Source organism: Dactylosporangium maewongense (genome assembly GCF_039531485.1).
Taxonomy (GTDB): domain Bacteria; phylum Actinomycetota; class Actinomycetes; order Mycobacteriales; family Micromonosporaceae; genus Dactylosporangium; species Dactylosporangium maewongense.
In genome coordinates, this window is record NZ_BAAAQD010000035.1 from 56,066 (window position 1) to 98,232 (window position 42,167).

At 74.0% G+C, this 42,167-nt stretch carries 32 protein-coding genes and 1 pseudogene (1 of these 33 cut by a window edge); 18 read left to right on the forward strand and 15 right to left on the reverse strand.

The window, feature by feature from the left end; genetic code table 11:
* The 3 genes from ABD332_RS51305 to ABD332_RS51315 all read right to left on the reverse strand — a co-directional run.
* Positions 1–108, reverse strand: the beginning of a protein-coding gene (locus ABD332_RS51305) for a glycosyltransferase (protein ID WP_344512907.1). Its footprint begins 1,203 nt before the window's first position; the window shows 108 of its 1,311 coding nt (coding positions 1–108); the start codon lies at positions 106–108; its stop codon lies off the left edge, out of view.
* A gap of 3 nt (positions 109–111) precedes the next feature.
* A complete protein-coding gene (locus ABD332_RS51310) occupies positions 112–279 on the reverse strand; it encodes an LPXTG cell wall anchor domain-containing protein (RefSeq protein WP_344512909.1) in 168 nt (55 codons plus the stop codon).
* A gap of 192 nt (positions 280–471) precedes the next feature.
* Positions 472–1,290, reverse strand: coding sequence for a serine/threonine-protein kinase (locus tag ABD332_RS51315; protein WP_344512911.1), 819 nt, complete (start codon positions 1,288–1,290; stop codon positions 472–474).
* A 192-nt stretch (positions 1,291–1,482) separates the two neighbouring features.
* On the opposite strand from ABD332_RS51315, the gene ABD332_RS51320 reads away from it, so the two are divergent.
* Positions 1,483–2,484, forward strand: a complete 1,002-nt coding sequence (locus tag ABD332_RS51320; RefSeq protein WP_344512913.1) for a LacI family DNA-binding transcriptional regulator — start codon at positions 1,483–1,485, stop codon at positions 2,482–2,484.
* Positions 2,485–2,491: 7 nt separating this feature from the next.
* Entirely contained in the window at positions 2,492–3,844 is a 1,353-nt protein-coding gene (locus ABD332_RS51325; protein WP_344512963.1) for a serine/threonine-protein kinase, read from the forward strand.
* A 105-nt stretch (positions 3,845–3,949) separates the two neighbouring features.
* Here the strand turns inward: ABD332_RS51325 and ABD332_RS51330 are convergent, their stop codons facing one another.
* Positions 3,950–7,324 (reverse strand): helix-turn-helix transcriptional regulator, encoded by a 3,375-nt coding sequence (locus ABD332_RS51330; protein WP_344512915.1) that lies wholly within the window; start codon positions 7,322–7,324, stop codon positions 3,950–3,952.
* Positions 7,325–7,387: 63 nt separating this feature from the next.
* Between ABD332_RS51330 and ABD332_RS51335 the strand changes: the two are divergent.
* Positions 7,388–8,134 (forward strand): annotated as a pseudogene (locus ABD332_RS51335) (PP2C family protein-serine/threonine phosphatase); the annotation flags it as partial.
* A gap of 49 nt (positions 8,135–8,183) precedes the next feature.
* Here ABD332_RS51335 and ABD332_RS51340 read toward each other — a convergent pair.
* Entirely contained in the window at positions 8,184–9,305 is a 1,122-nt protein-coding gene (locus ABD332_RS51340) for an FAD-dependent oxidoreductase (RefSeq protein ID WP_344512917.1), read from the reverse strand.
* An 82-nt stretch (positions 9,306–9,387) separates the two neighbouring features.
* On the opposite strand from ABD332_RS51340, the gene ABD332_RS51345 reads away from it, so the two are divergent.
* From ABD332_RS51345 to ABD332_RS51355, 3 genes are all read left to right on the forward strand, one after another.
* Positions 9,388–9,903, forward strand: a complete 516-nt coding sequence (locus tag ABD332_RS51345; RefSeq protein WP_344512919.1) for a TetR/AcrR family transcriptional regulator — start codon at positions 9,388–9,390, stop codon at positions 9,901–9,903.
* Positions 9,904–9,980: 77 nt separating this feature from the next.
* Entirely contained in the window at positions 9,981–12,662 is a 2,682-nt protein-coding gene (locus ABD332_RS51350) for a putative bifunctional diguanylate cyclase/phosphodiesterase (RefSeq protein ID WP_344512921.1), read from the forward strand.
* Between the two features lie 49 nt (positions 12,663–12,711).
* Positions 12,712–13,176, forward strand: a complete 465-nt coding sequence (locus ABD332_RS51355) for an Rv0361 family membrane protein (RefSeq protein WP_344512923.1) — start codon at positions 12,712–12,714, stop codon at positions 13,174–13,176.
* 7 nt (positions 13,177–13,183) lie between these two features.
* Here the strand turns inward: ABD332_RS51355 and ABD332_RS51360 are convergent, their stop codons facing one another.
* The gene (locus ABD332_RS51360) at positions 13,184–15,841 is read right to left on the reverse strand and encodes an MGH1-like glycoside hydrolase domain-containing protein (RefSeq protein WP_344512925.1); all 2,658 of its coding nucleotides are present in this window, start codon (positions 15,839–15,841) and stop codon (positions 13,184–13,186) included.
* A 153-nt stretch (positions 15,842–15,994) separates the two neighbouring features.
* On the opposite strand from ABD332_RS51360, the gene ABD332_RS51365 reads away from it, so the two are divergent.
* The 6 genes from ABD332_RS51365 to ABD332_RS51390 all read left to right on the forward strand — a co-directional run bounded on the left by ABD332_RS51365 (position 15,995) and on the right by ABD332_RS51390 (position 23,998).
* Positions 15,995–17,911 carry an amylo-alpha-1,6-glucosidase gene (locus ABD332_RS51365; RefSeq protein WP_425552421.1) on the forward strand — a complete coding sequence of 639 codons (1,917 nt, stop codon included), beginning with the start codon at positions 15,995–15,997 and terminating at the stop codon, positions 17,909–17,911.
* Between the two features lie 206 nt (positions 17,912–18,117).
* Complete coding sequence (locus ABD332_RS51370; RefSeq protein WP_344512929.1) at positions 18,118–19,389, forward strand: glycosyltransferase family 4 protein; 1,272 nt, start codon at positions 18,118–18,120, stop codon at positions 19,387–19,389.
* 128 nt (positions 19,390–19,517) lie between these two features.
* Positions 19,518–21,197 (forward strand): serine/threonine-protein kinase, encoded by a 1,680-nt coding sequence (locus ABD332_RS51375; protein ID WP_344512930.1) that lies wholly within the window; start codon positions 19,518–19,520, stop codon positions 21,195–21,197.
* A 39-nt stretch (positions 21,198–21,236) separates the two neighbouring features.
* Positions 21,237–22,061: a patatin-like phospholipase family protein gene (locus ABD332_RS51380; protein WP_344512932.1), complete on the forward strand. Its 825-nt coding sequence runs from the start codon at positions 21,237–21,239 to the stop codon at positions 22,059–22,061.
* Entirely contained in the window at positions 22,061–23,047 is a 987-nt protein-coding gene (locus tag ABD332_RS51385) for a 1-acyl-sn-glycerol-3-phosphate acyltransferase (protein ID WP_344512965.1), read from the forward strand. The genes ABD332_RS51380 and ABD332_RS51385 overlap by 1 nt, the downstream gene beginning before the upstream one ends.
* A 57-nt stretch (positions 23,048–23,104) precedes the next feature.
* A complete protein-coding gene (locus ABD332_RS51390; protein WP_344512934.1) occupies positions 23,105–23,998 on the forward strand; it encodes a Gfo/Idh/MocA family protein in 894 nt (297 codons plus the stop codon).
* A 74-nt stretch (positions 23,999–24,072) separates the two neighbouring features.
* Here ABD332_RS51390 and ABD332_RS51395 read toward each other — a convergent pair whose 3' ends face one another.
* A complete protein-coding gene (locus tag ABD332_RS51395) occupies positions 24,073–28,317 on the reverse strand; it encodes an SCO7613 C-terminal domain-containing membrane protein (protein ID WP_344512936.1) in 4,245 nt (1,414 codons plus the stop codon).
* A 109-nt stretch (positions 28,318–28,426) separates the two neighbouring features.
* Here ABD332_RS51395 and ABD332_RS51400 point away from each other — a divergent pair, with 109 nt between their 5' ends.
* Positions 28,427–28,726, forward strand: coding sequence for a hypothetical protein (locus ABD332_RS51400; protein WP_344512938.1), 300 nt, complete (start codon positions 28,427–28,429; stop codon positions 28,724–28,726).
* A 2-nt stretch (positions 28,727–28,728) separates the two neighbouring features.
* Here ABD332_RS51400 and ABD332_RS51405 read toward each other — a convergent pair whose 3' ends face one another.
* The 3 genes from ABD332_RS51405 to ung all read right to left on the reverse strand — a co-directional run bounded on the left by ABD332_RS51405 (position 28,729) and on the right by ung (position 32,327).
* Positions 28,729–29,361: a response regulator gene (locus ABD332_RS51405; protein WP_344512967.1), complete on the reverse strand. Its 633-nt coding sequence runs from the start codon at positions 29,359–29,361 to the stop codon at positions 28,729–28,731.
* A gap of 571 nt (positions 29,362–29,932) precedes the next feature.
* Positions 29,933–31,645: a DUF5931 domain-containing protein gene (locus ABD332_RS51410; RefSeq protein ID WP_344512940.1), complete on the reverse strand. Its 1,713-nt coding sequence runs from the start codon at positions 31,643–31,645 to the stop codon at positions 29,933–29,935.
* A gap of 7 nt (positions 31,646–31,652) precedes the next feature.
* Complete coding sequence (ung, locus tag ABD332_RS51415) at positions 31,653–32,327, reverse strand: uracil-DNA glycosylase (RefSeq protein ID WP_344512942.1); 675 nt, start codon at positions 32,325–32,327, stop codon at positions 31,653–31,655.
* Between the two features lie 332 nt (positions 32,328–32,659).
* Here ung and ABD332_RS51420 point away from each other — a divergent pair, with 332 nt between their 5' ends.
* Positions 32,660–33,712, forward strand: coding sequence for a ferredoxin reductase domain-containing protein (locus tag ABD332_RS51420; protein WP_344512944.1), 1,053 nt, complete (start codon positions 32,660–32,662; stop codon positions 33,710–33,712).
* Here ABD332_RS51420 and ABD332_RS51425 read toward each other — a convergent pair.
* Both ABD332_RS51425 and ABD332_RS51430 read right to left on the reverse strand, forming a co-directional pair.
* Positions 33,672–34,343, reverse strand: a complete 672-nt coding sequence (locus tag ABD332_RS51425) for a class F sortase (RefSeq protein WP_344512946.1) — start codon at positions 34,341–34,343, stop codon at positions 33,672–33,674. The two genes, ABD332_RS51420 and ABD332_RS51425, sit on opposite strands and share 41 nt — an antisense overlap.
* Positions 34,340–34,813: a hypothetical protein gene (locus tag ABD332_RS51430; protein WP_344512948.1), complete on the reverse strand. Its 474-nt coding sequence runs from the start codon at positions 34,811–34,813 to the stop codon at positions 34,340–34,342. The genes ABD332_RS51425 and ABD332_RS51430 overlap by 4 nt, the downstream gene beginning before the upstream one ends.
* A gap of 254 nt (positions 34,814–35,067) precedes the next feature.
* Between ABD332_RS51430 and ABD332_RS51435 the strand changes: the two genes are divergently transcribed.
* The 3 genes from ABD332_RS51435 (at position 35,068) to ABD332_RS51445 (ending at position 38,155) form a co-directional block, all read left to right on the forward strand.
* Positions 35,068–36,354 (forward strand): citrate synthase, encoded by a 1,287-nt coding sequence (locus ABD332_RS51435; RefSeq protein WP_344512950.1) that lies wholly within the window; start codon positions 35,068–35,070, stop codon positions 36,352–36,354.
* Positions 36,355–36,474: 120 nt separating this feature from the next.
* Positions 36,475–37,134 carry a hypothetical protein gene (locus ABD332_RS51440; protein ID WP_344512952.1) on the forward strand — a complete coding sequence of 220 codons (660 nt, stop codon included), beginning with the start codon at positions 36,475–36,477 and terminating at the stop codon, positions 37,132–37,134.
* 241 nt (positions 37,135–37,375) lie between these two features.
* Complete coding sequence (locus ABD332_RS51445) at positions 37,376–38,155, forward strand: hypothetical protein (protein WP_344512954.1); 780 nt, start codon at positions 37,376–37,378, stop codon at positions 38,153–38,155.
* 77 nt (positions 38,156–38,232) lie between these two features.
* On the opposite strand, the gene ABD332_RS51450 is transcribed toward ABD332_RS51445, so the two are convergent.
* From ABD332_RS51450 to nhaA, 3 genes are all read right to left on the reverse strand, one after another.
* Positions 38,233–38,601: an STAS domain-containing protein gene (locus ABD332_RS51450; RefSeq protein ID WP_344512956.1), complete on the reverse strand. Its 369-nt coding sequence runs from the start codon at positions 38,599–38,601 to the stop codon at positions 38,233–38,235.
* A gap of 34 nt (positions 38,602–38,635) precedes the next feature.
* Positions 38,636–39,631: a sodium:calcium antiporter gene (locus ABD332_RS51455; RefSeq protein WP_344512958.1), complete on the reverse strand. Its 996-nt coding sequence runs from the start codon at positions 39,629–39,631 to the stop codon at positions 38,636–38,638.
* Between the two features lie 184 nt (positions 39,632–39,815).
* Positions 39,816–41,000 carry a Na+/H+ antiporter NhaA gene (gene nhaA, locus ABD332_RS51460; protein WP_344512960.1) on the reverse strand — a complete coding sequence of 395 codons (1,185 nt, stop codon included), beginning with the start codon at positions 40,998–41,000 and terminating at the stop codon, positions 39,816–39,818.
* Between the two features lie 227 nt (positions 41,001–41,227).
* Here nhaA and ABD332_RS51465 point away from each other — a divergent pair.
* Positions 41,228–42,167: Hpt domain-containing protein (locus ABD332_RS51465; protein WP_344512961.1), on the forward strand; the 940-nt coding region annotated here is incomplete at its 3' end.

Sequence of the window (42,167 nt, forward strand, 5' to 3'; positions counted from 1 at the left end):
ACGACGACCGGCGGTGGCCGAGTCGCGGGTGGTGAGGGCCACCAGCGCCAGGTTGTACGCCGGCCAGAGCGTCAGGAGCGCGAAGCCGACCAGAAGGATCGCCGTCATGCGTCAGGCGGCGCTGCGGTTGAAGCGGGACGCCCGCACCATCAGGACACCGGTGACGACGAGCGCGACACCTGCGGCGACGATGGCGAAGACGGGGCTTCCGGTGACGGGCAGCGAAGCGGCGGTGGATCCGCCGGCCCCGATGACGCCGATGACCTTCGTACCTGACATGACAGCTTCCCCTCGGCTATCTCTCCGGCGGTGCCCGGCGGCTCCTTGCTGGCAACCGTCGTGCACCTTGTCCTCCAGAAGCTTGGAGGCGCCGAGGGGCAATCACAATGGGTGAGCATGGTCGGATGCGCTCGCGCGGACCAAGTCCGCCCAACGACCTGACAGAGCGTTTACGCAGGAAAAACTCGACCGCTACGCAGAGTGGTCGGACCGTGTGCGGTAGCTCTCAGTGAAGGAGGCGGGGTGTTGCCAGTCGGTTGCGAACTCCGCCCAGAGGGACAGAGCGACGCTGGCGCTCTCGGGCCGGTCGGCCGGCCGCTTGGCCATGCACTGGCGGCACAGCTCCGCTACGGAGCGTGGCAGGCCGGGTGCGAGCAGGACCGGGGTGGCGACCGGCTGCAGCAACCTGGCGCCCGGTGCGTGCGGCGAGCGGCCGGTCAGCATCTGGTACAGCAGGACGCCCAGCGCGTAGACGTCCCATGCCGGCGCGTGCTCGACGCGTGAGGCCGCGGGGTGCGCGAACGGCACCGCCAGCCCGAAGTCGATGATTTTGACTCCGGCGGTGGTCAGCATGACGTTGTCGGCGGTCAGGTCGCGGTGCGCGATGCCACGGCGGTGCGCGACGGCGAGGAGCTCGGCGACCGACGCGGCGATCTCGACCGCGTGCTGCCACGGCAGTGGCCCCTCGGCGAGGCGTTTCGTCAGCGGGACGCCGTTGAGCAGCTCCATCGCGACACAGGGCACCGTCGCCCGGCCGGTGTCGAGCTCGCCGTACCCGAAGATCTTCGGCACCGTGGGGTGCCGCATCCGCTGCATGAGCAGCGGCTCCCGGCGGGCCGAGTGCACGGCCCGGCCGTTGTTGGCGAACGCCGGCGCGAGGACCTTCACGGCGGCGGGGCGCAGCTGCTCCAGGTCGACGGCCTCGTAGACGAGCGACATGCCGCCGCGGGCGATCGGGCGGACCAGCAGGAAGCGCTCCAGCACCCTGCGGCCAAGCTCGATCTCCGACACAATCGCCGACTATTCCCTAAAAGCTGCCGATCACGGAAGCCCCAGCGATGATTACCACAGCCCGTGTCGATGTGATAAGTCCGGATATGTCGGGCGTACCAAAGGAACCGCACAGCCGATCGAAACCCATAGTTGACATCCGGGTAACCGTGGCTGACGCTGGCCGCAGGAATCGCTCCCACAGGAGACGGGATGACTGACGAGCCATCGCCACCAACCGTCACCGAGGTCGCCGCCGCCGCGGGGGTCTCCGCGGCAACCGTGTCCCGAGTCCTCACCGGCCGGGTCAGGGTCAGCACCTCGGCCCGGGTGTCGGTGCACGACGCCATCGCCCAGCTCGGCTACGTCCGCCACCGCGGGCCGCGCCGGCCCGACCGGCTGCCGCAGCGGCTCCCCGTCGCCGCGCTCTTCTTCGAGCCCACGGCCCGGCTGTTCCACGACACCTTCTCCGCCAAGCTGCTCGCCGGCGCCGAGGAGGAGCTGACCCGCCACGGCATCCCGCTGCTGACGATGTCCGCGACCCGGGGCACGATCGCGTCGGCGACCCAGTTCCTGACGACCGGCGGCGTCGGCGGCGTCCTGCTGCTCGGCGGGCACAGCAGCCACCCCCTCGCGGTCTCCCTCGCCGCGTCCCGGGTGCCGCTGCGGGCCACCGGCCGCCCCGCCGACGGCCTCGACATCCCGTTCGTCGACGTCGACAACCGCGACGGCGCCCGGCAGGCCGTCGAGCACCTCATCCTGCGCCACCGCCGGGCCATCGCCGCGATCGCCGGGCCGCCCGACTCGCCCGCCGCCGTGGACCGCCTCGACGGCTATCGCCGCGCGATGGAGGCGGCCGGTAGGGTGCCCCACGTGGCGTACGGCGACTTCACCACCGCATCCGGCGGCCACGCCGCCGCCTGGCTGCTGGACCGCATGCCGCGCCTCGACGCGCTCTTCGTCGCCTCCGACGCGATGGCCGCCGGCGCGCTGCAGGCCCTGCGCAAGGCCGGCCGCCGGGTCCCCGAGGACGTCGCCGTCGTCGGCTTCGACGACGCGCCCCTCGCCTCCTACACCACGCCGCCGCTCACGACCGTGCGCCAGCCGGTCTCCGAGCTCGGCGCGGTCGCCGTCGCGCTGCTCCTGAGCGGTTCCGAGGGCGAGCAGGACTGCCCGGTGCTGCCGACCGAGCTCGTCGTCCGGGCATCAAGCTAGGGACGTGATGCACGACGGTCAGCTCCGGGAGGGCGATGTCCTGGCCCGCCGGTACATCCTGAAACAACCGGTCGGCGCAGGCGGCATGTCCGTCGTCTGGCGCGCGTGGGACAGCACCCTGGAGCGCACCGTCGCGGTCAAGGTCCTCGACGGTCCCATCGGCACCGACGTCGGCCAGCGCGACCGGATCCGACGCGAGGCCCGCGCCGCCGCGCGGATCGAGCACCCCAACGCGATCGGCGTCTACGACTACGGCGAGACCGTCACCACGCACGGCCGGATCGCCGCGTACGTCGTCATGCAGCTCCTCGACGGCACCTCCCTCGCCGGCCGGCTCGCCGAGGGCCCGCTGCCGTGGACGGACGCGATCGCGGTCGCCGCCACCGTCGCCGACGTGCTGCACGCCGCCCACCGCCGCGGCGTCGTGCACCGCGACGTCACCCCCGAGAACGTCATGCTCACCACCGACGGCGTCAAGCTGCTCGACTTCGGCATCGCCGCCGACGTCGGCCAGCGCGACACGCTGACCTTCGGCACCCCGCCGTACGTCGCGCCGGAGCGGCTGGTCGGCGCGCCCGCCAGCGGCTCCACCGACGTCTACGCCCTCGGCGTCCTGCTGTTCGAGATGCTCACCGGGCACCCGCCCCTGCGGGCCGCCACGTGGGAGGAGCTCGAGCGCGCCGTCGCCGCCGACCACCGCCCCGCCCTCAACGTGCACGGGCTGCCACCCGCGGTCGCCGCCGTCTGCCTGCGCTGCCTCAACACCGACCCCACCGAGCGCCCCACCGCCGCCGAGGTCGCCGCGACCCTGGAGTCGTCGTCGCAGCGGCACGGACGCCGTTGGGTGCCGGTCCTCGCCGTGTCGTTGGCGGCGTTGGTACTGGTGGGCCTCACCTATGTGTGGCGCAACCGCGACGACGGGCAGACCGCGTCGCCGACCCCGACGGTCAGCATCTTCGTCTCCATCCTGCCGCCCGTCACGGTCCAGCCCCCACCGGCGGCGACCCGCACCGCCACGCAGGCGGCCCCGCAAGGCCGCCCGTCGTCCGGGGCGCCCGCGGCGTCGCCGTCGCCGAACCCGACCCCGGCGCCGTCCCGGCTCACCCCGCAGCAGGCCGGTCAGGCGGTCCTCGACGTCGTCGACCGCCGTTCCGCCGCCGGGGAGCTCCGCTCCGACGTGGTGGACGACATCCGGAATCAGGTCAACAACATCATGATCAACCCGGTCGGCGCCGCGCCCCGCATCGACCGGCTGCGCAACCAGCTGGTGGACCGCCGGCGCGAGGGCTCCATCACCACCGCCGCCGCATACCAGGAGCTCGACGCCGCCGTGGGCGTGCTCGCCGCGTCGCTCACCTGACCGGCCAGGTGGCGTGTCACCCGGCCCCGCCGGGCGGGGCGGCGCGCCGCGTCGGCGGCCTGACCGCACCGGGCGGCCGTGCCCGCCGCGGCGCCGAGCCGGTCCTCAGCTGGGTGTGACGACGCGGTGGCGGACCGCCCACATCGCGGCCTCGGTGCGGGACGCGGCACCGGTCTTGCGCAGCAGGTTGGACACGTGCACCGTGACGGTCCGGACCGAGATGCCCAGGGAGCTGGCCACCTGCTGGTTGGACATGCCGGCGGCGAGACAGCCGAGCACCTCGATCTCCCGCGCGGTCAGGTCGCCGCCGGCCCGCAGGCTGTGCAGCAGCGTCTCCGCCTCGGTGAGCCGCCAGCCGGGCCAGTGCACGAGCAGCGCCACCGCCCGCTCCGCGTGCTGCCGCGCGTCGCCGGCCCGGCCGAGCCGCAGCAGCGCGTGCGCGACGGCCGTGTGGACCGCGGCGTCGTACGGCGCCGCCTCCACCACCTCGACATCCGCGCCACCTCGTCGAGCGTCGCCGCGGTCCGCGACCGTCGCACCGCTGCCGTGGTGCGGCGCGCCCGGATCGCCGTGCCGCGCGGCGATTCGGGTGTTCCGGGTGGCCGCGCCGCCGGCCTGCGGAGCGGTCACGGTGCCGGGCTGCTGGGTGGTCATGGTGCCGGGCCGCGCAGCGGCCGGGTCGCCGTGCCGCGCGGCGGTCCGGGGCTGCAGGGCGGTCGCGCCGCTGTGGTGGGGTGCGGCCGGGTCGCCGTGGCTCATGGCGGTGCCTGGCCGTGGGGTGGCCGCGGTGCTGGGGCGCGGGGTGGATGCGGGGCCGGGGTGCGGGGTGGGTGGGCCGCCGTGGTGAAGGGCGGCCGGCAGGAGGTCGACCGCGGCGGCGTCCCGGCCCGCCGCGACGGCCAGGAGCAGCCGGAGCTGGGGCGCCGCGCCGACCGCGTCGCCGACGAGATCCTCGACCGTCGCCGCCGGCACGCCGCCGTGCAGGGCCCACCGGGCCGCCTCGACCAGCCGCGCGGGCCGGCAGTGGCCGACGCAGTCGGCGAGCGCCAGAGCCGGGTCGGCCGGATGCGCCCCGCGGGCCGCGACGGCCACCCGCAGCACCCTGACGAGGCCCACGTCGCGCCCCTCCCCGTCGGCGCGGGCCAGGAGGCGCACCGCGAGCGGGTCGTCGCCGCGCTCGACCGCGAGGAGACCCGCCGTCGCCACGAACCTGACCCGCTCCAGCGGATCCGTCTCGATCGGCAGCCGCGACCAGGTGAGCGCCTCGGCGCGGGCGAGGTCCCCGGTCCGCAGCGCGTGCGCGATGCCGAGCGCGGTCGTGCGCCCCGCGCAGAACTCCAGCCCGGCCCGGCCGATCGCGGCCATCGCCTCGTCGAACAACCGCCGCCCCGTCACGTCGCCGAGCCCCGGCAGCCCGACCGCCACGAGGTTGTTGATGGCCCGGCCGACGGTCACCGAGTCCCGGTCGTGCTCGGCGATCTGCCGGCACGCGTGCAGCAGCGCCACCCCCCGGTCCCGCCACCCCCCGAACGACAGCGCCGTCCCCAGCGTCACCCCGGCCGAGGCGATGCTCTCCCCGCTGCGCTCCGCGGCCACCATCGCCGCCTCGGCGAGGGGCACGACCACGCCCGGCGCAGTGGTCCGCAGCGCGCTCGCCGCCTCCGCCGCCAGCTGCCGCGCCCACGCCTGCCCGATCCAGCCCGCGCCAGCCGCTCCTGCCGCGTCAGCCGCTCCTGTACCTTCAGCCGCCCGGCGGCCGTCGCCGCTTCTACCGTCCCCGGCCCGTTCGTCGGCCCGGCCCGGAGCGGCGGCCAGGCCCGATGTGGTGGCGGCCAGGCCCGATGTGGTGGCGGCCAGGCCCGATGTGGTGGCGGCGCGGCCAGTTGTGGCGGTGGCGCGGCCGGTGACGGCGGTGGCGCGGTCGGTCACGGCGGCGGGGCGGTCGGTCGTGGCGGCGGTGAGGGCGGCGCGGGCGTCGGCGAGCGAGGCGATGTGGCCGGCCCGGTCGGCCAGGCACCAGCGGACCTCCGCGAGGAGCCGGTGCGCGTCGGAGATCTCAGCGGGGTCCGACGCGCGGCGCAGCCAGTCCGCGGCGTGCCGCTCCGCGACCGTGAACCGGCCCGCCACGAACGCGGCGAGCGCGCCCGCCCGGAGCAGCTCCCGGCGGTCGGCCGCCGACGGGGTGCCCGCGTCGGGAGCGCGCAGGCCGAGGTGGACCAGGTCCAGGGCGGCGTCCGGCAGGCCGGCGGCCAGGTTGGCGTGCGCTCCCCGTACAGCAGCGGCAGACGCCTCATCGAGACGGCCAAGCGCCGCGGCGTGCCTGGCCAGGGCGGCGTCGTCGCCCAGCTCGACGGCGAGGGTCCGGGCCAGGCCGTGCACCCGCGCCCGCTCGCTCGGCAACGCGCTGCCGGCCAGGGCGTCCCGCAGCAGCGGGTGCCGGAAGCGCAGCGGGCCCGCGGGGGCCAGGTCAGGGGCGATGACCAGCATTCCGAGGTCCAGCAGGCGGCGCAGGGCCGGCTCGATCTCGCCCTCGCAGACGTGCACGAGGACGTCGGTCTCGACCGGGTCGCCGAGCAGCGCCGCGGCGCGGGCCACCCGCCCGACCAGCGCCGGCTCGCCCGCCAGGGGCTCGACCAGCAGGCCGGCGACGTGCGCGGGCAGCGTCGCCCCGGCCTGGTCGCCGCGGGTGGTGACGGCGCCGGCCAGGTCGCCGCGGGCGGTGAGGAGCTCGGTCAGCCAGAAGGGGTTGCCGCCGGTGCGGGTCAGCATCGCCCGGACGGTCTCCGGCGGCGGCGCGGCACCGCGGTGCGCCTCGATCAGCTCGGCGGTCTCGCGCGCGTCGAACGGGGCCAGGTGCACCCTGACCACCGACGGCGCGCCGCCGAGCCGGCGCAGCGTGCGTGCGGCGGCCGGCGCGAACGCGGCCTCCTGCGGCGGCCGGCTCGTCACCAGCAGCAGCGCGGGCAGCGCGGCGGCCGCGGCGAGCTCGCCGATGAGCGTGAGGCTGGCCGGGTCGAGGTCGTGCAGGTCCTCGACGACGAGGACGCCGCAGCGCCCGTCGAGCAGCCGGCGGACCACGTCGACGGCGGCGCGCAGCATCGCGGCGGGCGCCAGCCGGGTGCCGCCGCCCGGGGCGGGGGAGCGCTGCGCGAGCTCGGCCGGCACGCCGCCGTCGAGGGGGTGACCGCTGAGGACGGACGCCAGCCAGTCGTGCGGTGCCGCGCCGAGGGTACGGGCGGCGCCGGCCAGCACGACCGGTGGCGGCGGGTCGAGGCGGTCGAGCGACTCGGCGACGAGCCTGCTCTTGCCGCTGCCGGCCTCGCCGGTGACCAGCACGACCCGGGGCGCGGACGGCGCCGGGGACGCCGGCCGTCCCGTGGCGGGCAGGCCGGGCAGGGCCTTCAGGGCTTTCAGGGCCTTCCAAGCACCCGTGATCTCGGCGAGCTCCTCGGCTCGTCCGATGAACGGGGTGGCGGGCATGCGGCCACGATACGCACAAGTGCGTACAGACGCTGTGTGTGTCGATCGGGGACGCTGGCGGGCATGGAAGAGTCGCAGCCGCGCCCCCTGACGCTGGAATGGGCCGCCCGGACCGAGGTCGGGATGGTCCGCAGCACCAACCAGGACTCGATGTTCGCCGGTGGCAGGCTCCTCGCCGTCGCCGACGGCATGGGCGGGATGGCCGCCGGCGACGTCGCCAGCCGGCTGGCGATCGAGGCGATGACCCCGCTGGATGAGGAGTTCGCCGGCAGTGACCTGCTGACCGCCCTGCGCACCGCCGTCTCCGACGCCAACCGGCGCATCCGCGACGAGGTCGAGGCGGACCCGGAGAAGCAGGGGATGGGCACGACCCTGACCGCGATCCTGTTCTCCGGCGACCGGGTCGGGCTCGTCCACATCGGCGACTCCCGCGCCTACCTGCTGCGCGGCGAGGAGTTCTCGCAGGTGACCCGCGACGACACCTACGTGCAGATGCTCGTCGACGAGGGCCGCATCACGCTCGACGAGGCCGCGACCCACCCGCAGCGGTCCCTGGTCAGCCGGGTCCTGCAGGGTCAGCCGACCGACCCGGTCTACTCGGTGGTCCCGGCGCGGGCCGGCGACCGGTACCTGCTGTGCAGCGACGGCCTGTCGGGCGTGCTGCGGGCGGAGACGATCGAGGAGGTCCTGCGCGAGTACGACGACGTCGGCGAGTGCGCCGACCGGCTCGTCGACCTCGCGATGCGCGGCGGCGGACCGGACAACATCACCGCGGTCGTCGGCGACATCGTGGGCGACGACGTGCCCGAGCCGAGGGGCCTGCGGCACCGGCTGCGGACGTGGCTCGGCCGCGACGAGGTCAACGGCGCGCGGCTGCCGGCCTGACCGCCGCCGGGATCCGGACGTCGTCCGGGGTCCACGCGGCGACCCGCTCGGCGGCGGCCACGGTCACGCGGTCCGGGGTCAGCCGGAACAGGGTCCGCACCATCGCGCCGGTGAGCCTGCCGCGCGCCCCGGCGAGCCGGCCGACCTGCCACGACCGCCGTGCGACGGCGGCCACCCGGGGGCGGCGCTGCTGGTCGTACACCTCGAGCGCGACGGAGACGGGAGCACCCTTCGGCAGCAGGAGCGCCAGGGTCACGGCATCCTCCAGGGCCTGGCAGGCGCCCTGGCCGAGGTTGGGCGTCATGGCGTGCGCCGCGTCGCCGACCAGCGCCACCCGCGTGCCGAAGCGCATCGGGGCGACCGGGTGCAGGTCGAGCAGCGGGTGGTGGGACAGCTGGCCGGGGGCGGTCGCGGCGAGCAGGCGGGGGATCGGGTCGTGCCAGCCGGCCAGGGCGCCGGTGAGCTCGGCGAGCTGCTCGGCCGGTGCGCCGGCGCGCGGCGGGCCGGGCGCGGCGGCGTACCAGTAGACGGTGCCCGGACCGGTCGGCGCGTACCCGAAGCGCCAGCCCTTCGGCCCGATGGTCTCGCCGCCGCCGTCGACGTCGCCCCGGACGACGGCCCGCCACGAGACCTGGCCGCTGTCGCGGATGCGGACCTGCGGGGCGTACGCGGCGCGGACCGCGCTGCCGATGCCGTCGGCGCCGACGATCAGGTCCGCGTCCAGGGCCTCGACCCCGGCGACCCCGGTGACGTGATGTCCCGTGTGGACGGTCGCCGGCAGGCGGTCGAGGAGGATCTCGTGCAGGTCGGCGCGGTGCAGCACGACCGGCGGCTCGGGCAGCCGGACCCGGCTGAGCGGGCGGCCGTCCCAGGCGCGCAGCCCGCCGCCGTGGATCCGCCCGCCGGCCCGCTCGACGGCGTCGCCGACGCCCAGGTGGTGCAGCGCCCGCATCGCGTTGGGCCACAGGGAGATGCCGGCACCGACCTGGGACAGGTCCGGCCGCCGCTCGAGCACCGTGACGTCCCAGCCCTGCCGTCCGAGCCCGCGGGCGGTCGCCAGCCCGCCGATACCGCCGCCCACCACGATCGCGCGCATGGCCGTCTCCTTCCGACTTCCGTCTTCCCATTGGATTTGCTACAGGTGTAGTAACTCGACGCTACACCTGTAGCATCGCCGTGTGAACGTTCGTGACGCGGATCGCAAGACGCTCCTGGCCGACGCCGCGATCGAGGTGCTCGGCACCGGCGGGGTCCGGGCGCTGACCCACCGGGCCGTCGACACCGCCGCCGGCCTGCCCCAGGGCACCTGCGGCTACCACTTCCCGAGCCGCGCCGCTCTGCTGACCGCCGCCCTGACCCGCATCGCGGCCCTGGACCTCGCCGACGCGTCCGGCGCGGATCTTCCGGCGGTGCTGCGCGGCTGGGTGCTCGGCGACGCGGCCCGCACCCGGGCCCGCTTCATGCTCATGCTCGACCCGCAGGCCCGGGCCGAGCTGGGCCCCTCCGCGGCCGACCTGGCCGGCGGGTTCGTGCAGCGGGCGGTGGAGCTCTTCGGCTCGCAGGACCGCGCCCGGCTCGCGATCGCCCTCATCGACGGGCTCCTGCTCGACGAGCTGACCCGTGGCACGGTCACCGACGAGCAGCGCCGGGCCCGGCTCGCCGCCGTCCAGGAAATAGTCACAACCCACCGATAACCTCGGGCGGCCCGGATCGTTGACCGGTTTGAGCATGAATCCCCCAGTGCCCGCCCTCTCGCGAAAGCGACACGACCGTGGTCAGCAACCCGCGCATGTTCTGGCTCGTCCTGGTCACCGCGGTCGCCGCGTTCAGTGCCGCGGCCTCCGCCGGTCCGGTGCTGTCCTTCGGCGCCGTCGCCGCCGGTGTCATCGTGGGCTCGCTCGTCCACGCCGTGTCGCTGATCCGCCTCGCGCTGCGCATCCACCACGGCCGCAGCGACTTCGGCCCGTGCCGTGGCGCCGGGTTCCTCGGCATGGGCGCCCTGTTCACCGGCGCCGGCGTGGCCGTCACCGGGTTCGTCGCGCTGACCACGTCCACCGCCGCGCCCGGCGTCGCCGCCGCCGTCACCACGCTCGTCGCCGCGCCCACGTTCCTGCTCGGCCTGCTCCTGCTGCCCGGCACGGCCCCCACGGTCCGCGCCCGGCTGCGCCGCCTCCTCGACGGCGCCGGCATCGGCGTCACCCTGTGCTACAGCGTCTGGGTCCTCGCCGCCGCCACCTCCGTCCTCACCGGGCCGCTGCCCCTCGCCGTCGCGGTCACCTGCTGCGTCTCGGTCTCCGTCGCCGTCGTCGCCGGGCTGCGCGCCGTCCGGCACCGCCCCGCCGCGCTCGCCTGCGCCGGCGGATCCGCGCTGTCGATCGTCGGGCTCGGCCTCTTCACCGTCCTGCTCGCCGAGCTGCGCCGCCCCGGCGAGCCGTTCGGCCCCGGCGCCGGCTGGGTCTCCGCGGGCCTCGCCGTCGCCGGGCTCGCGCTCGTCGCCGGCCCGTTCCTGATCCTCGCCGGCGCCCGCCGCGCCGACGACGCGCCGACCCGCCCGCACGCCGCCGACGCCGGCGGCACCCTCGCCGGCTATCCGCTGCTCATCGGGCCGGCCCTGCTCGCCGTCGCGGTGTCCGTGACACACCTGCTCACCGGCGGCCGGTTCGACCCCGTGGCCGTCGGTCTCGGCGTCGCCGCGGCGGTCGCCGTCGCGTGCCGGGAGGGCCTCGCGGCCCGCGACATCCGGCGGTACGCGCGGACCCTCGCCACCCGGGAGGCGCACTTCCGGGCGCTAGTCGCCGGCTCCACCGACGTCGCCATCGTCCTGGACGCCGAGCTCGTCGTGCGGTGGCAGTCACCGGCCGCGGCCCGCCAGTTCGGCCTCTCCGACCAGGACGTCCTCGGCCGCCCGCTCACCGACCTGCTGCACCCCGCCGACGCGGGCCCGGCCGGCGAAGCGCTGCGGGCCGTCCTCGCCGGCCGCCAGCACGTGCTGCTGCAGGCCCGGCTGCGCGACGGGTTCGGCCACTGGCGCGACACCGAGTCGACCATCAGCGACCAGCGCGCCGCACCCGAGGTCGCCGGCGTCGTCGTCCACGTCCGCGACGTCGGCGACCGGGCCCAGCTGCAGCGCAGCCTCGACGAGGCGACCTGGACCGACGACCAGACCAGGCTCGCCAACCGGCGCCGGTTCCTCGCCGCCGTCGCCGAGGCCCACCGCGCCCCGGCGGCCGAGGCGGGCTGCGTGCTCGTCGCCGAGCTCGACCGCTTCGAGAGCGTCGCCGACCTGCACGGCCCGACCGTCGCCGACGCGGTGCTCATCGAGGCCGCCCGCCGGCTGCGCGCCGCCGTCGGCCCGGAGGACCTGCCCGCCCGCCTCGCCGGCGCCGGCTTCGCCGTGCTCACCGGCGCGCCGCTCGTGCACGCGTTCGCGCTCGCCACGCGCGTCGCCACCGCCTTCGCCGAGCCGTTCCACCTGCCCGGCCACACCGTCCACCTCGCCGCCGACGTCGGCGTCACCGACCTGCGCGGCGCGGGCCACCCGCACGGCGCGGCCGGTGCCGAGGACGTCCTGCGCCGCGCCGACATCGCCCGCCGCCGCGCCCGGCAGCTGTCCCGCGGCCGCGACGGCGGCCGGGTCGAGTGCTACGACGAGTCCTTCGAGGCCGCCCTCGTCCGCCGCACCGACCTGGAGCAGCAGCTGCCCGGCGTCGTCGGCCGCGGCGAGCTCGACCTCGTCTTCCAGCCCGTCGTCGACCTCGGCTCCCGCCTCCCCGCCGGCGTCGAGGCGCTGCTGCGCTGGCGGCACCCCCGGCTCGGCGTCGTCCCGCCGCACGAGTTCCTGCCCGTCGCGGAGGAGCTCGGCCTCGCCGACGAGCTGGGCGAGTGGGCCCTGCACCAGGCGTGCCGGCAGCTGTCCCGCTGGCGCGCCGACGGCCGCGACCTGTGGATGTCCGTCAACGCCTCGGCCCGCCAGCTCGCCGCCCCCGGCTGGCTGGCCACCGTCGCCACCGCCGTCGACACCCACTGCGTCCCCGCCGAGTCCCTGATCATCGAGGTCGCCGAGGCCGCCCTGCCCGACGACACCGGCGCCGTCGAGCAGCTCGCCGGCCTGCGCGCCCTCGGCGTCCGCACCGCGATCGACCACTTCGGCACCGGCCCGACCGCCCTCGCCCACCTGCGCCGCCTCCCCGTCGACGTCCTGAAGATCGACCAGGTGCTGTTCAGCGAGCCCGCCGGCCAGCGCGCCCCGGCCACCCCGATCGTCGACGTCGTCGTCGGCCTCGCCCGCCGCCTGGGGATCGACGTCGTCGCGTGCGGCCTGGAGACCGAGTCCCACGTGGACGTCGTCCGGGCCGCGGGCTGCCGCCTGGGCCAGGGTTACCTGCTCAGCCGGCCCGACCACGCCGAGCATGTCGAGGCCTACCTGGAGCGCCACCGAGCCAGGCTCTTCTGACCGCGGCGGGGATACGCGGCGGGGCGCCGCTGCTCTACCGTGATCATCCATGGCCATGCAGTTCGAGTACACGGTGCCCCAGCCGCCGCGCAGGAACACCACCCTGCGGACAGTGCTGATCGTCGTCGGCGTGCTCGCCGTGCTGTGCTGCGGTGGTGGCGGCGTCGGTGCCTACTTCCTCTTCAACAAGGTGGCCGACTCGACGTCGGCGGCGCAGGCGGCCGCCGAGGCCTACGTCGGCGCCCTCGAGTCCGGGGACTTCGCCGCCGCGTACGGGCTGGCGTGCGCCGCGACGCGCGGCGAGCACACGCAGGACGACTACGTCGCGGCCCTGGGCCGGCAGCCGAAGATCCAGAGCCACAAGGTCGTGGGCACGTTCATCCGGAACGTCAACGGCAAGACCTCGGCGGACATCACGATGGACGTGGTGTACGCCGAGGGCTCCCCGAAGCGGTACGTCTTCACCCTCGTCGAGGAGGGCGACGCCTGGAAGGTCTGCGGCGTGCCCTCCTGAGCGCCGCTCAGTAGTCGGTGGCGCGGGGGCGCGGCGGGGCGTGCAGGGTCAGGATCAGGTCGAGAACCAGCGCGGTCCACCCCGTCTGGTGCGCCGCCCCGAGCCCCGCCCCCGTGTCGCCGTGGAAGTATTCGTAGTACAGCAGCAGGTCGTGCCAGGCGGGGTCGTTCTGGAACAGCGGGACGTCGCCGAAGACGGGGCGGCGGCCGGTGTCGTCGTCGCGGAAGATGTTGACCAGGCGCCGCGACAGGTCGTCGGCGACCGCGGCGAGGGTGGCCATCTTGCCGCTGCCCGCCGGGTACTCCACCTGCAGGTCGTCGCCGAAGAACTCGGAGAAGCGGCGGACCGCCTCGATCAGGATGTAGTTGACCGGGAACCAGATCGGCCCGCGCCAGTTGGAGTTGCCGCCGAAGAGGCCGCTGGTCGACTCGGCGGGCTCGTAGCCGACGGTGTAGTCCGCCTCGCCGATGTGCACGGTGAACGGCTCGTCCTTGTGGGCGCGGGACAGCGTCCGCAGCCCGTACGGGGAGAGGAACTCCTCCTCGTCGAGCATCCGCTGCAGGATGCGGATCAGCTGGTCGGGCCCGACCATCGACAGCAGGCGCAGCTGCTGCCCGCCGCGGCTCTTCTTCGCGCCGACGACGTCGCCGTACTCGGGCTTGTTGGTGAGGAACCAGCGCAGGCGGGCCGCGACGTCGGGCAGGCGGCGCAGCGTGGAGGAGCCGATGATGGTGGTCGCCGTGAGCGGGAGCAGGCCGACGACGGAGCGGACCTTCAGCGGGATGCGCTGCCCGTCGGCGGTGCGCAGCACGTCGTAGAAGAAGGCCTCCTCCTCGTCCCAGAGGCCGAACTCGTAGGCGGCGTCGGCGATGTACGCGAAGTGCTCGAGGAACTTGGCGGCGATGTCCTCGTAGACCCGGTCGTGCACCGCGAGCGCCAGCGACATGTCGAGCATGTTCAACGCGTACATCGCCATCCACGCCGTGCCGTCGGACTGCTCCAGGCGGCCGCCGACGGGCAGCGCCGCGGACCGGTCGAACGGGCCGACGTTGTCCAGGCCGAGGAAGCCGCCCTCGAAGACGTTGTTGCCCTCGGCGTCCTTGCGGTTGACCCACCAGGTGAAGTTGAGCAGCAGCTTGTGCAGGACACGGGCGAGGAAGTCGAAGTCCTTGGAGCCGTCGATCGCGAAGACGCGCAGCGCCGCCCACGCGTGCACGGGCGGGTTCACGTCGCCGAACGCCCACTCGTACGCCGGGATCTGTCCGTTGGGATGCATGTACCACTCCCGCAGGAGCAGCAGCAGCTGGTCCTTGGCGAAGCCGGGGTCGACGCGGGCGATCGCCACGCAGTGGAACGCCAGGTCCCACGCGGCGTACCACGGGTACTCCCACGGGTCCGGCATCGACAGCACGTCGCAGCTGTTCATGTGCCACCAGTGGCTGTTGCGGCCGTGGCGGCGGCTGTCCGGCGGCGGCTCGGAGACGGGGTCGCCCTCCAGCCAGCGCGCGACGTCGAAGTGGAAGAACTGCTTGCCCCACATGAGGCCGGCGACGCCCTGCCGGACGATCATCGCCTCCTCCGGGGTGGCGGTCGGCGGGACGAGGTCGGCGAAGTAGGCGTCGGCCTCGGCCAGCCGCCGGGACATGGTCATGTCGAAGTCGGCGCGCAGGTCGGCGGGGGCGAGGTCCTTCGCGCCGGGCGCGTTGAGGTTGAGCCGCAGGCGGATCTCGTGCGTGCCGCCGGCGGGCACGGAGATCAGGTAGTGCAGCGCCGCCTTGGTGCCGACGAGGTCGGGGTTGACCGTGTCCTTGCCGTGCAGGATGTGGTCGTTGATGCCGTCCTTCGGGTACTCGCGGCCCGGTTTGCCCCAGATGCGGTCGCCGTTGGTCTCGTTGTTGCAGAACAGCGGCTGGGGCGCGCCGTCGCCGGTCAGCGCGAGGCGGCCCAGCAGCCGGTGCTCGGCCAGCAGGCCGTTGTCCTTGACGCGGATCTCCGGCTCGTAGTCGCGGCCGGGCAGCCCCCACGCCCACGTGTTGCGGAACCACAGGGTCGGCAGCAGGTGCAGGGTCGCCGGCTCGGGCCCCATGTTCTTGACCGTGATCCGGACGCACATGTCGGTCGGGCCGGCCTTGGCGTAGTCGACCTCGACGGCCCAGTAGCGGTCGTCGTCGAAGATGCCGGTGTCGACCAGCTCGTACTCGGGCTCGTCACGCCCGCGGCGGCAGTTCTCGGCGACCAGGTCGTCGTAGGGGAACGTGCGCTGCGGGTAGTGGTAGCGCCACTTCATCCACGAGTGGGTGGGCGTGGAGTCCAGATACCACCAGTAGTCCTTGACGTCCTCGCCGTGGTTGCCGAGGTCACCGCCGAGACCGAACATCCGCTCCTTGAGGATCGGGTCCTTGCCGTTCCACAGGCCGAGGGCGAAGCAGAACGTCTGGCGGTCGTCGCAGATGCCCGCCATCCCGTCCTCGTTCCACCGGTACGCGCGGGAGCGGGCCTGGTCGTGCGGGAAGTAGTCCCAGGCCGTGCCGTGCGGGCTGTAGTCCTCCCGGACCGTGCCCCAGGCGCGCTCGGAGAGGTAGGGCCCCCAGCCCCGCCATGGGCGCTCCCCGCTGTCGGCCTCGGCGAGGCGTCGGCGCTCGGCGTTCCCATCGTCCTCGATCACGAAGTCATTCTCCGTCGCAGATGTTTCGCTCAAGTTGAGCGCGGTCCCGGTGTTGCGTTTGTGGCTTTTGTCAGTCCACCAATCTTGCCTTGATCAATAATCCTGTCGCGAGTCACTCGCGTCCTGCCACTCCTTGCCACCAAGATTGTGCCCATGGTGGTGTTCGGTGCGCAGGTATGCGGTGATTTGTCGGTAGGAGCGGAGCGTGAGTGGCTGGTTCCTGACGGTACCGGCGGTTACGCGATGGGCACCGTCTCCGGGTTACGAACCCGCAGGTACCACGGCCTTCTGGTAGTCGCCGAGCCCGGGCGGCCGGCCCGGCGGCACCTCGGCCTCGCCGCGCTCGACCCCGTCCTGACGCTGCCGTCCGGCGCCACTGTGTCGCTCGCCACGCATGAGTGGGACGGCGGTGTCGTCAGCCCCGAGGGCCACACCCTCCTGGAGCGTTTCGAGCTCGTCGACGGCCTGCCGCGGTGGCGCTGGCGGATCGGGCCGGTCGTCCTGGAGCGCGGTCTCGCCATGGTCCACGGCAGTCCGCACGTCGGCGTCGTGCACCGGCTGCTGAGCGCGCCCGGCCCGGTCACACTGACACTCAAGGCGCTCGTCACGTGGCGCGACGCCCACGGCGAGCGGGGTGCTTCCGGTCCGCCGCCGGTCGTCGCGTCATCCGGCGACGGTGCCGTCGTCGAGCGCGCGTTCCGGCTGCACGGCCCTTCCTGGGAGCCGGGCGGTCAGTGGTACCGGGGTGCCTATGCCCGCGAGGAGGCCGCCCGCGGGCTCAACGCGACCGAGGACCTCTGGTTCGCCGGCCAGTTCCGCGCCGAGCTGCGCCCCGGCGAGGCCCTCGAGGTCGAGGCGTGGGCCGGCGACGGCCAGCCCCGCGGCGCACAGCGGATCATCGACCGTGCGGAGGAGCGCGGCCGTGCCCTGGTGCACGACGCTTCCGACGCGGTGGATGCCGCTCTGGTACTGGCGGCCGACGCGTTCGTCGTCGCCGGTGCGCAGGGCGCGCCGGACGTTGTCGCCGGGTACCCGTGGTTCGGCACCTGGGGCCGCGACACGATGACCAGCTACGAGGGGCTGTTCCTGGCGACCGGCTGGTGCGACGAGGGCCGCGAGCTGCTGCGCGCCTACGCCGCCACCCTGTCCGAGGGCATGCTCGCCAACACCGCCGACACCGGGCAGACGGAGTACAACACCGTCGACGGCACCCTGTGGTTCCTGCACGCCGTCGAGCGGCACGTCACCGCCACCGGCGACGAGGACCTGGCCCGGGAGATCCTGCCGGGCCTGGAGCAGGTGGTCGCCGCGCACGTCGCGGGCACCCGCTACGGCATCCGGGTCGACCCCGCCGACGGCCTCGTCACGCAGGGCGCCCCCGGCGTCGCGCTCACCTGGATGGACGCCCGCGTCGACGGCGTCCCCGTCACGCCGCGGGCCGGCAAGCCCGTCGAGGTGAACGCGCTGTGGATCAACGGGCTCGCCGCCGTCGCCGGGCTCAAGGAGCGGCTCGGCGGCGACGCCACCGGGCTGCGCCGCCTCCGCGAGCAGGCCACGGTCAGCTTCGGGGCACGCTTCCGGATCCCGCACCCCGCCGGTGGGCAGGACGCGGCGCCGCTGTTCGACGTGGTCGACGGCCCCGGCGGCGACGACCCGTCGACCCGCCCCAACCAGCTCCTCGCCTGGAGCCTGCCGCACGCCCCGCTGCGCGGCACGCCCGTGCCGGCGCGGCTGTCCGACCTGTTCACGCCGCTCGGGCCGCGCTCCCTGGCGGCGGACGACCCGGCCTTCACCGGCGCGCACCGCGGGTCGCCCGGCGACCGGGACCGCGCCTACCACCAGGGGACCGTGTGGCCCTGGCTGATCGGCCCGTACGTCGACGCGGTCAGGCACGCTCCGGGGGGCGACGACCGGGAGCTGCTGGCCGGTATCGAGGCACACCTGGACGAATGGGGCGTCGGTTCGGTCAGCGAGACCGCGGACGGACAGGCGCCGCACCGGGCGACAGGATGCCCGTTCCAGGCCTGGTCGGTCGCGGAGAGCCTGCGCGTCCGACGGAATGTCGGTTGACCGTTACACCCTAGAAATGAGATTTGCCTCCCTGGTAACCCTCGCCCGGCAGGATGAGTCTCAAGCCCACCCACCGCGTCACACGCGAGACCGATTTGCGTGTGTCAGCGTTGGCGCGCGTGGGTAACAGGGCGGGCGTTTTTGATCGACAACTCGACTGTGGGGGCGGCCACGTGGACCAGACCATCGGCAAAGCGGCGACACCGATGAGAATTCTGATGCTCTCGTGGGAGTATCCACCCGTCGTCGTCGGCGGGCTGGGAAGGCACGTGCACGCCCTCGCCACCTCGCTGGTGACGGCGGGCCACGAGGTCACCGTCGTGACCCGGCACGCGCCCGGCGCTCCCCTGGAGGAGTACGCCGAGGGCGTCCGGGTCGTCCGCGCGGCGGAGGACCCGCCGCTGTTCCCCCTGGCGACCTCCACGCTGCTGGCGTGGACGATGGCCTTCAACCACACCCTGACCCGGGCCGCCCTGCGCGCCGCGGCCACCGGGGAGTACGACCTGATCCACGCCCACGACTGGCTGGTCACGCACACCGCCGTGACCCTCAAGGAGTGCCTCGACCTGCCGCTGGTCGCGACCATCCACGCCACCGAGGCCGGCCGGCACCAGGGCTGGCTGCCCGACGAGATGAACAAGTGCATCCACTCCGTCGAGTGGTGGCTCGGCCACGAGGCCTGCCGGGTGGTGGTCTGCTCCGAGTACATGCGCTGGGAGGTGACCCGGCTGCTGGACCTGGCGCCCGCCCGCGTCTCGGTCGTCGCCAACGGGGTCGACTCCAGCGTCTGGAAGGCGCCCTCCCGCGCCGTCAACGCCGCCCGCGCCCGCTTCGCCGGCGAGGGTCCACTCCTCGGCTACGCCGGCCGCCTGGTGTACGAGAAGGGCGTGCAGGACCTCATCGCCGCCCTGCCCGAGCTGCGCGCCCGGCACAACGGCCTGCGGGTCGTCATCGCCGGTGACGGTCCCCACCGCGCGGAGCTCCAGGAGGACGTGCGGCGGCTGCGGCTGCAACGCGCTGTCAGCTTCGCCGGCTTCATGGGGGAGGGCGAGCTGCCCGCGCTCATGGCCGCCACCGACGCGCTCGTCGTGCCGAGCATCTACGAGCCGTTCGGCATGGTGGCGCTCGAGGGTGCCTCCGCCGGCGCGCCCCTCGCCGTCGCGGCGACCGGCGGCCTCGCCGAGATCGTCCAGCCCGGCGAGACCGGCGTGACCTTCCCGGCGAAGACCCCGGACGCGCTCGCCGCGTCCGTCGGCACCCTGCTGGACGACGAGCCCTTCGCCCGCCGGGTCGCCCAGAAGGCCCGCACGATGGTCGGCCAGAAGTACGGCTGGTCCACGATCGCGGCCGACACCGCCGACGTGTACCGCACCGCCATCACCGAGGCGCCCGGCTTCGCCGCGAGGCAGGCCGCCGCGGTGCTCGAACACGGACGGCCGCAGATCGTCGTGCCGGACGGCAACCTTCTGACGATCTGAGTCGCATCTTGAACGGCCCCGGCGAGAAGTTTGCCGGGGCTGTTCGCATATGGGGTCTCGCGCCGCAGCCGGATGGCGATTAGGGTTCCTGGGGTACAGCGACCGGAATCGATCAGGACGGCGGTTGGGTGAGCGGGACGGCTGACGAGGTCCTCGGTAACAGGTACCGGCTGATCGCGCCGGTCGGGACCGGGGGCATGGCGGTCGTCTGGCGGGCCCAGGACCTCGTGCTCGACCGCGACGTGGCGATCAAGCTGCTCGCCGAGGAGCTCGCCAACAAACCCGGCAACCGGGAGCGCATCCGGGCCGAGGCGCAGGTCGTCGCCCGCCTCCAGCACCCCAACATCACCGCCGTGCACGACTACGGCGAGGCCGGTGACCTCGCCGCGGGCCGGCACGGCCGCCGCCCGTACGTCGTCATGGAGCTCCTCGAGGGCGAGCTGCTGTCCAACCGGCTGCGTAGCGGGCCGATGTCGTGGCGCCGCGCCACCCAGATCTGCGCCCAGGTCGCCGCCGGGCTCGCCGCCGCGCACGAGCGCCACGTCGTGCACCGCGACATCAAACCCAGCAACATCATGCTCACCGCCGCCGGCGCGAAGATCCTCGACTTCGGCGTGGCCGGGCTCACCGGCTCGTTCGACCCCGACGACGAGGACGGCACCGTCTTCGGTACACCCGCCTATCTCGCGCCGGAGCGGCTCCTCGGCGGCGGCGTCATCCCCGCGACCGACGTCTACACCGTCGGCCTGCTCGTCTACCGGTGCCTCACCGACCGGCTGCCGTGGCACGCGGACACGCCGACGCAGATGATCGCCAACCACGTGTACGAGCCGCCGCACCCGCTGCCGGACATCCCCGGCCTGCCGGCCGGCATCGCCCAGCTCGTCGGGCAGTGCCTCGCCAAGGACCCCGACACGCGGCCACCCGCGGCGTACGTCGCCCGCACCCTCGCCGCCGCCACCGGCATCCACGTCGTCCTACCCGGGGAGGACGGCTCCTCCACGCAGGAGGTCCACGCGCCCGCGGTCCCGGTGCCACGGCACCGGGAGGCGCCCGAGCCGACCTTCGGCCGGGAGGTGACGGTCCCGCGCAGCCGGCGGGCGGCCCGGCGCCGCAGCCGCCGCGCCCTCGCCGGCTCGGTCGCCGCGGTGGTCCTCGCCGTCGGCGCCGGCGCGCTCGCCGTCTGGAAGCCGTGGGCGCCCCGGCCCGCGTGCAGCATCGACTACTACAGCCGGCCCGAGCCGGTCGAGAACGTCGACAAGGCCTTCGCCTCCCGGATCGTCATCGCCAACTCCGGCAACCGGCCCGTCAAACCGTGGCAGCTGCACTTCCTGCTCCCCGGCGGGCAGGAGGTCACGCACGTCAACGGCGGCGTCGCCAGCTGGCAGCGGGTCGGCGGCGGCGTGCGCGTCACCGGCGAGATCGGCATCCCGCCCGGCAAGGCCGTCACCATCGGCATGAACGGCGCCAACGGCGTGATGCCGATGCCGACGAGCTTCTCCGTCAACGACGTCGCCTGCGACACCCGCTACGCCGAGGGCCGGCGCGGCACCGTCCTCCCGCCGATCACGGACCTCGTCCCGGCACCGGAGAACGGCAGCCGCCCCACCGCCAGCGTTCCGCCGGAGAGACCACCGGAGGGCGGACCGCCCGGCGGGTTCGACGGCGACCGGCCACCGCCCCCGCCGCCGGGCGAGGACGACTTCGGTGGCGGCGGCGGTCCGCGCCCGTCCGGGCAGCCGACCGGCAGCCGCCCCGCGAGCTCCGCGACGTCGGCGCCGCCCCGGTACGTGCCCGGCCGCGCCTGACCTCTGCGGCCACGGCGCCTTCGCGTTACGTTCGGAGGCGTGCGCTTCCCTGGTCCTGTCGGGTTCGTCTTCGGCGGCGGCGGCGTGCTCGGCGCGGTCGAGGTCGGCATGGCCCGGGCGCTGCTGCACGCCGGGATCCGCCCCGACCTCGTCGTCGGCACCTCCATCGGCGCGTTCAACGGCGCCGCCGTCGCCGCCGCCCCGGACGAGCGCGTCGCCGACCGCCTCACCGAGCTGTGGGTGTCGCCGGAGGCCCGCACCGTCTACGGCGACTCGCTGCCCCGCCAGCTGGGCCGCTTCGCCCGCCGGACCCACCTGCACTCGCCGGCGCCGCTGCGCCGGCTGCTGACCCGCGAGCTCGGCGCCGACACGACCTTCGACGACCTGCCGGTGCCCTTCCAGTGCTGCGCCGCCAGCATCGAACGCGCCGCCGAGCACTGGTTCGACAAGGGACCCCTCGTCGAGGCGGTCCTGGCGAGTTCCGCCGTGCCCGGGCTGCTGCCGCCCGTCCACCTCGGGGATGAGCACTTCATCGACGGCGGGATCGTCAACTCCGTGCCGGTCGGCCGCGCCGTCATCCTGGGGGCCCGCACCGTGTTCGTCATGCAGGTCGGCCGGATCGAACGGCCGCTGCGCCCGCCGCGCCGGCCGTGGGAGGTTGCGCAGGTCGCGTTCGAGGTCGCCCGCCGGCACCGCTTCGCCCGCGAGGTGGCCGAGGCGCCGCCCGGCGTCACCGTCCACGTCCTCCCCACCGGCGGCGGCTCCGCACGCGACGACTCACCGCTGTCCTACCGCAACATGACCCTGGCCCGGGCCCGCATCGACCGCGCGTATGAGGCGACGCGCGCGTACCTGTCGTCATGATGCCGCCCCGCTGGCTGCGCCGCGTCGTCCTGGCCCCGGTGTTCCTCGCGGTCATCGTCGCGGTCCTGGCCACGATGCCGGTGTGGCTGCTGGTCGCGGCGCTGGCCGCACCGTTCGGGTCCGGACGGCTGCGCGCGCTGCGGGTCACCTGGATGCTCGCCGTCTACCTGCTGCTGGAGGCCGTCGCGCTGGTCGTCCTGTTCGGGCTCTGGGTCGGCAGCGGGTTCGGCTGGAAGCTGCGCGGCCCGCGGTTCCAACGGATGCACTACGTCCTCACCGGGCGGTTCCTGCACGTGTTGTACGACCAGGCGCGCTGGGCGCTCGGCGTCAAGGTCGCGGTGGTGGGCACCGACCCGGACGTGGCGGCACCGGGCCGGCCGGAGCTCGTCTTCTGCCGGCACGCCGGGCCGGGCGACTCGTTCCTGCTCATCCACGCGCTGATGAACTGGTTCGACCGGGAGCCGCGCATCGTCCTCAAGCACACCCTGCAGTGGGACCCCGTCATCGACGTCATGCTCAACCGGCTGCCCAACCTGTTCCTCACCGACGGCGGCGGCGACCCGTCGCACGTCGCCCGGCTCGCCACCGGCCTCGACGACAACGACGCCCTCGTCCTCTTCCCCGAGGGCGGCAACTTCACCCCGACCCGCCGCGAACGCGCCATCCAGCGCCTGCGCGACCTCGGCCTGCACGCGATGGCCGAGCGCGCCGCCCGCCTCCGGCACGTCCTCGCACCCCGGCCCGGCGGGACCCTCGCCGCCCTCGACGCCGCCCCCGAGGCAGGGGTCATCTGGGTCGCGCACACCGGCCTGGACAGGCTGCTCACCGCCGGCGACGTGTGGCGGCACCTGCCCCTGGACCTGACCATCACCATGCGCTGGTGGTCCGTCGACGCCGCCGAGGTGCCGGCCGGTGACGAGCAGCGGGTCGACTGGCTGTACGAGTGGTGGGCCCGCATCGACACCTGGATCGACCGGCACAACTGACAAGGCCTTCCCGGGGGCTCGTGCGGTCGCGGGGCGGCGTTCGTGGAGAATGGCCCGATGCGATTCGGCTTGCTGGGCACGGGACACTGGGCTGCGAAGACACAGGCGGTGGCCCTGGCGGCGCATCCTGACGCCACGCTCGCCGGCGTCTGGGGCCGCTCCCCGTCGAAGGCCGCCGCGCTCGCCGAGCCGTTCGGGGCCAAGGCGTATGACGACGTCGACGCCCTCCTGGACGACGTCGACGCGGTCGCGGTCGCGCTCCCGCCCGAGATCCAGGCGAGCCTCGCCGCCCGGGCCGCCCGCGCCGGCAAGCACCTCCTGCTCGACAAGCCGCTCGCGCTGACCGTCGAGTCCGCCGCCGCCGTCGTCGAGGCCGCCGACGCGACCGGGGTCGCGTCCGTCGTGTTCTTCACCAACCGCTTCATCCCCGCGGTCGACGCGTTCCTGCGCGACAACGCCGCGCTCGGCGGCTGGTACGCCGCGCACGCCACCATGTACGCCTCGATCTTCCAGCCCGGCAACCCCTATGCGGGCTCGACCTGGCGCAAGGAGCACGGCGGGCTCTGGGACCTCGGCCCGCACGCCCTCTCGGTGATCCTGCCGCTGCTCGGCCCCGTCGTCGACCTCAGCGCCGCCGACGGGCCCCACGACACCGTGCATCTCCTGCTCCGGCACGACAGCGGCGCCGCGAGCACCCTGTCGCTGACCCTGGACGCGGCCCCCGACGCCACGTCGTTCGGGTTCTCGTACTTCGGCGAGCACGGCGCCCTGACGCTGCCCGCGTGGGGCGCCGACACCCCCGTCGACGCCTTCGGTCACGCGGTCACGGCCCTGATCGCCGCGGCCGCGGGGTCGCCGCACCCGTGCGACGTCCGCTACGCGGCGCTCATCACCGGGATTCTGAGCGCGGCGGACCAGGCCCGCCGCACCCAGACGATCGTCACCGTCTGACGTTCCACTCGGTTTCAGCCGCTTCTGCGCCGGTTTCAGCGCATCCGGGCGGGTTTCAGCGGCTCCGGGCGGGTTCAGCGCATCCGGGTCACCGCGTCGCGGATGCGTCGCACGTCGCGGATGCGTCGCTCGTACGTCGTCGCGAGGGCCACCAGGACCAGCCCGGCCACGGCGAGCGGAGCCCACCGGGGGAGCAGGTCCCAGTACACGGCGATCTCGTGCAACGCGACGACCGTCAGCACCAGTCCGCCGGTGACGGCCGGCGCCTGGAGCCGCCGCACCGCCCCCACGACGACCACGACCAGCGCCCCGGTCCCGAGCAGCAGTCGCCGCACGGGTTCGCCCTCGACCACCAGCACCGACGCGAGGCTCGGCCCGAACGCCGCGAGCAACGCCGGCCCGAACGCCACCCAGCTCCCGAGCGGCCGCTGTCCCACCACCGCCCGCTTCCGCGTCGCGTACCAGCCGACGCCCGCCGCGACCGCGCCCGCCGGCAGCGTGTACGCCTCCAGCAGCGCCACCTCGTTCGAGGCCAGCACCAACCAGTACGCGACCAGCTGCGCCGCCCCGGCCACCCCCGCGAACGCGACCCTGGGGCCGCCGGTGAGCGCCCGCAGCCCGAGCGCGAGCCCCCAGAGGCTGCTGATCCCGGCCATCGCGGCGAGGTCCCCGCTGGTGAGCAGGAACGCCACCACCGCCGTGGCGTGCGCGACCACCTCCAGCACGAGCCCCTCCCAGGCCCGCGCGTTCCGCCCCTGACCGTCCCGGACCTGCCCGACGCCGCCCTGGGTCCAGCCGCCCTGCGCCGCTCCTGCTCCTGCGCCTGCCGGTGCCGCTTGCACGGCTTCCGTCTGTGCGGCCCCTGCGTGGATGGCGGCTGCGGCTGCTCCTGCCGCCGCTGCTTCCGTCTGCGCGATCCCTGCCTGCGTGGCCCCTTCGTGCGTGGGCCCCTCGTGCATGGGCGCTGAGGGCGGGGTCCATGCGTGCGTGGCCTCGGCCTGCGCGGCTCCCGTTTGCGAGGCGGCCGCCGGTGAGGCGCCGTCGTGCCCAGGGACGACCTGTGCGCCGCCGTCCTGCACGCCGGTTGCGGCCGGGCGCAGCCGGCGGACGACCACCGACGCCGCGAGGACGGCGGCGGCCGCGAGCAGGACCCAGTAGCCGGCCCATCGCAACGGCAGCTCCGCCGCGCGGGCCGAGGCGAACGCCAGCCAGCCGGCGCTGACCGCACCGACCAGCCAGCCGGCCGTCCTGGCCGCCGCGGTCCGCCCCGCCACGCCGACGACCGCGCCCGTCACCAGGACGGCCGCCAGAGCGGCAAGGGTGGCCGGTCTCGTCGCGAGACACCCGGCGAACCCGGCCCCGGCCGTGAACCAGCACGTGAACGCCCCCACGTTCACCCGCATCGCCCGCGCACCGGGCCTGACCAGCGCCGCGGCAAGCGCCGTGCCGAGCCCACCCGCGAGCGTCACCGCGGGCACCACCGGCCACGGCGCCTCGGCAGCCAGGCACCCCAGGACAACGGCCATGGTGAGGGGTGCCCCCGCGAGCGTCCACACGGCCGTCCGGGTCCGCCGGGCGACGAGGACCGCCAGCACCGCCACCAGCCCGAGCGCCGCCGCGGCAGGCCCCGGCCCGAACGCCTGCGCCTCCCCGGCCCACCAACGCCCGCCCGGATCCAGCCCCACGCCGCCGGGCGCCCCCTGCCAGACGGCCCCGAGCCACCGGTACGGCCGCACCAACGTCTCGAACACCGCCGGCACCACCGCGATCAGCACGACCGTCGCAGGGATGACCCCGGGCAGCACCGCTGTCACCAGCCATGCGCCCGCCGTTCCTCCCGCGGCAGGACCCCCGTCGCGGACCCGCCCCCACCCGGCCGCGCCGGTCGCCGCGAACCACACCGCGAGGATCACCCCGGCCGCGAACACCCCGAACGGCAACCGCCCCCCATCGGCCACCGACAACCCGACCGCGGCCAGCGTCACCCCCAGCCCCCCGAGCGCGACCCCGAGCACCCCCGCCCAGCCGACCCCACCCGACCCGTCCGGTCCCACCCCGGTCGTCCCCTGCCCCGCGCCGATCCCGCCGTACGCCGGACCGACCCCGCCGTGCTGCGCCTCGGACGTGCCCTGCGCTGCGCCGATCCCGCCGAACGGGGCCTCGGGCGCGCCCTGAACTGCGCCGATCCCGCTCTGCGCTGCCCCGACCTCGCCCTGCGCCGCGCTGATCCCGCCCTGCGCCGTGCCGGTCACGCCGTGCGGTGCTGCGGGCGTGCCCTGCGGTGTGCCCATTCCGTTCCGGGTCCGGGCGAACCTGCCCAGGGCCACGGTGGCCAGGACCGTGGCCAGCGCCAGGCCGCCCGCCGCGCCGAACATCGGCGCCGGCACCGACCACGCCTCACCGTTGGTGGCGAGCCGGACCGCGGCGGCCGCGAGCAGCGGCAATCCCGCCAGCCCGATGGTGATCCCCGGCGCTGCGAACCTGGCCGACCCGCTCCGCGCTGCGAAGACCGCACAGATCACGGTCAACCCGGCCATGGTGAGCAGCGTCGCCAGGGGCGTGTCCAGCCCGACGAGGACCGCGTGTGCCGCCACCACCGGCAGCGCCGTCGCCGCCCACCACCCGGCCGGGATTGCCGTCCGCGCCCGGTCGGCGACGGGCGACGGCTCCTGCAAGGGTGTTGCGGGCGACGGGGCGGCGAGTCCGACCACAGGCGTAGGCGCGGGCCGGGTGGACCAGCGCAGTGCGGTGACCGTGAGGGCCGCCAGGACCGCGAAGTCGAGCACGGACACCACCGGCAGCGGGGCGTCGAACGTGCCCGGGACGGCCAACGCGAGCAGCACCAGCGTCGGCCAGACCACCAGGCGGGACCGGGTGAGGACGAAGACGGCCGCGGCGACGGGCAGCAGGGCGGCCGCCACCTGCCAGGAGAAGATCCGTGCCAGGGTGGACGCCGGGCCGTGCCAGGCGGGCAGGGCCGCGTCGACGGCCGAGCCGGCGGCGAACAGGGCGGCGTAGGCGTAGGGGACCGCGGTCGTGCCGGCGACGACGTACGCGCCGACCCGGGCGCCCGCACGGACCCGGGCGGGCAGCACGGTCGCGGCGAGCGCGAGCAGCACCGGCACGCACGCGAACGCGATGGCCCGGTGGTCCGGCAGCACCTCCGCGAGGATCCGCACCGCGACGAGCGCGACGATGCCGACCGCCACCGCGGTGCCGACGTGCGCGGTGGTCCGGTGGGCGAGGCCGGCGGCGACGATGACCGCGGCCAGGGCCAGCATCGCCCCGCCGGCGCCGAGCGCGCCGGTCACGCCATCCACGGTGGACAGTGCGAGCAGTCCCAGCGGCGCGGCGGTCGCGACCGCGATCCCGGCGCCGACCCAGGCGGCCTTCTCCACCGTCCGGGCGAGCAGCACGTCGAGCGCCGCCACCGCGACGAACGTGAGCGTCCAGCCCGTCGCCTCGAAGGACCGGTCGGCCGCCAGCAACGGCAGCACCGGCTGCACCGCGAGGAGGGCCGCGAAGCGGGGACCCCGCAAGCCGGTTGCGAGCGCATACCCGCCGGCGACGACGGCGGTCACCCCGAAGACCAGTCCCGCGTACGTGCTCGGCGTGGTCGTGTCGGCGAGTCCGGCGAGGTTGACGTACCAGGCGGCGTAGCCGTCCAGCAGCACGAGCAGCAACCCCAGCGCGGCGAACGTCTCGGCCGTGGACCGCAGCCCCCGCGCCAGCGCGAGCGGCGGCACCGCGAGGGTGACGACCGTGACCGTCGCCAGGATCGCGGCCCGGCCCAGCACCCCGAAGCTCGCCCAGGCGACGGCCGCGAACACGATCGCCGCGCTGCCGAGCAGCAGGCCACCGAGGATGAACAGCAGGTTCTGCACCGTGCGGGGGCTGGCCTCCGCCGCCGGCGCCGCGGCCGGGGGCACCGCGGCCGGCCCGTGGACCGCCGGACCGCCCGGGCCCGGCACGAGCACGGGGCGGATCGGCGGCTGCGGGGGTGCGGGCATCGGCCGTACCGACGCCGCTGCCGCCTCGGAGAGTGCCCGGCGCGCCATCTCCACCGCCTGGCTGACCCGTGCCGCAAGCATGTTGCGCTGTGCGCGCACCGCGTTCAGCCGCTGGACCGCCGCCTGGTACTTGGAGCGTGCCTCGTCGAGCTCTGCGCGGGCCGCCTCGACCTCGACGAGCAGCTCGCCGGCCCGGGCGCCGAGCCGCACCACCTCCGCGGCGTCGGGGAACGGCGGGCGACCGCAGCCGGAGCAGCCGGCGTCAAGGTCGGCCTGGCCGCCGCAGAACGGGCACGGGTACGTCGTCATGGTGATCAGGATGACGCCGCAAGGTGGTTGCGGGTATCCGGTGCCCTACTCATCCCCGTCTGAGTAACAGGATCTTCCTGTCCGGTGTGTGACGGGGCATGCTGGCTGGATGCGGTTGCTCACCGAGGCTGAGTACAAGGCGACGATGGAGCCCGAGCCGAAGCAGATCGGCCCGGACGACGAGCCGCCCTTCGACTTCTGGCCCTACTTCGACGCGATCCCCGAGGAGGACCTGGGCGGGCACGACTTCAGCGAAGGAAGCGTCAACTACGCGTGGCAGATGCCCAACGGCGGTCTGCAGCACGTCCTGGTGAACTGTGAGACCCCGAACGTCTTTCTGGTCCTGGTCCTCGACCTGCGCACGCAGACCGTCCTCGGCCACTACCTGCTGGACATCTACGGCGTGTGACGCTACTCGTCCAGCCCTCGCTCGATCGCGTACCGCACGAGGTCGACGCGACTGTGCAACTGCAACTTGCCGAGCGTGTTCTGCACGTGGTTCTGCACCGTGCGGTGCGAGAGCACGAGTCGTTCGGCGATCTCCTTGTACGTGACGCCCTTGGCCACGAGCCGCAGCACCTCGGTCTCACGCTCGGTCAGCCGCGGCGCGTCCGGGTCCTCGGCCCGCGTCACGCTGGCCAGCCGCCGGAACTCGCCGAGCACCAGCCCCGCCAGCCCGGGCGTGAACACGGCGTCACCCTCAGCGGTCCGGCGCACCGCCGCGAGGAACTCGTCCCGTGCCGCGGACTTCACCAGGTACCCGGTGGCGCCGGCTTTGACGGCGTCGAGCACGTCCTGCTGCTCGCCGCTCGCCGACAGCATCAGGATCCGCACCTCGGGACACGAGGCGAGCAGCCCCTGGATGACCTCCACCCCGGACAGGTCGGGCAGCTGCAGGTCGAGCACCACGACGTCGGGCCGCACCGACCCAGCGATCCGGATCGCCTGCGCCCCTTCCCCGACCGCGGCGACGACCTCGTACCCCGCCTCGGCCAGATCCCGGGCGACACCCTCGCGCCACATCGGATGGTCATCCACCACCATGACCCGAAGCCGTCCCGCAGCGTCCACACGAGCACCCTATCGGCCCGCCACCGGACCAACCGCCCGCTCCCTGCCACCCAGGACCGCCACAACCATTCGGGTTCATGGAAACCCCGGCAACCGTGCGAACACCACCGAGGTTGATGGATGCTGCCCGGCGCGGCCGTGAGGCAGGAGGCGGCACCCAGCGAGGCGGCGATGGACGAGATGGCATTCAGCGAGACGGCGGAGCAAGAGGCGGCGTCGGTGCGGCGCAGAGCCGGCGGAGCACTGCAGCGTCGGCTTTGTCGTGACTACAGCTGGCGCAGCATCAGGTCTTGCGTTACCGGGTCGCCTTCGGAGCGTCCTATGGGGCAGACGCTGACAATGCTCCGCGCAGGGTCGCGGATACGGCTGCGGATGGACTGGACGGCGCCCAGACGGCTGGCCTGCTCGGCGGTGTGAGTTCGGCGCTGCGTCTGTTGTTGCGGTGCGGACGCTGGGCTGGCTGTGGGCTTGGGAGTCGCCAGGGAAACCGCGAACCAGCGTGCGGCTCAGAGGCGGGAGCGTCCTGGCAGGCGCGGGGTTGGCGTCAGCGGGGGACTTGGAGCTCGATCTCGGTGCCGGTGGTGGGGCTGCTGGTGACGATGGTGGTGCCCCCCAGGTCGCGGATGCGGCCGCGGATGGACTGGGCGACGCCCAGGCGGCCGGCCTGCTCGGCCTCGGCGAGGCGGCCGTCGGGGATGCCTGGGCCGTTGTCGCGGATGGTGATGGTCACGGTGTCGTCGAGCTCCTCGACCAGCAGCCAGGCCTTGGCGGCCGGGCCGGCGTGGAGATGGACGTTGTCGACGGCCGCCGCGACGGCCGCGGCCACCTCGGCGGCGACCGGGGCGGGGAGGAGGACCTCGGTGGCGGGGGTGGCGACGCTGACGCCCGTCGCGTTGTGACGGTCGAGCAGGGTGCGCAGGTCGACCAGGTCGTGCCCGGTGTCGTCCCAGCCGGGCAGGCCCCGGGAGCCGGCGGCGCGGGACGCGGCGGTCCGTGACGCCCGCCAGCGCCAGGTCAGGAACCCAGCGGCGCCGCGGGTGGCGCTCGCCCCCGACCTGCCGGAACCGCCGACTGCCCGCGCACCGCCCGAAGCGGCGGGAACCGCGGTGGCGCCGGAGCTTGCGGCGGCCGCAGAGGGTGGCTGGGCGTCGGTGCCATGGGGGGCCTGGAGGGCCGGGGCGCCAGCGCCGCGGGTGGCACTCGCCCCTGACGTGCCAGAACCGTCGACCGCCTGCGCGCCGCCCGAAGCGGTGGCGTCGGAACCAGCAGCGGCCGCGGAAGGCGGGTCGGTGTCGGCGCGGGAGGCGGCGGACTGTGACGTCCGCCGGCGCCAGCCCAGGAAGCCAGAAGCGCCGCGGGTGGCGCTCGCCCCCGACCTGCCGGAACCGTCGGCTGCCCGCGCGCCGCCCGAAGCCGTGGACACCGCGGCGGTCGCAGCGGGAGGGGAGGCCCGGAGAGGTGGAGGACCGGCGGCGGAGACCGAGGCGGCGCGGGACAGGCGGAACGGGCGGCGGCCGGAGGCCGGTGTGGAGCGGCCGGTGGAGTGCTGGAGGGGGCCGCTGGACGTGACCAGGGCGCGGAGCGTGGCCTCCTGCTCGCCGGCGAGGCGGCCCAGCTCGGCGGCCTCGCCGCCCAGCTCGGCGCCGCGGCGCTGGAGGAGGGCGAGGACCTGCAGGACGGAGTCGTGGATGCCGCGGGCGAGGCGCTCACGCTCGCGGGTCGCGGCCTCGAGCTCGGTCGCGCGCTGCAGGCGGGCCTCGGCGTCGATCGCGAGGCGCGCGATGTGGCCGATGCCGACGCCGGCCAGCAGCATGAGGACGGGGCCGTTGACGGTGGCCTGGGAGAAGCCGTCGCGGACGACGACGTCGGCGACGCTCATCAGCAGGGCGGCGATCGCGCCGCGGCGGCGGCCGCCGGAGATGGCCCAGGCGACGACCGGGCTCGCCACCCACGCCATCGGCAGGGTGGGGGCGCCGACGCCGAGGCCGTCGGGCTGGACGATCCAGCGGGTGGAGAGCAGGCAGCAGGCGGTGACGGCCAGGTCGGCGGTGAGCAGCGGCCAGCCGCGGCGCTCGGGGCGCGCATAGGCGAGGCTGCTCACCACCGTCCAGGCGGCCATGACGGACAGGACCAGCCAGCCGCCGAGGGGCCAGTAGTAGTGCCGGAAGTTGCCGATCATCAGCACGGCCGCATAACCGAGCGCGGCGATGCGGAAGACCAGCAGCGCCCGCCACAACGGTCCCTCGAGGGCCTTCACGGCGGGGTCAGACCCAGCGGACCGGCGGCAGGCCGGCCTCGACGAGCGCGGCGTCGGTCTGGCTGAAGGGCTTCGAGCCCAGGAAACCGGCGGGGTTCATCGGGCTGGGGTGGCCGGCCTCGATGACCTTGTGCTGGGGGTTGGTGACCAGGACGGCCTTCTTGCGGGCATAGCCGCCCCAGAGGACGAACACGACCCGGCGGGGCATCGAGTTGAGCGCGGCGATCGCGGCGTCGGTGAAGTGCTCCCAGCCCTTGTTGGCGTGGGAGGCGGCCTTGCCGGCGCGGACGGTGAGCACCGCGTTGAGCAGCAGGACGCCGTCGCTCGCCCAGCCGGTGAGGTCACCGTTGCTGGGCGGGGTGACGCCGAGGTCGTCGCGGAGCTCCTTGTAGACGTTGCGCAGCGACGGGGGGATCGACACGCCGGGGCGCACCGAGAAGCTGAGCCCGTGAGCCTGGCCCTCCTTGAAGTAGGGGTCCTGGCCGAGGATCAGCACCCGCGCGGCCTCCGGGGAACAGAGCCGGAAGGCGGTGAAGAGGTCGGGCAGCGGGGGATAGACGGGGCCGGCCGCATACTCCGCCTCCACGAACGCTTCGAGCTTGTGCACGATCTCGAGATCCAGGTGCGGCTTCATCAGGTCCCGCCAGCCGGCGGGGAGCAGCTCGAGCAAATCCAACGACATGCACCGCACTCTACGAAAGAGGTACGACATTTTGGAGCTGGGCAAAGTGTTGCCAATTCCGACATATCCCCGCGTTCCCGTGCGGAACCCGGGAGACTGGAAGCGTGGCGCACGTAGGACCGGTCGGACATGGCGGCGAACCGTTGACAGTGCTCTGGGCATGGCGACAGGCCCAGCTGGAGCAGGCCGCCCAGGATCGGGCGGCGTCACCGCGGCCCAGGCGTCACCAAGATCAGCCAAAGGACAGTCTTGCACAGGACGCGCCGGCGGAAGGGCCGAAACCCGGCGATCTGGGCTATCTCGCGCAGCTCCAGCAGAGGCTGCGTGAGAGCGTGCGCGACGTGCGGTCGGTCGTCGCGCGGCTTGCCGAGGTGCCCCAGGAGCAGCGCACGGTCCTGCACAGCGCGATCGCGGCGGACCAGGCCGCGGCCGGGCGCGGCTTCGTGTGGCTGCTGGACCACTTCGACCAGCCCAGCGCCGTGGTGCCGCAGCTCGCGCAGCTGGCACCGGCGCTCGACGCGCTGATTGGGCCGCACAGCCGCCAGCTGGACCTGTTCGAGGCGGCGCTGGTCGAGGCGGTGCAGACCGACGACCCGGACACACTGCGGGAGGCCTGGCGGTTCGTCGTCGGCTGGTTGCGCCAGGCAAAGGCGATGCAGCAGGAGGACACTCCGTTCTGGACGGCCACCGTCGTCGCCCACGACCAGCGCCGCGACGACGTGGCGGTGCTGCGCCTGGCGACCGACCTGCCGTACCCGGCCCGGGCGGGGCAGCGCGCCGTCATCGAGCACCCGATGGTGCCGGGCGCGTGGCGGCCCTGCTGGATCTCCGCCCCGCCGGCCGACGGCAACCGGCTGGAGCTGCACGTGCAGGCGACTCCCGGCGACGACGCCACCGGCGCGCTCGTGCACGGCACGCGGGTCGGCGACGCGGTCCGCCTGCACCGGGCCGAGGGGGAGTTCGTCATCGAGCAGCACGGCCGGGCGATCCTGATCGTCGCCGAGGACGTGCACGTCGCCCCGGTGAAGGGGCTGCTGGACGAGCTGGCGGCCCGCCAGGACGACCGGGTCATCCACCTGTTCTGGGGGGTTTCGACCCGCGACGACCTGTACGACCTGGAGTCGCTGCGTGAGCACGCCGCGGCCTGCGCCCACGCCACCGTGCACCCGGTGGTGGCGAGGGGGCCGGCGCACCCGTACCTCAGCGGATCCCTGCCGCAGGTGGTGGTGGACTTCGCCGAGTGGACGTCGCACGACGTCTACCTGTGCGGCTCGCCGCTCGCGGTCGGGGTCATGCGCAACATGCTGCTGGAGCGGTCGGTGCCGGCCGGCCGGATCCACGCCGTCACCCTGGACCAGCTCGCCACGACACCATCGTCGCGGTGATCACGGTGTTGCCGGAGTAGGTGCTCGTCGCCCGGTCGAACGTGCCCCCGCAGGTGATCAGCCGCAGCTGGGGGCGGGTGGCCGGGCCGTAGACCAGGCCGGCGGGGAACTCGTGCTTGGAGTACAGCCGCACGCCGTCGACGGCGAACGTGACCGACGAGCCGTCGCGCCGCGCCACGACGATCGCGTCGCCGGGTTTGAGCAGGCCGAGCCGGAAGAACACCGCGGGCCCGCTGCCGGCGGTGTCGACGTGCCCGACGATGACGGAGTTGCCGTTCTCGCCGGGCGTCGGTCCCCGCTCGTACCAGCCGACCTTCGTCGCCTCGCGCAGGGAGGGCGGGATGAGCGTGCCGTCGCGGTCGACGTCGACCCGCTCGACCGGGGCCTCGACGGAGATCGCCCCGATGCGCAGCCTGACCGGGGTGGACGCGGCCACGGCGGCGCCCGCGATCCCGGCCGAGCCCGCACCGGAGGAGGCCGCCACGACGGGTGGTGGCGGGCCCGCGCCGTAGCCGGCGCCGACGAGCGAGACACCCGCGACGGCCAGGGTGATGACGCCCACGGCGGTGCCGCCGCGCCAGGTGCCGTTGGACCTGACGAGCAGGTGCCGGGGCCGGTGCCGGTGCCTCACACCGTGCGGCGTCGCAGGAACAGCGCCCCGGCGGCACCGGCCAGCAGCAGTCCGCCGCCGACCGCCATCAGCGAGCGGTTGGGGCCCCGCGCGGTCGACCCGCCGCCGGTCGGCACCCCGCCGGTGGGCGTCACGATCAGCTTGACCACTGAAGAGCTGCCGTCCCCGCAGTCGATGCTGACGTTGAACGTGCCGGCGGAGATCGACGCGGGGATGTCGACGGAGACGGAGAACGAACCGGGCGTCTTGCTCGCCTCCATCGGGATGCGGGCCGCCAGGCCGAGCACGGTGCCGGAGACGTCGGCGGACTTCACGCCGTCTGGGCAGACCGTGCTGAAGGTGACGCTCCCGCCCGGCTTCACCGTGTCCGGGGTGACCGAGCCGGCGCCTTCGGCCGACGCGACGCCGGGAAGGGCGAGCGCGGCCGTCGTGCCGGCGATCACGCCGCCGGACAGCAGGATTCTTCGCATGCTCCCATTGGCCACCAAGGCGGGGTGACCGCCGAACACCCATGCCGGAGGAACTCGCGGAGAAGTGCGTCCGCGACGGCTGTGGGAAGATTGGTCAAGAGGTTGACGAGTAGGAAATGTCGCACGTGAGCGACCCGCCTCACCGTGGGGCGGGTGCATCTGGAATCCTGCGCGTCGGCGCCATAAGCGCCGGTCGCGGGCAATGGCGGCCGCGGCCAGGAGCCGGACTGCTCGACGAGACGGGAACGACGCGCATGAGTGAGTACAAGATCACATACCCGGACGGCGAGCTCGACCTGCCGGCACGCAAGGCGACGGAAGGGCCCGAGGGTCTCGAGATCTCCAAACTACTCAAGGACACGGGTCAGGTCACGCTCGACACCGGGTTCGTCAACACCGCCTCGTGCGTATCGTCGATCACCTACATCGACGGCGACGAGGGCATCCTGCGCTACCGGGGTTATCCGATCGAGCAGCTCGCCGAGCGCTCGACGTTCCTGGAGAGCTCCTACCTGCTCATTCACGGCGAGCTGCCGACGCCGGCCGAGCTGGAGGAGTTCACCGGCCGCATCCAGCACCACACGCTGCTGCACGAGGAGATGCGCCGCTTCTTCGACGGGTTCCCGCGCGACGCGCACCCGATGGCGGTGCTGTCCTCCGCGGTGAGCGCGCTGTCGACGTTCTACCAGGACAGCCTCAACCCGTTCGACCCGGAGCAGGTCGAGATCTCCACGATCCGCCTGATGGCGAAGGTCCCGACCATCGCGTCGTACGCCTACAAGAAGGCGATCGGCCAGCCGATGCTGTACCCGGACAACTCCCTGGGTTATGTCGAGAACTTCCTGCGGATGACGTTCGGCGTCCCCGCGACGCCGTACGAGATCGACCCGGTCGCGGTCAAGGTCCTCGACATGCTCCTGCTGCTGCACGCCGACCACGAGCAGAACTGCTCGACGTCCACGGTCCGGCTCGTCGGCTCCAGCCAGGCCAACCTCTTCGCCTCCGTCTCCGCCGGCGTCAACGCGCTCTTCGGCCCGCTGCACGGCGGCGCCAACCAGGCCGTCCTGGAGATGCTCCAGCAGATCCACAACGACGGCGGCGACATCGCGAGCTTCGTCAGCCGGGTCAAGGACAAGAAGGACTCCAGCACCCGCCTGATGGGGTTCGGTCACCGTGTGTACAAGAACTACGACCCGCGGGCCGCGCTGGTGAAGAAGGCCGCGCAGGAGATCCTCGGCCGGATGGCGAAGCCCGACCCGCTGCTGGACCTGGCGATGCAGCTCGAGGAGATCGCGCTCTCCGACGAGTACTTCGTCTCCCGCAAGCTGTACCCGAACGTCGACTTCTACACGGGCCTCATCTACAAGGCGATGGGCTTCCCGACCACGATGTTCACCGTCCTCTTCGCGCTCGGCCGGCTCCCCGGCTGGATCGCCCAGTGGCGCGAGATGATCAACGACCCGGAGACCAAGATCGGCCGCCCGCGCCAGGTCTACATCGGTTACGGCGCCCGGGATTACACGCCGATTGCTGGTCGGTAAAGACCCGCAGCGCCGACCGGTTCTTGCTCGTTTGTACCTTGACGGAGATCGACCCCGGCTGTCTCATACATGAGGTCCATCTGGGGTCGTTGTCCGTTTTCGACAGGGGAGACCGGTTTCATGAGCGCGCCAACGTTGTCGCCGCTACTCACCGCGGCAGTGCAGGACCGTACGTCCGGAGCGACCGGCGTGGCCCGGCAGGTCCTCGACGGCCTCGCCGAGTTCGTCCACGACCCGGTCACGCTGCGTGCGGTCGTGGCGCCCCTGCCGGGCCTGCTGCCCGGGTACGCGTCGATGTGGCACATCGCCCGCGCCGCGAACGCTGACGACCCCGGACCGGCGCTGCGGGCGATCCGAGAGCAGCTCGACCGCGACGTCGAGGCGAGCGTCGCCACCGCGACGCGCCTGCTGCACCAGCGCGGCGGCTGGGCCCGCACCGCCCCCAGCAGCGCCCTCGTGAAGGCCGTCGCGGCGCAGCTGCCCGCCGGCACCGTCGACGCGCCCGGCACCGAAGGACTGCTGCCGGTGACCGGCATCGCCGGCGCCGACGCGATCAGCCCCACCCGGGTGCTCAACATCAAGGGCACCCTGGCGCTCGCGCAGAGCATCCCCACGATCGTGGTGACCACGTCGCTGAAGCTGGCGCCGGAGCGGGTCTTCGACGGGCTCGGCTCGCCGCTGTTCGAGCGGATCCCGCTGTCCGCCTTCTGGGCCGTCGTGCTGGACGGCGAACTGCTCACGCCGGCCGAGGCCGGCCGCCGCGCCGCGGCACTCCGCTGAGGAATCGGCTGATGCTGTGGGATTGTGTGCGGTTGCGTGCGGCCGGACGCTCTACATAGGACAGTTCCGCGGAAGGTGGGAAGACGGCACGGTTTGGGGCTGTGCAGTGGCTCACGTTGGGAGTACATTGCGTTGCATCCCAAGGACGCCGGGGCCGCCGCTTCCCCCGTGGCGGCGGCCCCGGTCTTGAAGTAGGACGCTGACGCGTTTCGATGCGCACCGACGCGGAGACCACATCGGCATGGTGACCGTCTCCCGCCCCCGCGCCACGGCCCCCGCGCACGCCGCCGGGCCGTCCCCACGCACCGTCTGGCTCATCGGCGGGATGATCCTGCTCGCGATCCTGGTGCTGGCCGCGGTCACGGTCTTCATCTGGCGGATCCAGCATCCCCGGGGCGGCGGCGCGCAGCACACCGTCACCGCGCCCGTCGCCGGCAGTGACCCGGCGACCCTGGACCTGCTCAGCGGGGCCACCGCGGTCACGGTCACCGCCGCGGACCTCGGCGACACGCTGTTCCGGGTGAGCACGCCCGGCGACGGCCGGACGGTCCCGAACGTCACCAGCGTCGACGGCCGCGTCGGCGTGCAACTGCGGGACTCGGGAAACGGCAAGGCCGACAGGGGCGTCGTCAGCGTCGAGCTCAACCATGCCGTCCGCTGGACGGTCCGGTTCACGGCCGGTGCCACGAGCAACACCGCGGACCTGCGCGGGCTGCGTGAGATCGGCGGCGTCGAATACGTGGGGGGCGTGTCGAGCATCGAGCTGACCCTGCCCGCCGCGAAGGGCGTCGTGCCCGTGCGGATGAGCGGCGGCGCCTCCACGTTCCGCGTCCACCTGCCGCAGGGCGGGCCCGTGAAGGTCGTCGCCGGCGGCGGCGCCGGCAGCGTCACGCTCGACGGCACCCGGCACGACGGCGTGGCCGGCGGCGCCGCGTTCTCCAGCGGTGACCCGGCCGCCGCCGACAGGTACGAGATCGACAACACCGCCGGCGTCTCCAGCGTCGTCGTCGACCGGTACTGACACCGACGCCGATCAAAGACGGCGATCGAAGTGGGCGGCGCCGCCGGTACCGACGCCGGAAACGGAACCGGAAAGACCTAGGACGATGGAAGGATCAGGCCGGCGCCCGAGACCGGGGCGTCGACGGGAAGGTCGGGCAGCCCGAACAGCTCCGTCAGCCCGGTGACCTGAAGGAGCCGGTGCACGAACGGTGACGGGCTGCGCACCTCCATCCGGCCGCCGACGTCACGGGCCTTGTTGTTGATCGCGACCAGGGTGCCGATGCCGATCGAGTCCATGAACGGGACGCGCCGCAGGTCGACGGTGAGCACCGCCGGCCGGTGGGCGTCGATCGTGTCGAGGACCACGGACCGCAGCGCGCCTACCGTCGCGGCTTCCAGAGGACCCAACACTTCCACCACAAGTACGTCTCCGGAGCGGTGTGTCCGGACCATCGCGTCGCCCATTCGAGTCGCGTACCCAGTCCCGCCAAACGGAAACTCACGGGTTGGCGGAGATCAGCAGTGGCAGGACACACACGTACGCCGCCAGCAGGACGCAAGCCTCCGGGCGGGTGATCCTGCTGCCCCGCCACAGCAGCAGCCACGCGAGGACCGCGGCGAACACCATCGCGGTGACCGCGGCGAACCCGAACGGCGCGATCGTCGAGCTGCCCGCGGCGAGACCGACGACCGCGCCGCCGATCAGGCTGTTGAAGATGTTGCTGCCCAGCAGGTTGCCGACGAGGAGGTCGCCCTCGCCGCGCCGCTGCGCCTGCACCGACGTCATCAGCTCCGGCAGCGACGTGCCGAACGCGACCAGCGTGAAGCCGATGACCTGGTCGCTGACGCCCCACCGGTGCGCGAGCGTGACCGCGTTGTCGACCAGCAGCTGCGCCCCGCCGAGTGTCGCGGCGAGCCCGGCGACGGTCCGCAGCGCCTCGACCCACCACCGGCGGGGCCCCGGCGACCAGAAGACCCACCAGCGGCGCGCCCGGACCGGCGACACGAACGCGGCCACGTCCTCGGGCAGCGGATCCCCGTCCTGTACCCGGGACAGCCGCACCAGCAGGGCGAGCGCGCCGACGCTGAGGACGGCGAGCAGCAGCCCGGCGACGAACTTCAGCCCGACCAGCGCGAACGCGCCGAACACCGCGACCGCGGCCGCCATCAGCGGCGCCTCCCGCACCGGCACCGACGAGCGCACCATCACCGGCGACACGACCGCGACGACCCCCAGGACCAGGGTCACGTTGAGGATGTTGGAGCCGACGAGGTTGCCCAGCGCCAGGCCCGCGTTGTCGCGGACCGCGGCGGTGCCGGACACCACGAACTCGGGGGCGCTGGTGCCCAGCCCGATCACGACGACACCGACGATGACCGGCGCGACCCGCAGCAGTGTCGCGAGCCGGCTCGCGCCCACCACCGCCTGGTCGGCGCCCACGGTCAGCAGCGCCAGCCCGAGCAGGCCGAGCCCGACGACGAGCAGCGTCGACATCAGTCTCCTAGGTCCGGGTCAACGGACCGACACAGTACCTCCCCCTGTCGATCCCGCGATCCGTAACCGGTTCCGGGGGAATCAGCCCCCGCACGGCTGGCGGAATGCGCTCGTGAGCCTTATCGTTTTTATCGAGACCGGCGTCTTCCCCCGTGGATGCCGGTCTCACCATTTCTCCGGCCGGTCACGACCGGGCGTTGCCGCGCCACCGGACCAGGACCGTGGCCAGGACCGCCGCGACGATCGAGGCCCCGAGCACCGCCGCCGCGGCCGTGTCGGCGCCGCCGCCGGGCACCGACAGGCGGGCGATCAGCAGGCTCACCGTGTAGCCGACCCCGCCGAGCATCGCGACCGGCAGCACGTCAGCCCAGCGGACCGACGGCGGCAGCGCGCCGAGCCCGACCCGCACCGCCAGCCACGCGCCGAGCATGATCCCGATCGGCTTGCCGATGAGCAGCCCGGCCGCGGCCCCCCGCGCGAGCGGGTCACCGATGACGTCACCGGCCGCGGCGAGGGGGATGCCCGCGGCGGCGAGCGCGAAGACCGGGACGATCACGCCGGCCGAGACGGGGTGCAGCCGGTGCAGGAGCCTGTCACAGGGCGACTCGGCGTCCGCGGCGGCCGCCCGGACCGGCGTCAGCAACCCGAGCAGGATGCCCGTCACGGTGGCGTGGACGCCGCCGCCCTGCACGCACACCCACGCGCCGGCCGCGACCGGCACAACGAGCCAGGCGGGGGCGTACCGGAGGCGGTGCAGCAGCCCGTACAGCAGACACAACGCCAAACCGGCGGCCAGCCACCACACCCGGACGTCGTGCGCGAACAACACCCCGACGAGCGTGATGGCGCCCAGGTCGTCGATGACGGCGAGCGACAGCAGCAGCACGCGCACCCCGGACGGAAGGGCCGAGCCCGCGAGCGCCAGGACCCCGAGCGCGAACGCGATGTCCGTCGCGACCGGGATCGCCCACGCCCCGCCGTGCGAGGCGGCGCCGCCGGACACGACGATCGCGACGACCGCCGGCACGAACATCCCGCCGAGCGCCGCCACGACCGGCAGCGCCGCGGCCCGCCAGCCGGCGAGCTCCCCGACGGTCAGCTCGCGCTTGACCTCCAGCCCGGCGACGAAGAAGAAGACGGTCAGCAGCCCGTCGGTGACCCAGCCCGCCAGCGGCAGGTCCAGGTGCAGCGCGTCGAGCAGCGCCGAGGACGGCGGGCGCAGCGACCAGAACCACTCATACGTGCCGCCGGGCAGGTTGGCCCACAGCAGCGCGAGCCCGGTCGCCACGAGCAGCAGCCTGCCGCCGGTCGTCTCCAGGCGCAGGAACTCCAGCAGCATGTCCAGCCGCCGTGCGGTGCGACGTGCCATCGGGGGCCTCCTCCAGCGGGCAGACTCATCCTGTCCGCCGACCAGACTTCCCGGCACACCTGCGGCGAATGGTACCCCCATCGGGCCGACGATCCACTGTGGACCGGCGCCGGGTCCTCATGTCCTTGTCGCGGCCCGCCACGTGCCCCGCGGCGTTCGGGCGTGGTTTTGCTCTCAGGTTCCCGTTCCGGCGGTCGATTGGGCCGTCGGAGAAGGGGAGCGTGGCAGTGAGCGACGAGTTGGGTGACATCGTCCAGGAATTCCTCGTGGAGTCGCACGAGAACCTGGACCAGCTCGACCGGGATCTGGTGGCACTGGAGGCGGCGCCGGGGTCGCGCGAGCTCCTGTCGTCCATCTTCCGGACGATCCACACGATCAAGGGCACCTCGGGTTTCCTGGCGTTCAACCGCCTGGAGAAGGTGACGCACGTCGGCGAGTCGCTCCTGTCCCGCCTCAGGGACGGTGCGCAGGGCATGACCCCCTCGACGACCGACGCCCTGCTGCGGATGGTCGACACGGTCCGCGGGCTGCTGTCGGAGATCGAGGAGCACGGCCGCGAGCTCGAGGGCGACGACACGGGCGTGATCGCCGCGGTGAACGCCTGCATCACCGACGGCTCCGCGCCCTCGACGCCCGCCCCGGCTCCTCAGGCGGCCGCTGCTGCCGATGTACCCGGGAGCGCTCCAGCGACCGCGGTGAGCGGAGACGTCGTCGAACCCGTGACGGCCGCCCCGGCCGCCGAGGTGCTCGTGGTGCAGCCGGTCACCGTGGTGTCCATTCCACCGACGCCGCAAGCCTCACAAGCCCCACAAGCCCCACAGGCCCCAGCCGCCCCTCCCGCCGCCGAGCCGCCCGCTGCCGTCCCGGCCGCCCCTGCCCCTGCCCCTGCCGCCGCTGCCCCTGCCGCCGCGGCCCCCACGGCCCCCGCGGCCCCCACGCCCCCCGCCGCCGCGCCGGCGTCCGTCGCGAAGCCGGCAGCCCCCGGTGGACCGGGCGGTGGGGAAGTCGCGGCCGACGAAGCGGTGTCGAAGCGGAGTGTCGCGGATCAGTCGATCCGGGTGGATGTGGATCTGCTGGACAAGTTGATGAATCTGGTGGGGGAGTTGGTGTTGACCCGGAATCAGTTGATCCGGGCGATCGGTTCGGTGGCGGATCCGGCGATGACGC

Excerpts from the sequence above, each read along its gene's own strand:
- ABD332_RS51450 (WP_344512956.1), bottom strand. The coding sequence starts at position 38,601 with ATGGGCGACGCGATGGTCCGGACACACCGCTCCGGAGACGTACTTGTG.
- ABD332_RS51320 (WP_344512913.1), top strand. The coding sequence starts at position 1,483 with ATGACTGACGAGCCATCGCCACCAACCGTCACCGAGGTCGCCGCCGCC.
- ABD332_RS51405 (WP_344512967.1), bottom strand. The coding sequence starts at position 29,361 with ATGGTGGTGGATGACCATCCGATGTGGCGCGAGGGTGTCGCCCGGGAT.
- ABD332_RS51435 (WP_344512950.1), top strand. The coding sequence starts at position 35,068 with ATGAGTGAGTACAAGATCACATACCCGGACGGCGAGCTCGACCTGCCG.
- ung (WP_344512942.1), bottom strand. The coding sequence starts at position 32,327 with ATGTCGTTGGATTTGCTCGAGCTGCTCCCCGCCGGCTGGCGGGACCTG.
- ABD332_RS51400 (WP_344512938.1), top strand. The coding sequence starts at position 28,427 with ATGCGGTTGCTCACCGAGGCTGAGTACAAGGCGACGATGGAGCCCGAG.
- ABD332_RS51310 (WP_344512909.1), bottom strand. The coding sequence starts at position 279 with ATGTCAGGTACGAAGGTCATCGGCGTCATCGGGGCCGGCGGATCCACC.
- ABD332_RS51340 (WP_344512917.1), bottom strand. The coding sequence starts at position 9,305 with ATGCGCGCGATCGTGGTGGGCGGCGGTATCGGCGGGCTGGCGACCGCC.
- ABD332_RS51370 (WP_344512929.1), top strand. The coding sequence starts at position 18,118 with ATGAGAATTCTGATGCTCTCGTGGGAGTATCCACCCGTCGTCGTCGGC.
- ABD332_RS51440 (WP_344512952.1), top strand. The coding sequence starts at position 36,475 with ATGAGCGCGCCAACGTTGTCGCCGCTACTCACCGCGGCAGTGCAGGAC.
- ABD332_RS51395 (WP_344512936.1), bottom strand. The coding sequence starts at position 28,317 with ATGACGACGTACCCGTGCCCGTTCTGCGGCGGCCAGGCCGACCTTGAC.
- ABD332_RS51325 (WP_344512963.1), top strand. The coding sequence starts at position 2,492 with ATGCACGACGGTCAGCTCCGGGAGGGCGATGTCCTGGCCCGCCGGTAC.
- ABD332_RS51330 (WP_344512915.1), bottom strand. The coding sequence starts at position 7,324 with ATGCCCGCCACCCCGTTCATCGGACGAGCCGAGGAGCTCGCCGAGATC.
- ABD332_RS51455 (WP_344512958.1), bottom strand. The coding sequence starts at position 39,631 with ATGTCGACGCTGCTCGTCGTCGGGCTCGGCCTGCTCGGGCTGGCGCTG.
- ABD332_RS51385 (WP_344512965.1), top strand. The coding sequence starts at position 22,061 with ATGCCGCCCCGCTGGCTGCGCCGCGTCGTCCTGGCCCCGGTGTTCCTC.
- ABD332_RS51365 (WP_425552421.1), top strand. The coding sequence starts at position 15,995 with ATGGTGGTGTTCGGTGCGCAGGTATGCGGTGATTTGTCGGTAGGAGCG.
- nhaA (WP_344512960.1), bottom strand. The coding sequence starts at position 41,000 with ATGGCACGTCGCACCGCACGGCGGCTGGACATGCTGCTGGAGTTCCTG.
- ABD332_RS51390 (WP_344512934.1), top strand. The coding sequence starts at position 23,105 with ATGCGATTCGGCTTGCTGGGCACGGGACACTGGGCTGCGAAGACACAG.
- ABD332_RS51445 (WP_344512954.1), top strand. The coding sequence starts at position 37,376 with ATGGTGACCGTCTCCCGCCCCCGCGCCACGGCCCCCGCGCACGCCGCC.
- ABD332_RS51430 (WP_344512948.1), bottom strand. The coding sequence starts at position 34,813 with ATGCGAAGAATCCTGCTGTCCGGCGGCGTGATCGCCGGCACGACGGCC.
- ABD332_RS51355 (WP_344512923.1), top strand. The coding sequence starts at position 12,712 with ATGGCCATGCAGTTCGAGTACACGGTGCCCCAGCCGCCGCGCAGGAAC.